Annotated in this window: 57 protein-coding genes, 1 tRNA gene and 1 riboswitch (1 of these 59 cut by a window edge); of the genes, 25 read left to right on the top strand and 33 right to left on the bottom strand. The window is 69.4% G+C overall.

All coding sequences use genetic code 11. From position 1 onward, the window contains the following. The 4 genes from ABD708_RS12865 to ABD708_RS12850 form a co-directional block, all read right to left on the bottom strand. Positions 1–621 carry the 5' portion of a carbohydrate ABC transporter permease gene (locus ABD708_RS12865; protein ID WP_344755047.1) on the bottom strand. The gene continues 252 nt to the left of window position 1, outside the view, so the window shows 621 of its 873 coding nt (coding positions 1–621); it begins with the start codon at positions 619–621; its stop codon lies beyond the left edge, outside the window. Further along, a complete protein-coding gene (locus ABD708_RS12860; protein WP_344755045.1) occupies positions 621–1,601 on the bottom strand; it encodes a carbohydrate ABC transporter permease in 981 nt (326 codons plus the stop codon). The genes ABD708_RS12865 and ABD708_RS12860 overlap by 1 nt, the downstream gene beginning before the upstream one ends. Continuing rightward, on the bottom strand, positions 1,598–2,917 hold the full coding sequence (locus tag ABD708_RS12855) for an extracellular solute-binding protein (protein ID WP_344755043.1): 1,320 nt from the start codon (positions 2,915–2,917) through the stop codon (positions 1,598–1,600). The genes ABD708_RS12860 and ABD708_RS12855 overlap by 4 nt, the downstream gene beginning before the upstream one ends. A gap of 131 nt (positions 2,918–3,048) precedes the next feature. Next, positions 3,049–4,206, bottom strand: coding sequence for an ROK family protein (locus ABD708_RS12850; protein WP_344755041.1), 1,158 nt, complete (start codon positions 4,204–4,206; stop codon positions 3,049–3,051). Between the two features lie 184 nt (positions 4,207–4,390). Here ABD708_RS12850 and ABD708_RS12845 point away from each other — a divergent pair, with 184 nt between their 5' ends. From ABD708_RS12845 to nagB, 3 genes are read left to right on the top strand one after another with little or no spacing between them, the layout of a single operon-like run. Then, positions 4,391–5,917 (top strand): glycoside hydrolase family 3 protein, encoded by a 1,527-nt coding sequence (locus ABD708_RS12845; protein WP_344755039.1) that lies wholly within the window; start codon positions 4,391–4,393, stop codon positions 5,915–5,917. Continuing rightward, on the top strand, positions 5,914–6,840 hold the full coding sequence (locus ABD708_RS12840) for an ROK family protein (protein ID WP_344755037.1): 927 nt from the start codon (positions 5,914–5,916) through the stop codon (positions 6,838–6,840). The genes ABD708_RS12845 and ABD708_RS12840 overlap by 4 nt, the downstream gene beginning before the upstream one ends. Beyond that, the gene (gene nagB, locus ABD708_RS12835; protein WP_344755035.1) at positions 6,828–7,610 is read left to right on the top strand and encodes a glucosamine-6-phosphate deaminase; all 783 of its coding nucleotides are present in this window, start codon (positions 6,828–6,830) and stop codon (positions 7,608–7,610) included. Before ABD708_RS12840 ends, nagB begins: the two co-directional genes overlap by 13 nt. Before the next feature lie 15 nt (positions 7,611–7,625). On the opposite strand, the gene ABD708_RS12830 is transcribed toward nagB, so the two are convergent. After that, entirely contained in the window at positions 7,626–9,089 is a 1,464-nt protein-coding gene (locus ABD708_RS12830; RefSeq protein ID WP_344755033.1) for a hypothetical protein, read from the bottom strand. Between the two features lie 113 nt (positions 9,090–9,202). Further along, complete coding sequence (locus ABD708_RS12825) at positions 9,203–9,916, bottom strand: alpha/beta fold hydrolase (protein WP_344755031.1); 714 nt, start codon at positions 9,914–9,916, stop codon at positions 9,203–9,205. Positions 9,917–9,969: 53 nt separating this feature from the next. Here ABD708_RS12825 and ABD708_RS12820 point away from each other — a divergent pair, with 53 nt between their 5' ends. Further along, the gene (locus tag ABD708_RS12820) at positions 9,970–10,386 is read left to right on the top strand and encodes a MarR family winged helix-turn-helix transcriptional regulator (protein WP_344755029.1); all 417 of its coding nucleotides are present in this window, start codon (positions 9,970–9,972) and stop codon (positions 10,384–10,386) included. A 148-nt stretch (positions 10,387–10,534) separates the two neighbouring features. Here the strand turns inward: ABD708_RS12820 and nagA are convergent, their stop codons facing one another. Both nagA and ABD708_RS12810 read right to left on the bottom strand, forming a co-directional pair. Beyond that, positions 10,535–11,701, bottom strand: coding sequence for an N-acetylglucosamine-6-phosphate deacetylase (nagA, locus tag ABD708_RS12815; RefSeq protein ID WP_344755027.1), 1,167 nt, complete (start codon positions 11,699–11,701; stop codon positions 10,535–10,537). A 2-nt stretch (positions 11,702–11,703) separates the two neighbouring features. Beyond that, positions 11,704–12,069: a YrdB family protein gene (locus ABD708_RS12810; protein WP_344755025.1), complete on the bottom strand. Its 366-nt coding sequence runs from the start codon at positions 12,067–12,069 to the stop codon at positions 11,704–11,706. Between the two features lie 113 nt (positions 12,070–12,182). Here ABD708_RS12810 and ABD708_RS12805 point away from each other — a divergent pair, with 113 nt between their 5' ends. Both ABD708_RS12805 and ABD708_RS12800 read left to right on the top strand, forming a co-directional pair. Further along, positions 12,183–12,410: an antitoxin gene (locus tag ABD708_RS12805; RefSeq protein ID WP_344755023.1), complete on the top strand. Its 228-nt coding sequence runs from the start codon at positions 12,183–12,185 to the stop codon at positions 12,408–12,410. Further along, positions 12,407–12,799, top strand: coding sequence for a type II toxin-antitoxin system VapC family toxin (locus tag ABD708_RS12800; RefSeq protein ID WP_344755021.1), 393 nt, complete (start codon positions 12,407–12,409; stop codon positions 12,797–12,799). Before ABD708_RS12805 ends, ABD708_RS12800 begins: the two co-directional genes overlap by 4 nt. A gap of 46 nt (positions 12,800–12,845) precedes the next feature. Here ABD708_RS12800 and purU read toward each other — a convergent pair whose 3' ends face one another. Further along, on the bottom strand, positions 12,846–13,703 hold the full coding sequence (purU, locus tag ABD708_RS12795; protein WP_344755019.1) for a formyltetrahydrofolate deformylase: 858 nt from the start codon (positions 13,701–13,703) through the stop codon (positions 12,846–12,848). A gap of 35 nt (positions 13,704–13,738) precedes the next feature. Between purU and ABD708_RS12790 the strand changes: the two genes are divergently transcribed. The 5 genes from ABD708_RS12790 to ABD708_RS12770 all read left to right on the top strand — a co-directional run bounded on the left by ABD708_RS12790 (position 13,739) and on the right by ABD708_RS12770 (position 18,081). Next, positions 13,739–14,713, top strand: coding sequence for an aldo/keto reductase (locus ABD708_RS12790; protein ID WP_344755017.1), 975 nt, complete (start codon positions 13,739–13,741; stop codon positions 14,711–14,713). 9 nt (positions 14,714–14,722) lie between these two features. Beyond that, positions 14,723–14,813: riboswitch (ZMP/ZTP riboswitch) on the top strand. Between the two features lie 43 nt (positions 14,814–14,856). Further along, on the top strand, positions 14,857–16,128 hold the full coding sequence (gene glyA / locus ABD708_RS12785) for a serine hydroxymethyltransferase (RefSeq protein WP_344755015.1): 1,272 nt from the start codon (positions 14,857–14,859) through the stop codon (positions 16,126–16,128). After that, a complete protein-coding gene (locus tag ABD708_RS12780) occupies positions 16,128–17,003 on the top strand; it encodes a bifunctional methylenetetrahydrofolate dehydrogenase/methenyltetrahydrofolate cyclohydrolase (protein WP_344755013.1) in 876 nt (291 codons plus the stop codon). The genes glyA and ABD708_RS12780 overlap by 1 nt, the downstream gene beginning before the upstream one ends. Before the next feature lie 102 nt (positions 17,004–17,105). After that, positions 17,106–17,588 carry a YbaK/EbsC family protein gene (locus ABD708_RS12775; protein WP_344755011.1) on the top strand — a complete coding sequence of 161 codons (483 nt, stop codon included), beginning with the start codon at positions 17,106–17,108 and terminating at the stop codon, positions 17,586–17,588. Positions 17,589–17,631: 43 nt separating this feature from the next. Further along, complete coding sequence (locus ABD708_RS12770; protein ID WP_344755009.1) at positions 17,632–18,081, top strand: hypothetical protein; 450 nt, start codon at positions 17,632–17,634, stop codon at positions 18,079–18,081. A gap of 22 nt (positions 18,082–18,103) precedes the next feature. Here the strand turns inward: ABD708_RS12770 and ABD708_RS12765 are convergent, their stop codons facing one another. Genes ABD708_RS12765 through galT form a run of 3 tightly spaced genes read right to left on the bottom strand, consistent with a single transcriptional unit; the run spans position 18,104 to position 20,944 of the window. Beyond that, entirely contained in the window at positions 18,104–18,619 is a 516-nt protein-coding gene (locus tag ABD708_RS12765) for a gamma carbonic anhydrase family protein (RefSeq protein ID WP_344755007.1), read from the bottom strand. A 19-nt stretch (positions 18,620–18,638) separates the two neighbouring features. Continuing rightward, a complete protein-coding gene (gene galK, locus ABD708_RS12760) occupies positions 18,639–19,823 on the bottom strand; it encodes a galactokinase (RefSeq protein ID WP_344755005.1) in 1,185 nt (394 codons plus the stop codon). Then, positions 19,820–20,944, bottom strand: a complete 1,125-nt coding sequence (gene galT / locus ABD708_RS12755; protein WP_344755003.1) for a galactose-1-phosphate uridylyltransferase — start codon at positions 20,942–20,944, stop codon at positions 19,820–19,822. The genes galK and galT overlap by 4 nt, the downstream gene beginning before the upstream one ends. An 83-nt stretch (positions 20,945–21,027) precedes the next feature. Here galT and ABD708_RS12750 point away from each other — a divergent pair, with 83 nt between their 5' ends. Then, positions 21,028–21,822: a DeoR/GlpR family DNA-binding transcription regulator gene (locus ABD708_RS12750; protein WP_344755001.1), complete on the top strand. Its 795-nt coding sequence runs from the start codon at positions 21,028–21,030 to the stop codon at positions 21,820–21,822. A 13-nt stretch (positions 21,823–21,835) separates the two neighbouring features. Here ABD708_RS12750 and ABD708_RS12745 read toward each other — a convergent pair whose 3' ends face one another. The 5 genes from ABD708_RS12745 to ABD708_RS12725 all read right to left on the bottom strand — a co-directional run bounded on the left by ABD708_RS12745 (position 21,836) and on the right by ABD708_RS12725 (position 28,879). Next, complete coding sequence (locus tag ABD708_RS12745) at positions 21,836–23,794, bottom strand: beta-galactosidase (protein WP_344754999.1); 1,959 nt, start codon at positions 23,792–23,794, stop codon at positions 21,836–21,838. A gap of 26 nt (positions 23,795–23,820) precedes the next feature. Then, complete coding sequence (locus tag ABD708_RS12740; RefSeq protein ID WP_344754997.1) at positions 23,821–25,584, bottom strand: glycoside hydrolase family 35 protein; 1,764 nt, start codon at positions 25,582–25,584, stop codon at positions 23,821–23,823. Positions 25,585–25,669: 85 nt separating this feature from the next. Then, complete coding sequence (locus ABD708_RS12735) at positions 25,670–27,034, bottom strand: ABC transporter substrate-binding protein (RefSeq protein ID WP_344754995.1); 1,365 nt, start codon at positions 27,032–27,034, stop codon at positions 25,670–25,672. Between the two features lie 46 nt (positions 27,035–27,080). Next, positions 27,081–27,965: a carbohydrate ABC transporter permease gene (locus tag ABD708_RS12730; RefSeq protein ID WP_344754993.1), complete on the bottom strand. Its 885-nt coding sequence runs from the start codon at positions 27,963–27,965 to the stop codon at positions 27,081–27,083. Continuing rightward, complete coding sequence (locus ABD708_RS12725) at positions 27,965–28,879, bottom strand: carbohydrate ABC transporter permease (RefSeq protein WP_425553292.1); 915 nt, start codon at positions 28,877–28,879, stop codon at positions 27,965–27,967. The genes ABD708_RS12730 and ABD708_RS12725 overlap by 1 nt, the downstream gene beginning before the upstream one ends. Positions 28,880–28,971: 92 nt before the next feature. On the opposite strand from ABD708_RS12725, the gene ABD708_RS12720 reads away from it, so the two are divergent. The 6 genes from ABD708_RS12720 (at position 28,972) to ABD708_RS12695 (ending at position 35,277) form a co-directional block, all read left to right on the top strand. Beyond that, positions 28,972–30,042, top strand: a complete 1,071-nt coding sequence (locus ABD708_RS12720) for a LacI family DNA-binding transcriptional regulator (protein ID WP_344754991.1) — start codon at positions 28,972–28,974, stop codon at positions 30,040–30,042. A gap of 30 nt (positions 30,043–30,072) precedes the next feature. Next, positions 30,073–32,226 (top strand): alpha-galactosidase, encoded by a 2,154-nt coding sequence (locus ABD708_RS12715; RefSeq protein WP_344754989.1) that lies wholly within the window; start codon positions 30,073–30,075, stop codon positions 32,224–32,226. A gap of 90 nt (positions 32,227–32,316) precedes the next feature. Continuing rightward, positions 32,317–33,279, top strand: a complete 963-nt coding sequence (galE, locus tag ABD708_RS12710; protein WP_344754987.1) for a UDP-glucose 4-epimerase GalE — start codon at positions 32,317–32,319, stop codon at positions 33,277–33,279. 90 nt (positions 33,280–33,369) lie between these two features. Continuing rightward, positions 33,370–34,332: an aldose 1-epimerase family protein gene (locus ABD708_RS12705; RefSeq protein WP_344754985.1), complete on the top strand. Its 963-nt coding sequence runs from the start codon at positions 33,370–33,372 to the stop codon at positions 34,330–34,332. A gap of 101 nt (positions 34,333–34,433) precedes the next feature. Continuing rightward, positions 34,434–34,766, top strand: coding sequence for an ArsR/SmtB family transcription factor (locus ABD708_RS12700; RefSeq protein WP_344754983.1), 333 nt, complete (start codon positions 34,434–34,436; stop codon positions 34,764–34,766). A 46-nt stretch (positions 34,767–34,812) separates the two neighbouring features. Beyond that, entirely contained in the window at positions 34,813–35,277 is a 465-nt protein-coding gene (locus tag ABD708_RS12695; RefSeq protein ID WP_344754981.1) for an SRPBCC domain-containing protein, read from the top strand. Here ABD708_RS12695 and ABD708_RS12690 read toward each other — a convergent pair. Further along, positions 35,274–35,903 (bottom strand): DNA-directed RNA polymerase subunit beta, encoded by a 630-nt coding sequence (locus ABD708_RS12690; RefSeq protein ID WP_344754979.1) that lies wholly within the window; start codon positions 35,901–35,903, stop codon positions 35,274–35,276. The genes ABD708_RS12695 and ABD708_RS12690 overlap by 4 nt on opposite strands. Before the next feature lie 66 nt (positions 35,904–35,969). Between ABD708_RS12690 and ABD708_RS12685 the strand changes: the two genes are divergently transcribed. Both ABD708_RS12685 and ABD708_RS12680 read left to right on the top strand, forming a co-directional pair. Continuing rightward, complete coding sequence (locus tag ABD708_RS12685) at positions 35,970–36,134, top strand: hypothetical protein (protein ID WP_344754977.1); 165 nt, start codon at positions 35,970–35,972, stop codon at positions 36,132–36,134. Between the two features lie 79 nt (positions 36,135–36,213). After that, a tRNA-Lys gene (locus ABD708_RS12680) sits at positions 36,214–36,287 on the top strand. Positions 36,288–36,314: 27 nt separating this feature from the next. On the opposite strand, the gene ABD708_RS12675 is transcribed toward ABD708_RS12680, so the two are convergent. The 3 genes from ABD708_RS12675 to ABD708_RS12665 all read right to left on the bottom strand — a co-directional run bounded on the left by ABD708_RS12675 (position 36,315) and on the right by ABD708_RS12665 (position 37,709). Beyond that, on the bottom strand, positions 36,315–36,785 hold the full coding sequence (locus ABD708_RS12675) for a hypothetical protein (protein ID WP_344754975.1): 471 nt from the start codon (positions 36,783–36,785) through the stop codon (positions 36,315–36,317). 184 nt (positions 36,786–36,969) lie between these two features. Beyond that, positions 36,970–37,323 carry a DUF2200 domain-containing protein gene (locus ABD708_RS12670; RefSeq protein WP_344754973.1) on the bottom strand — a complete coding sequence of 118 codons (354 nt, stop codon included), beginning with the start codon at positions 37,321–37,323 and terminating at the stop codon, positions 36,970–36,972. A 17-nt stretch (positions 37,324–37,340) separates the two neighbouring features. Further along, entirely contained in the window at positions 37,341–37,709 is a 369-nt protein-coding gene (locus ABD708_RS12665) for a MerR family transcriptional regulator (protein ID WP_344754971.1), read from the bottom strand. Positions 37,710–37,798: 89 nt separating this feature from the next. On the opposite strand from ABD708_RS12665, the gene ABD708_RS12660 reads away from it, so the two are divergent. Further along, a complete protein-coding gene (locus ABD708_RS12660) occupies positions 37,799–38,704 on the top strand; it encodes an NAD-dependent epimerase/dehydratase family protein (RefSeq protein WP_344754969.1) in 906 nt (301 codons plus the stop codon). A 185-nt stretch (positions 38,705–38,889) separates the two neighbouring features. Here ABD708_RS12660 and pstB read toward each other — a convergent pair whose 3' ends face one another. From pstB to ABD708_RS12605, 11 genes are all read right to left on the bottom strand, one after another. After that, positions 38,890–39,669 carry a phosphate ABC transporter ATP-binding protein PstB gene (gene pstB, locus ABD708_RS12655; RefSeq protein ID WP_344754967.1) on the bottom strand — a complete coding sequence of 260 codons (780 nt, stop codon included), beginning with the start codon at positions 39,667–39,669 and terminating at the stop codon, positions 38,890–38,892. A 22-nt stretch (positions 39,670–39,691) separates the two neighbouring features. Further along, a complete protein-coding gene (pstA, locus tag ABD708_RS12650) occupies positions 39,692–40,801 on the bottom strand; it encodes a phosphate ABC transporter permease PstA (RefSeq protein ID WP_344754965.1) in 1,110 nt (369 codons plus the stop codon). Beyond that, positions 40,798–41,916, bottom strand: coding sequence for a phosphate ABC transporter permease subunit PstC (gene pstC / locus ABD708_RS12645; RefSeq protein ID WP_344754963.1), 1,119 nt, complete (start codon positions 41,914–41,916; stop codon positions 40,798–40,800). Before pstC ends, pstA begins: the two co-directional genes overlap by 4 nt. A 110-nt stretch (positions 41,917–42,026) precedes the next feature. Next, on the bottom strand, positions 42,027–43,163 hold the full coding sequence (locus tag ABD708_RS12640; RefSeq protein ID WP_344754961.1) for a phosphate ABC transporter substrate-binding protein PstS: 1,137 nt from the start codon (positions 43,161–43,163) through the stop codon (positions 42,027–42,029). Positions 43,164–43,419: 256 nt separating this feature from the next. Continuing rightward, positions 43,420–44,358: an NUDIX hydrolase gene (locus tag ABD708_RS12635; RefSeq protein ID WP_344754959.1), complete on the bottom strand. Its 939-nt coding sequence runs from the start codon at positions 44,356–44,358 to the stop codon at positions 43,420–43,422. Further along, positions 44,355–46,529 carry an RNA degradosome polyphosphate kinase gene (locus ABD708_RS12630; protein ID WP_344754957.1) on the bottom strand — a complete coding sequence of 725 codons (2,175 nt, stop codon included), beginning with the start codon at positions 46,527–46,529 and terminating at the stop codon, positions 44,355–44,357. The genes ABD708_RS12635 and ABD708_RS12630 overlap by 4 nt, the downstream gene beginning before the upstream one ends. A 46-nt stretch (positions 46,530–46,575) precedes the next feature. Continuing rightward, positions 46,576–47,310 carry an amino acid ABC transporter ATP-binding protein gene (locus ABD708_RS12625; protein ID WP_344754955.1) on the bottom strand — a complete coding sequence of 245 codons (735 nt, stop codon included), beginning with the start codon at positions 47,308–47,310 and terminating at the stop codon, positions 46,576–46,578. Further along, on the bottom strand, positions 47,307–48,185 hold the full coding sequence (locus ABD708_RS12620; RefSeq protein ID WP_344754953.1) for an amino acid ABC transporter permease: 879 nt from the start codon (positions 48,183–48,185) through the stop codon (positions 47,307–47,309). The genes ABD708_RS12625 and ABD708_RS12620 overlap by 4 nt, the downstream gene beginning before the upstream one ends. After that, positions 48,146–48,988: an ABC transporter substrate-binding protein gene (locus ABD708_RS12615; RefSeq protein ID WP_344754951.1), complete on the bottom strand. Its 843-nt coding sequence runs from the start codon at positions 48,986–48,988 to the stop codon at positions 48,146–48,148. Before ABD708_RS12615 ends, ABD708_RS12620 begins: the two co-directional genes overlap by 40 nt. A gap of 52 nt (positions 48,989–49,040) precedes the next feature. Further along, positions 49,041–49,898, bottom strand: coding sequence for a mycothiol synthase (mshD, locus tag ABD708_RS12610; RefSeq protein WP_344754949.1), 858 nt, complete (start codon positions 49,896–49,898; stop codon positions 49,041–49,043). Then, the gene (locus ABD708_RS12605; RefSeq protein WP_344754947.1) at positions 49,895–50,560 is read right to left on the bottom strand and encodes a winged helix-turn-helix transcriptional regulator; all 666 of its coding nucleotides are present in this window, start codon (positions 50,558–50,560) and stop codon (positions 49,895–49,897) included. The genes mshD and ABD708_RS12605 overlap by 4 nt, the downstream gene beginning before the upstream one ends. 100 nt (positions 50,561–50,660) lie before the next feature. On the opposite strand from ABD708_RS12605, the gene ABD708_RS12600 reads away from it, so the two are divergent. From ABD708_RS12600 to ABD708_RS12585, 4 genes are all read left to right on the top strand, one after another. Further along, entirely contained in the window at positions 50,661–50,939 is a 279-nt protein-coding gene (locus ABD708_RS12600) for a hypothetical protein (protein ID WP_344754945.1), read from the top strand. A gap of 146 nt (positions 50,940–51,085) precedes the next feature. Beyond that, complete coding sequence (locus tag ABD708_RS12595; protein ID WP_344754943.1) at positions 51,086–51,682, top strand: heme-binding beta-barrel domain-containing protein; 597 nt, start codon at positions 51,086–51,088, stop codon at positions 51,680–51,682. Between the two features lie 4 nt (positions 51,683–51,686). After that, the gene (gene ygfZ / locus ABD708_RS12590) at positions 51,687–52,835 is read left to right on the top strand and encodes a CAF17-like 4Fe-4S cluster assembly/insertion protein YgfZ (protein WP_344754941.1); all 1,149 of its coding nucleotides are present in this window, start codon (positions 51,687–51,689) and stop codon (positions 52,833–52,835) included. Position 52,836: 1 nt separating this feature from the next. Then, positions 52,837–53,916, top strand: coding sequence for an FUSC family protein (locus ABD708_RS12585; protein WP_344754939.1), 1,080 nt, complete (start codon positions 52,837–52,839; stop codon positions 53,914–53,916). 1 nt (position 53,917) lies between these two features. Here the strand turns inward: ABD708_RS12585 and ABD708_RS12580 are convergent, their stop codons facing one another. Beyond that, positions 53,918–54,742: a class I SAM-dependent methyltransferase gene (locus ABD708_RS12580; protein WP_344754937.1), complete on the bottom strand. Its 825-nt coding sequence runs from the start codon at positions 54,740–54,742 to the stop codon at positions 53,918–53,920. Positions 54,743–54,745 lie beyond the last annotated feature (3 nt).

The raw sequence follows: 54,745 nt of genomic DNA, 5'->3' as shown, positions 1-54,745 counted from the left end.
GCCCGGCGTGACGAGCGGGAACAGCACCGAGAACAGGATGCGCCACGAGCCCGCGCCGTCGATCGCGGCGGCCTCCTCGAGCTCGACGGGGATCGCGAGGAAGAATCCGCGCATGACCCAGATCGAGAAGGGCAGAACGGATGCCACATAGGCGAGGATCAGCCCGATGTAGGTGCCCGTCAGGTTCAGGTGGTTGAAGACCAGGAACTGGGGGATGAGCAGCGCCGTCGCGGGCAGCATCTGCACGGCGAGGATCACGACGAGGATCACCTTGCGCCCGCGGAAGCGGAACCGGGTGAGCGCCGCCGAGGCGAACATGCCGAGCAGGAGCGCGATGACGAGCGTCGAGAGCACGGCGATGAGGCTGTTGCGCAGATCCTGCAGGAACGACGACTGCGCGATCGCCGCCACGAAGTTGGCTGCGTCGAGGTGGCTCGGCCAGAAGTGCGGCGTCTCGGTCATCACCTCGTCGCGCGGCTTGAACGCGGTGTTGAGCATCCAGTAGACGGGGAACACCCACACGATCGCGAAGACGATCGCGACGATGTTGGAGCCCCAGTTGACACGGCGACGACGACGGATGCCGCGGCCGCTCGACCGAGATGAGGACGGGCCGGCCATCAGAACTCCTCCCCGCTCTTCAGCAGGCTGCGGATGTAGATCGAGGTGATGCCGAGCAGCAGGATCATGGTGATGACCGCGATGGCGGCGCCCATGCCGACGTCGGAGCTCTGGAACGCGACGAGGTACGACCAGACGCCGAGCGTCGCGATCGGCTTCAGCACCTGGACTCCCGCGACGAGGATGATCTGGTTGATGACGTTGAAGTCCCAGATGATCGAGAGGATCGTCATGAGGCCGAGCGTCGGGCGCAGGAACGGCAGCGTGATGCTGATGTAGACCCGCCACTCGCTCGCGCCGTCGATGCGGGCCGCCTCGATCATGGACTGGTCGATCTGGGTCTGCGCGGCGTAGAGCGTGAGCGCGATGAACGGCACCGCCTGCCAGACCACGAGCGCCCAGATGATGATGAGCGCGCCCCAGAAGTCGTTGGTGAAGTCCGTCTGGGTGACGTCGCCGAAGACGCGCAACTGGGTGATCAGCCACGGGATGACGCCGTAGCCGGGTTGGAAGAGCCACACCCAGACCTTCGAGGTCGCGACATTGGGCATGGCCCAGGCGACGATGAGCACGATCGTGACGAGATAGCGCACGACCACGCCGAGGCGCAGCATCAGCTGCGAGACGCCCATGCCGATGACGACGCTGCCCGCGACCATGGCGCCGGTGAACAGCACGGTGCGCACGAGCGCCGCCCAGAAATCCGCCGATGACAGGATGCCGGCGTACTGCTGGAACCCGACGAAGTTGAAGACGCCCGTGAACAGGGTGCGCTTGTCGTAGTCGGTGAACGACGTGAAGAAGAGGTAGCCGATCGGCACCAGGGTGAGCGCCGCGATCACGAGCCCGGCGGGCGTCAGCAGGATCGCGGGCACATGCATGCCGGCGGATGCCTTGCGCCTCAGTCCCGGGGCGGCGGGGCGAAGCCGCCGGGGAGTGATCTCCCCGGCGGCGTTCGCTTCGGTCTGTCCGACGGTCACTTGTTCAGGTCGGACTCGATCGCGGTGTCCGCGGCCTTGGCCGCGTCTTCGACGGACTTCGAACCGGAGGCGATGGACGAGAACAGCGTCTCCATGGTCTTGTCGCTCTCGACCGTCGACCAGTTCACGGCCGACGGCGTCGCGGTCGAGTTCTTCGCGGCGGTGAACGAGCCGACCTGCAGCGGCGTCAGGCTGGCGGATGCCGCGTCCACGGCCTCGTTGCTGATTGGGATGATGCCCGCGGCGGCGACCAGCTTCTGGATGTCGGGCGACGCGGCGATCTTCGCCCAGGTCAGCGCGAGGCCCTGGTTCTTCGACTTCGCCGGGATCGCCCAGTCGGAGCCGCCGAGGTCGACGGGCTGCGTGCTGCCCGACTTGCCCGGGAAGGCGAAGGTGCCGAGGTCGTCGGCCGTCAGCTTCTTGTTGTCGCCGAGGATCACGCCGGTCTCCCAGCCGTTGCCCTCGATCGTCGCGGCGTGCCCGTCGGCGAAGTTCTGGTCCTGGTCGGGCTTGTCGGTGTTGAGGGTCTGCGATGCCTTGGTCGAGTAGGCGTTCTGGAACGTCTTGAAATCGTTCAGGCCCTGGATCGAGGCGGCGCTCGACAGCTCGCCCTTCCACGAGCCCTCCTTGCCGGAGACGATCTTGCCGCCGGCATCCCACACCCACTGCAGGCCGTCGTACCAGTACTGGCCCGGCAGGTAGAACGCGGCGAAGTTCGGGTCGGAGGCGTGCGCGGCCTTGATCTTGTCGAGGTCGGCGGTGAACTCCTCGTAGCTCTTCGGCTCGGTCGTGATGCCGGCGGCCGCCCAGAGCTGCTTGTTGTAGATCACCGTGCGGGCGCCGGCGAGCTCGGGCACCCCGTACAGCTTGCCGTCGACGGTCGCCGGGTCGACGAGGCCGCCGAGCCAGGTCTGACCCTGGGCGAGCTCGTCCTTGAGGGACGAGATGTCGAGCAGCCCGCCGGTGGCGGCGTAGCCCGTGATCTGCGTGTTGCCGACGTCGATCAGGTCGGGCACGTTGTTGCTCGAGAGCGCCGTGGTGACCTTGGTGACGATGCCGTCCCACTGCTGGGTCTGCACCTTCACCTTCGCCCCCGTCTCCTTCGTGAACTCGTCGTTGATGGCCTTGAGGACGTTGTCGGGCAGGTCGCCGTTCATCGACCAGACCGTGATGGTCTTGCCCTTGCCGTCCGTCGAGAACGCGGGTCCGGATGCCTTGCTCGAGTCGCTCGAACCGGAGCCGCCCGACGAGCAGGCGGTCAGGGCGAGAGCGGCGGCGATGCCGACGGCACCGATCGTCATGATGCGCTTGCGCATGTTGCTCCTGTGTTTGTTTTGCGCGCCGGTCCTCGCCCGGCGCGTCGCGGTTGGTTATTCGATGTGGCTGGGTTCGGCGGCGAGCAAGTCGCCGCCTCGTAGAGCGTGTTGCGGGGTGGTGCGGGTGAAAGTCATGAGACGCCGAGCTCGCCCTGGAGCACGAGCACGGCGGCGCCCATCAGCACGAGGTCCTCGTCGCCGGTCGCGGTGCGCAACTCGAGCCCGCTGCTGAGGGCGGACATCGTGCGGGCGCCGATCGTCTGCCGGGCGGCGTCGATGAACGCGCCGCCGACCAGCTCGGCAGGCCCCGACAGCACGACGAGGGTGAGATTGAGGATGCCGACGACGGGGCTCAGGGCGAGGCCGAGCGCGCGTCCGGCATCCGTCAGTACCCGCTGTGCTCCGCCCTCGCCGGCGTCGGCGATGCGCTGCTTCAGCTGGGGCGCGGCGATGATCGCCTCGAGGCAGCCGCGTCGACCGCACACGCACTCGGGGCCGTTCTCGTCGACGACGACGTGGCCGATCTCGCCGGCCGCGAACTGCTCGCCCTGGACGAGGCCGCCCCCGATGACGAGGCCCGCGCCGACGCCGTGCTCCACGCGCACGACGAGCAGCGTGTCACCGGCGTCGGCGTCGAAGGTGCGGATGCCGAGGGCGGCCGCGTTCGCGTCGTTGGCGACGTGCACGGGGTAGTCGAAGGCGCGGCGGATGCGGGCGCCGAGGTCGAGGTCGTACCAGCCGAGGTTCGGCGCCTGCACGACGATGCCGGCCGCGTCGACGATGCCCGGGGTTCCGACGCCGATGCCGAGCAGGCGCGATCCGGCGGCGCCGATCAGCGCGGCGACGAGCACGAGCACCTTTTCGATGGCGGCTTCGCCGGTTGCGCCGGTCAGCGGCTGCGCGACGCGGTGCAGCACCTCGCCGCGCAGGTTCGTGACCACACCGACGAACGCGTCGCCCGGGGAGAGGTCGATCGCCGCGATGTGGAAGGCGTCGGCGTCGATCTCGACGAGGGTCGCCGGCTTGCCGGGGCGCGCGCCCGGGCGCTGGCCGAGCTCATGGACGACGCCTTCGCCCTGGAGCTCGCCGACGAGGTCGCCCACGGTGACGCGGGTGAGGCCGGATTCCCGGGCGAGATCGGCCCGGCTCATGGCCCCCGTGTGGAAGAGGTGCTGCAGCACGAGCGCCCGATTGTGCCGGCGGTTGTGCTCGGGCAGCGCCTTCTCGGCCAGTTGGCGCGGGCGCAGGGCGGGGCGCGCATCGTGGCGATGATCGAGCTGCTGAGCCATCCGTTCTCCTCCCGTCGGCACCGTTGCGCTGCGGTTTTGTTAGTACACCTGCCTTACAAACAGAAGTCAAGCGCCGGTTGGTCACATCGGAATAACGCCGGTGTTTCGTTCATGTTGCTGGTCGCTTGTCGCAAATCCTGGCCGGTGTTGCGGCTCGCCAGATTCGTAAGCTTTACTAACAAACATGTCTCAGCCCACGCGCTCAGAGATCCTCGGCACCCTGCTGCCGGGCTTCGTCGGCACCTCGCTGCCCGACTGGCTCGCCGCTCTGCTGCGCGAGGGGCTCGGCGGCGTCTGCCTGTTCGGCGGCAACATCGAGAGCCGCGAGCAGACCGCCGCTCTCACCGCTGCGATCCGGGCGGCGAACCCCGACGCGATCATCGCCATCGACGAGGAGGGCGGCGACGTCACCCGGCTCTACTACGACCGCGGGGCGCCGTACCCGGGCAATGCGCTGCTCGGCCGCATCGGCGAGCTCGCCCTCACCGAGCGCACGGCCCGCTCCGTGGGGTGGCAGTTGCGAGAGGTCGGCGTGAACGTCACCTTCGCGCCCGATGCCGACATCAATTCGAACCCCGACAACCCGGTCATCGGTGTGCGCTCCTTCGGCACAGACCCGGGCCTCGTGGCCGACCACACCGCGGCGTGGGTCGGTGCCGTGCAGGCGACCGGTGTCGGCGCCGCGGCCAAGCACTTCCCCGGCCATGGCGACACCGCGCAGGACTCGCACCTCGCGCTTCCCGTGGTCGGCCGCTCGCTCGGCGAGCTGCGCGAACGCGAGCTCGTGCCCTTCCGCGCCGCGATCGAGGCGGGCACCGAGCTCATCATGACCTCGCACATCCTGCTCCCGCAGCTCGACCCCGATCGGCCGGCGACCATGAGCGCCCCGATCCTGCGCGGGCTGCTGCGCGACGAGCTCGGCTTCACCGGCGTCATCGTGTCGGACGCTCTCGACATGAAGGGCGCCTCCGGCGCGCTCGGCATCCCGGGCGCCGCCGTGCAGGCGCTCGCCGCGGGCGTCGACCTGCTCTGCATCGGAACGGACAACTCGGCCGCGCAGCTGGAGGAGATCGCGGGGGCGGTCGCCGCCGCGGTCGCGTCCGGCGCACTGGCGGCGGAGCGGGTGGCGGATGCCTCACGCCGCGTCCGCCTGCTCGCGGAGCGCCTGCGATCCCGAGCCTCCGCCGCGCCGCTGCCGGCCTCGCCCGTGCCCCAGCCGGAGTACGACCTCGACGAGATCGCGGGTGGTTTCGACGTTTCCGCGCACGCCCGCGAGTGGATCGCCGCCGCGGGCGGGCAGTATGAGGTCGTGCGCATCGAGAGCGTGAGCAACATCGCCGTGGGGGTGGCGCCCTGGGGTGTGTTCGCGGCGGCCGCGGTGGCCGACGTCGTCGTCGCGCCTGACGACGGTTTCGAGACACCCGCTGTAGCGGGTTCCTCAACCGTCGGGGAGCCTCCGGTCGTTGAGGAAGCGCGCAGCCCTGTCTCGAAACGACCTCGTGGCCCGGTCGCCATCATCGGCAAAGACCTGCACCGCCGCGCCTACGCACGGGACTACATCGACGCGGCGAGGACCGAGCATGGGGCATCCGTTCTCGTCATCGACATGGGGTGGCCAGGCGACGACCGCGCCTACGCCGACGTCGCGACCTTCGGAGCGTCACGGCTCGCAGGGCAGGCGCTGCTGCGCCTGCTCGGAGGAGGGGCATGAGGCTCGGGCTCGACATCGGCGGCACGAAGATCGACGCCGTCGCGCTCGATGACGACTCCGCAGTGCTCGCGCGCGTGCGCGTCGCGACCGGCTTCGGCCCCGACGCGGTCCTGCGTAACGCGCAGTCGGCCGCGCTGCAGGCGGCCGAGGCAGCCGGAGGAAGCGCATCGTCGCTCGGCTCGGTCGGCATCGGCATCCCCGGCGTGGTCGACGCCGAGGCCGGGGTCGTGCGGCACGCGGTCAACCTCGGGCTCGAGGAGCTCGCTCTCGGCGGCATCCTCGCCGAGCGGCTCGGAGCGCCGGTGCGCGTCGAGAACGACGTCAACGCGGCCTCGCTCGGGGCGTACCACCTGCTCGGACTCGCCGGCTCGATGGCCTATCTCAACCTCGGCACCGGCGTCGCGGCGGGCTTCGTGAACGACGGTGCCGTGTGGCGCGGCGCGCGCGGCACAGCGGGAGAGATCGGGCACATCCCGATCGATCCGGCGGGCATCCGCTGCGCGTGCGGGCAGGTCGGCTGTCTCGAGACCGTCGCGGGCGGCGGCTGGGTCGCGCACAAGTGGGGCGGCGACGCACCGCTTCCCGTGCTCGAGGTCTTCGACCGGGCGGATGCCGGCGACGAGCGCGCCGTCGCGCTGCGCGCCGAGCTCATCGGCGGCGCGGCGGCCGGCGTGCGCATCCTGATCCTGACGGGGGATGTCGAGACCGTCGTGATCGGCGGCGGCATCAGCAACCTGGGCGATCGGCTGGCCGAGCCCGTGCGTGCGAGCCTCGACGAGCTCGCGCGCGGCTCGCAGTTCCTCGGCTCGCTCGAGCTGTCCTCTCGGGTGCGGCTGGTGCCCGCGGGCGAGCCCGTGGCCGCCGTCGGCGCGGCGCTGAGTGGGCCGCGGCAGAACACGAAGGAGCCGTCGTGGAGATCGTGATCCTGCCCGATGCGGCTGAGGTGGGCCGGGTTGCGGCATCCGTCATCGCTGACGTCGTCGCGCGCAAGCCGGATGGGGTGATCGGGCTGGCGACGGGGTCGTCGCCGCTTGCGATCTACGAAGAGCTGAGCAGGCGGGCGGATGCCGGCGAGCTCAACTTCTCGCGGACGCGGGGGTTCGCGCTGGACGAGTACGTGGGGCTGCCGTTCGATCATCCCGAGAGCTATCACGCGGTCATCGATCGCACCGTGACGCGGCCCTTGGGCCTGGACCCAGCGCTGGTGTCGGTGCCCGACGGGCTCGCCGACGACATTCCGGCGGCGTGCGCGGCGTACGAGGCGGCGATCGCGGCGGCCGGGGGCATCGACGTGCAGATCCTCGGCATCGGAGCGAACGGGCACATCGGGTTCAACGAGCCGACCTCGTCACTGTCCTCGCGGACCCGCATCAAGACGCTGACGCCGAAGACGCGGGCCGACAACGCCCGGTTCTTCGACTCGGCAGAGGCCGTGCCGACGCACTGCGTGACGCAGGGGCTCGGCACGATCCTGGACGCGAAGCGCCTCGTGCTGGTCGCGCAGGGCTCGGGCAAGGCCGAGGCCGTCGCAGCGGCGGTCGAGGGCCCGCTGTCGGCATCCTGCCCGGCCTCGGTGCTGCAGCTGCACGAGCACGCGACGGTGATCGTCGACGAAGCCGCCGCCTCGCGCCTGCACAACGCGGACTACTACCGCTACACCTGGGCCAACAAACCCGAATGGCAGAAGTACTGAGGCATCGTTCGATGATCACAGAGCTGCGAGGCCGGGATGGGGCGGCGCCGCACTGAACTCGAGCTCCCTATAGGCCTTGCCCACCCTGCGCACGTACAGGGCGGTGATTACCGCCCCCGGGTAGAAGGCCAGGGCCGCAGTGAGCTCGAGAATACCGACGGCCGCCCCGCAGAGTTGATAGGCGGTTGCATTGTGCGCGAATGGGCCCACTGGGCTGGTCAGCGGCGACGCGAATGAAGCGGCGCCCACGACGGCGACCCACGCGATGAGTGCCCACCATCGGAACCCCTTCCGCGCCACCCGCCAGCCCGAAGCGCGTAGCGCGCGAAGCCGAAGCGACCACTCGAGGCACCAGAGTGCGCATGCCAGCCCGGCCAGCGCGAGGCCGCCCCAACCGCATACGCGCAGTACCCAGGCGGTGACGGTCGGGCCCATTCTTGTGCCGAGCACGACCACTTCCGCCCCTACGCCGGCCAAAATCCACATGAGCGCTGCGATCCACAAGCGATCGCTCGCTCGCATGTTCGCGACGCGAATCCAGTCGTACGCGCGTTTGAGGAATAGAACCGTGCACGTGAGCATCAAGCCGGAACCGAGCCATGCACTCACCTGTCCGTCGATCCGGACCGAGGCCTCGAAGCGGGACAGCCGATCCAGCCAGATGCCGAATCGGCCGGACAGATCAAGAGCAACCATAGTCAGTACGAAAAGCGTCAGCGCCACTCCGATGGAGATGCCCTTGACCGACCAGTGCCGGGGCCGACCGTACTGAACGACGGCGAACGCCCAGTAGAGCCTGCCCGTCGCCGCCCCCACCGCCACGGCGGCGATGACCGTCGAGACATCGCCTACCGTCGACCACAGTTCGAAGGAGCGCTTGTCGGGAGTGACGGCGTAGATGACCGCTGTTGCGAGAACGGCGAGGACGAATCCGGATGCCGTGACGCGGTTGACGGCTCTGCCGATACGCCGATCCAAGCGAGGTAGAGCCATCCGCAGCAGCCGGATCAGCCCGACGCTCGCGAACGCGCAGACATTGACGACTCGGGCGATGCCCCACAGTCGGCTCGCGACGTGAACGCTGGACACATGCGCGACGAGACCCAGCTGGCGCTGAAGCGCGGACCTCGCCAGGTCTTCGCGCAGTGCCGTTAGGGCGGTGTCGACTCTGGCGTGGTGCGCGTCATCGGTCAGCACCGCGATTGCGCTGAGGAGCATCGCCTCTTCAGCTGCCGCATCGCTGCCCGCCGATGATCTGGGCGCTTCGCCAATGAGGCGGTTCGCCGCAGCGAGTTCGCCTTGCGAGCGCGGACCTCCGTGTCCGAACCGTCGTGCAACCTCTTGTTGTGCTGCGATGTAGATGGTCTGGTTCCATTGAGGCGGCTGCAAGGAGCGGCCACCGACGACAAGCACGAGAGCCGCTGTCATCGCCAGAAGCGAGCAGATCAGCCAGAACGACAAAGTGATCACGATGTCCATGCTTGGACGCTAGGGGGCACCCCCGACATCGAGAGCGCGAGAAAGCGCGGCTCAGGGCGCTTGTGAACCTGATGAGGCGACGGTGCAGGTCGAGTCGCGCTCGATCGACGCGGCTACGCCGTCAGGAACGCGTCGAGCGCCGCGAAGACGGCGGCGGGGTTCTCGAGCTGGGGCAGATGGCCGGCTTCAGGGATCAGCTCGAAGCGGGCCTCTGGAATCGCCGCGGCGAACGCGCGCCCGTAGTCGGGCGTGACCACGCCGTCGGACTCTCCCCAGAGCACCAGCGTCGGCACCGTGATCGCGCCGAGCCGCTCGCCGAGGCTCTGGTCGCGCATGTCGCCGGCGACGGCAGCCAGGGCGGCCTGATTGCCGCGTACGATCGCGAGGCCTTCCGGCGTCGGCGGCGGCACGACGAGCTTCGACGGGTCGTGGAAGCTGAACTTCGCGATCTCCTGAGGCGGCAACCCTGCGATGTCGCGCACGGGGTGCTCGGGAACCTCGATGCCGACCGCGTCGATGAGGGCGATGCGGCCGACGCGGCCTGCGGTGTCGGCGAGCGCCATCTCGGCGGCGATCCAGCCGCCGAGAGAGTTGCCGATGACGACGACGTCGTGCTCGCCGGCATCCGTCAGCTCGCTCAGGAAATGGCGCGCGAGGGCACCCGGGCTGTCGAGCTCGTCCGGGCGAGGGGTGCCGTTCCAGCCCGGAATGGTCGGCGCGAGCACGTGGGCCGACTCGGCGAGGTGGGCGGCGATGGGGCCGACGGTGGCGGGTCCGCCGCCGCCATGGAGGACGAGGACGGTGGGGTTCTGAGGGGTCTCGGTCATGGCGCTCACGCTATATCAACATATTTATATACGCAAGCTGATATGCTGGATTCATGACCGCGACCCCGCAGACCACCGGCCGGCTCCTCAAGCGCGCGCAGTACCGCAACCACCGCGCCGCCGATCGCGCGCTCGCGGCGATCGGTACCACCCTCGTGCAGTGGGACGCGCTGCGCGCTATCGACGAGTTCCCGTCGGCCTCGGCGCACGCGCTCGCCGTCACGACCTTCCAGAGCGACCAGTCGTTCGGCGCGCTCGCAGGCCGGCTGATCGCCCAGGGGCTCGTCGAGCGGTCGCCCGGTCACGGCCGGCGCGTCGAGCATCGGCTGACGGATGCCGGCAAGAAGATGCTCGCGGAGGGCCAGGCGGTCACCGCCGAGGTCACGGCGAGGTCGTTCCACGCGCTCTCGCAGGCTGAGCTCGAAACCCTGCACGCGCTGCTCGACCGCGTCGGCGAGGCCCCCGACTGAGCTGAGGCCGGGTTGCCCGGGTCGTCACAAATGCACGCCAGCAGCGCTCGAAGCGTGCTTAAGTGACGACCTGGGTCGGGCGCGTGTGCCCGGTCGTCAGAAACGCGCGCAAAACCTGCCCGCTTCCGTGCAAACGCGACGACCGGGCTCAGCCGAGCCGCGCGCCCGCGGCCCACACGCCGCGCACGCGCCATTCGTGGTCGAGCAGCACCGCATCGGCGGCGTAACCGGGGGAGAGCAGCCCGAAGCGGTGCCCGAGCCCGAGCGCGTGGGCCGGCACCGTGGTGAGCGCCGCGACCGCCGCGACCGGCGGCAACCCCACGAGCTCGATCGCGTTGCGCAGCGCCTGGTCGAGCGTCAGGGTCGAGCCGGCGATCGAGCCGGCGGAGCCGTCCGCCTCGCGCAGCCGCGCCACCCCGCCGACGACGGAGACGTCGAGCGAGCCGATCTTGTAGGCGCCGTCGGGTGAGCCGGTCGCCGCCATGGCATCCGTGATGAGCGCGATCCTGCCGGGCGCTGCGTCGAACGCGAGTCGAGCTACCGGCGGCGCGACGTGCACGCCGTCGAGGATCAGCTCGACCGTCACCCGCGGGTCCTGCAGCGCGGCGACGATCGGCCCCGGCGCGCGATGGCCGATGCCCGGCATGGCGTTGAAGGCGTGCGTGAGCAGGCGCGCACCGCGGTCGAAGGCGGCGGATGCCTGCTCGTATGTCGCCTCGGTGTGCCCGACGGCCACCTGCACGCCGGCCTCGACGAACACGTCGATCGCCTCGAGCGCGTTCTCGCGCTCGATCGCGAGCGTGATCTGCCGCAGCGTGCCATGCGCGGCGGCGATGAGCCGCTCGACAGCGGCGGGCGACGGGTCGATCAGGAAGTCGGGGTTGTGCGCCCCCTTGCGCTCGGTTGCGAGAAACGGGCCCTCGAGATGCGCGCCGAGCACGAGCTCGTCCTCGGCGGCGAGGTCGGCGATCGCGGTGAGCGAGGCAGTGAGCTCGTCGAGCGGGTTCGCGACCAGGCTGATCACCGAGCGGGTCGTGCCGTGCGCGCGGTGCACCTCGAGCGCCTTCGAGATGGCGTAGGCGCCGTCGTCGAAGGCGAAGCCGCCCGCTCCGTGGCCGTGCAGGTCGAGGAATCCGGGCACCAGGTGCTGGCCGTGGGCGTCGTGAACGACTGTGGCAGTCGACGCATGTGCGTGCCAGCCGTCGCCTGTCCCCGTGGCCATGATCTCGCCCCCCTCGGCGGCCAGCCAGAACTCGTCGGCCTCCCCAGCGGCGTCGATCTTGCGGGCCGAGTGGATGACGAGCTCAGCGGGCATGCTCAGAACTCCCGGCGGTTCACGATCAGGCCGGTCGCGAGGGCGACGACGGTGAAGACGCCGAAGATGATCCACTGATGCATGTCCGCCCAGGCATATGCCGCGGTGCCCATCACGACGATCTCGACCAGCGCCTTCACGAACGGATCCACGGCGAGCACTGCCTTCGGCGCGCGGAACAGGCCCCAGAGCACGATCGCGATGACGGGCGCGCCGATGCCGACGACGATATTCAGCCAGAAGGGGAACGTCACGAATCCCCAGATCGCGAGCGTCACGATCGCGAACACCTCGCAGAGGAAGCGGAGGGCGTCGACCACCCCGATCTGGGGCTGCTGCGGGCTCTCGGCGGCTTCTCGTGCGGTCACGGGTTCAAGGGTATCGAGCAAAGGCTGGGGAGATACGGATGCCTGAGCCGCTGCTGCCTGTCTCCGGGATCTGCGCCGAATCCAAATGATTGCACTCTGCTAGCATCAATATCATGGGCACGCTCTATATTCGCGACGTCGACAGCACCGCGATCGAAGTCCTCAAGGCGCGCGCGGCCGCAGCCGGAATGTCGCTCTCGGCCTATGTCGGCGGTGAGATCGTCAAGATGGCCAAGCGTCCGACCAACGCCGAAGTCGCCGAGCGACTGAGGACCATGGACCGGACGAACGGTCCTACGCGGGAGGAAATCCTTAAGGCGCTTCATGAGAGTCGGCGTTGATCGTCGTCGACGCGTCGGCGATCGTTGAAGTACTCGTCGCCAGGCGACCGGCATCTGAACTGATCGACGTCATTCGCGAGGACCTCGCCGCTCCGCACCTGATCGACGTCGAAGTGATGTCAGTGCTGCGGGGTCTCTCACTCGCGGGAAAGCTCGACGACTTCGGCGCGGCGAGCGCCCGTCACAACTTCATGTCACTCGCGATCGACCGGCACGGATTCGAACCTTATGCCGAGCGCGTTTGGGCGCTGCGTCACGGGCTGACCAGCTATGACGCCAGCTACGTGGCGCTTGCTGAGGCGCTCGACGTCGAACTGGTCACATGTGACAAGAAGCTGCTGGCGCCGAGCCATCGGGCTCGGGTCCGGTTTGTGCCGGCGGCGCGCTGACCGCGCCTTGCCTACCGGAAGATGGCTGCGCCGATGGCGATCATCTTCACCGGAAGATGATCGTGCGCGCGCCGTCGAGCAGCACCCGGTGCTCGCTGAACCACTTCACCGCCTGGCGCAGCGTGCGCGACTCCTCGTCCTGCCCGGTCGCCATCAGCTGCGCCGGCGTCGCGGTGTGGTCGACGCGCACCACGTTCTGCTCGATGATCGGACCCTCGTCGAGATCCGAGGTCACGAAGTGCGCCGTCGCGCCGATGAGCTTCACGCCGCGCGCGTGCGCCTGGCGATAGGGATTCGCTCCCTTGAACCCGGGCAGGAACGAGTGGTGGATGTTGATCGCCCGGCCGGTGAGCGCCGCGCACAGCTCGGGCGAGAGGATCTGCATGTACCGCGCCAGCACTACCAGCTCGACGCCGTGCTTCTCGACCTCCTCGAGCACGCGGGCCTCGAAGGCCGCCTTCGACGCGGCATCCGTCACGGGCATCGATGCGAACGGCACACCGTAGAACTCTGCGAGGCCCGCGAGGTCGGGGTGGTTCGCGAGCACGAGCGGCACGTCGATCTCGAGGTGGCCGCTGCGGGTGCGGTACAGCAGGTCGTTCACCGCATGGCTTGCCTTCGACGCGAGGATCAGCGTCTTGGTCGGCCGCCCCACGACGTCGAGATTCCACTCCAGTTCGAAGCGCGCGATGACGGGCGCGAGCGCCGCCTCGAATTCGGCGCGGTCGACGGATGCCTCGACCTGAAGCCGCATGAAGAAGCGGCCGGTGTCGGCCGAGGCGAACTGCTGGCTCTCGGTGATGTTGCCGTGGGCGGCGACGATCGCTCCGCTGACGGCGTGCACGATGCCGGGCCGGTCGATGCAGACGAAGGTGAGGACCCAGTGCGTGGGCGCGGAACTCATGCGCTCCAGGCTATCGGCGCCCGTAGGGTGGCCGTATGCGATACGTGAAGCTCGGCAGCACCGGTCTCGACGTCAGCGCCATCGCCCTCGGGTGCATGAGCTTCGGCGAGCCCGCCGCGGGCGGCCATCAGTGGGCGATCGGCGAGGAGGCATCCCGCCCGCTCATCAAGCAGGCGCTCGAGGCGGGCATCACCTTCCTCGACACCGCGAACGTGTACTCGGGCGGCACCAGCGAGGAGATCGTGGGCCGCGCCATCAAGGACTTCACGAGCCGCGACCAGGTGGTCCTCGCCACTAAGGTCCACGGGCGCATGCGCCCGGGGCCGAACGGCGCCGGCCTGTCGCGCGCCGCGATCATGATGGAGATCGACAACTCGCTGCGGCGCCTCGGCACCGACTACGTCGACCTCTACCAGATCCATCGCTGGGACTCGGCGGTCCCGATCGAGGAGACCATGGAGGCCCTGCACGACGTCGTGAAGGCCGGGAAGGCGCGCTACATCGGTGCGTCGTCGATGTGGGCGTGGCAGTTCGCACAGGCGCAGTACACGGCAGAGCTGAACGGGTGGACCCGGTTCGTCTCGATGCAGGACCACTACAACCTCATCTACCGCGAAGAGGAGCGCGAGATGCTGCCCTTCTGCGCCGATCAGGGCGTCGGCGTGATCCCGTGGTCTCCGCTCGCGCGCGGCAAGCTCACCCGCGACTGGGCCGAGACGACCAAGCGCACTGAGACCGACCGGCTGCTGAACGAGAACAACGTGTATGTCGACGGCGATCAGCAGATCGTCGAGCGGGTGGCATCCGTCGCCTCCGATCTCGGCGTGCCACGCGCCCAGGTCGCGCTCGCCTGGCTGCACCACCAGCCGGTCGTGACGGCGCCGATCGTCGGCGTCACCAAGCCAGGGCATCTCGAGGACGCCCTGCGCTCGCTCGACGTCGAGCTGAGCGAGGAGCAGATCGGATTCCTCGAGGAGCCGTACCGACCGCATGACGTCGTCGGGTTCTGACGGCTAGACTTGCGCTGTCGCGACTGGCGTTGAGGTGGGCCACCACCGGGGAGCGGCACGGACTTTCAGACAGCATCGGCCGCACGCCTGGGCCGATACGGATTCCTCGTACGCCATCCGTTGTGTCAGAAAGGCAGCCGGCTATGACCGACAACTTCAACGCCCCTCTCTCTGAGGTCGATCCCGAGATCGCCGAGGTGCTGCGCCTCGAGCTCGGTCGCCAGCGCGACTATCTCGAGATGATCGCGAGCGAGAACTTCGTTCCGCGCGCCGTGCTCGAGTCGGCCGGCTCGGTGCTCACCAACAAGTACGCAGAGGGCTACCCCGGCCGCCGCTACTACGGCGGCTGCGAGTTCGTCGACATCGCCGAGCAGCTCGCGATCGCCCGCGCGAAGGAGCTCTTCGGCGCCGAGTACGCGAACGTGCAGCCGCACTCGGGCGCGAGCGCCAACGCCGCCGTGCTCTCCGCCATCGCGACGCCTGGCGACACGATCCTCGGCCTCGAGCTCGCCCACGGCGGCCACCTGACCCACGGCATGAAGCTCAACTTCTCGGGCAAGCTCTACAACGCGGTCAGCTACGGCGTCGACCCCGAGACCTGCCTCGTCGACATGGACGTCGTGTGCGATAAGGCGCGCGAGCACCGGCCGACCGTCATCATCGCCGGCTGGTCCGCCTACCCGCGGCAGCTCGACTTCGCCGCGTTCCGCGAGATCGCCGACGAGGTCGGCGCGAAGCTCTGGGTCGACATGGCGCACTTCGCCGGCCTGGTGGCCGCGGGCCTGCACCCGAGCCCCGTTCCCTATGCTGACGTCGTCTCGTCGACGGTGCACAAGACGATCGGCGGCCCGCGCTCCGGCTTCATCGTCTCGCGGGACACCGCGCTCGCGAAGGCGCTCAACTCGAACGTCTTCCCCGGCCAGCAGGGCGGACCGCTGATGCACGTCATCGCCGCCAAGGCGACCGCGTTCAAGCTCGCCGCGACCGACGAGTTCAAGGAGCGCCAGGTGCGCACCGTCGCCGGCGCGAAGCTGCTCGCCGAGGCGCTGACCTCCGACGAGTCCCGCGCCGCGGGCGTCAACGTGCTCACGGGCGGCACCGACGTGCACCTCGTGCTCGCCGATCTGCGCGAGAGCGAGCTCTCCGGTCAGGACGCCGAGAACCGCCTGCACGAGGTCGGCATCACCGTCAACAAGAACTCCGTGCCGTTCGACCCGCGGCCGCCGATGGTCACCTCCGGCATCCGCATCGGCACGCCCGCCCTCGCAACCCGCGGCTTCGGCGACGCCGAGTTCGCCGAGGTGGCCGACATCATCGCGAAGGCGCTGCGCCCCGATTACGACCCGTTCGCGCTGCGCGCTCGCGTGCAGAAGCTGACGGATGCCTTCCCGCTCTACCCCGGCCTGGAGTACTGATGACCGCGATCCGTCTCGACGGCGTCGCCACGGCCGCCGTCATCAAGGACGAGCTGAAGACCCGCGTCGACGCGCTGCGCGAGTGCGGCATCCGCCCCGGCCTCGCCACCCTGCTCGTCGGCAGCGACCCGGCCTCGGTCTCGTATGTGACCGGGAAGCACCGCGACTCGGCCGAGATCGGCGTCGAGTCGATCAAGGTCGAGCTGCCCGAGAGCGCCTCGATGGCCGATGTCGAGGCGGCGATCGCCGACCTCAACAGCGCGCCCGAGGTGACCGGCTACATCGTGCAGCTGCCGCTGCCCACGGGTCTCGACGAGCACCGCACGCTCGAGCTGATGGACCCCGCGAAGGACGCCGACGGTCTGCATCCGTTCAACCTCGGAAAGCTCGTGCTCGGCGTCGACGGCGAGATCGACACACCGTTGCCGTGCACGCCGAACGGCGTCATCGAGCTGCTGCGCCGCTATGAGGTGCCGATCGCAGGGAAGCACGTCACCGTGATCGGCCGCGGGCTCACCGTCGGCCGCCCGCTCGGGCTGCTGCTCACCCGCAAGGGCATCGACGCGACCGTCACCCTGACGCACTCGCGCACACCCGACATCGCCGCGGAGGTGCGTCGCGCCGACATCGTCGTGGCGGCCGTCGGCGTGCCGGGGCTCGTCAAGGCCGACTGGGTGAAGCCCGGCGCCGCCGTGGTCGACGTGGGCATCGCGCGCGTCGGAACGACCGAGTCGGGCCGCGCGAAGCTCGCAGGCGATGTCGCGCCCGAGGTGTGGGACACGGCGGGCTGGGTCTCGCCCGTGCCCGGCGGGGTGGGCTTGCTCACGCGGGCGATGCTGCTCGAGAACGTCGTCTCGGCCGCCGAGCGGCTCTAGCTTCCCTCTCGACTGCGCCGGACGGTCACCGTTGCGCTCTACCCGCGCTCGCGCTGTGCGGTGGTGATCGTTCAGCGCAGTTGAGCGGCTACGGTCGATGGTGTGGTGAATACCGAGCATCCTTCTGTCGAGAGTGTGCGCGCGGCGCTCGCCGAGCACGGGCTCGAGCCCGAGATCACGTGGTACGAGGTGGCGACGCCGACGGCGGCGGCCGCGGCCGAGGCGATCGGCACCACCGTGGGCGCGATCGCGAACTCGCTCGTGTTCACGCTCGACGGCGAGCCGATCCTGGTGATGACGAGCGGCGCGCACCGCGTCGACACGGAGTGGCTGGGCGAGCGTCTGGGCGGCACGATCGAGCGCGCGTCGAAGGACACGGTGAAGGATGCCACGGGCCAGACCATCGGCGGAGTGGCGCCCGTGGGGCATCCGTCGCCCATCCGCACTTTCGTCGATGTCGCGCTGCGGCAGTACGAGGTGCTCTGGGCCGCGGCCGGTCATGCGCACACGGTCTTCCCGCTGAGCTATGCCGAGCTGGTGCGCATCACGAACGGCACCGAGGTCGAGGTCGCGTCGCAAGGCTGAAAGCCTCATGCGGCGCCTCGAGCACGCGGCTAGCCTGCGGACCATGAGGCACTCGCGACTCGAGCACGCCGCCGCCCGGGTTCTGCTCGTCGTCGGTATCTTCAATGCGCTCTCGGCCTTCGCCGGCGGGGTGCCGCTGATCGCGCGCCCTGACGGCACGGCGATGGGCATGCCGCTGTCGATGCTCGACGGCACGCCGTTCTCGTCCTTCCTCTGGCCGGGCGTCGTGCTGTTCGTCGTGGTCGGCGGCACGCAGGCACTCGCCGTGGCAGCCCAGCTGCGACGCCGCACCTGGGCTGCCGCTGCCGCGGCGGTCGGCGGCTTCGGGCTCGCGATCTGGATCTTCGTCGAGGTGCTGCTGCTCGGCGGGTTCACCGTGCTGTACGTGCTCTACTTCGGCACGGCGCTGCTGCAACTCGCGGCGCTTCTTGTCAGCCTGGGGCTTTTCGCCGGCGCGTCCGCGGGTGCGAAAAGTACGCCCGCTCGCGATTGAACGTGCGTTTCGCACCTCTGGATCAGGCCGGGCTGCTCGCGTAGAGCACCGCCCGCTCGGCGTAGTGCTGAGCGTTGCGACGGATGCCGTCCACTTCGGCATCCGTCAGCTCCCGCCTGACCTTGGCCGGCACACCGGCGACCAGCGAGCGCGGCGGAACCACCGTGCCCTCGGTGACGAGCGCGCCGGCCGCGATCAGCGAGCCAGCGCCGATCACGGCGCCGTTCATGATCGTGGCGTGCATGCCGACGAGCACGTCGTCCTCGATGGTGCAGCCGTGCAGCACGGCGCTGTGGCCGACTGACACCCCTGAACCGATCGTGAGCGGCTTGCCCGCGTCGACGTGGCAGGCCACGAGGTCCTGCAGGTTCGATCCGGCACCGAGCGTGATCGGCTCGTTGTCGGCGCGCAGCACCGCGTTGAACCACACGCTCGACCCCTCGGCGAGCGTGACTGCGCCGATCAGCGCGACGCCGGGGGCGACGTATGCGGCGGCGGAGTCGTCGGGTGAGCCGATGGGGAGTGACAGCCTCGTCATGCCTCGAGGCTATCGTCCGTCACCGCTCGCGGTGCGCCCCCTGTGACGGCCACACGAGGAACATCTCGGGGCCCGTGTAGCCGTGCTCGGCGAACGCCCCGTCGATCGCGACCTGCACCTGCGTGATCGCCGACACGGGCGTCAGCGCGATGACCGACCCGCCGAAGCCGCCGCCCGTCATCCGCGCCCCGATCGCCCCGTAGTTGAGCGAGATCTCGACGGCGAGATCGAGCTCTGGCGTGGAGATCTCGAAGTCATCGCGCATCGAGCGGTGCGAGGCGAACATCAGGTCGCCGACGGCGGCGTAGTCCTGGGCGCGCAGTGCCGCGACCGTGTCGAGCACGCGCTGGTCTTCGGTGACGACGTGCCGGGCACGGCGGTAGACGATGCCGTCGAGCGTGTCGCGCGCGGCGAGCAGCTGCGGCCAGCTCACGTCGCGCAGGGCACGCACGCCGAGCTCGCGCGCGGCGGTCTCACACGCCGCGCGCCGCTCGGCGTAGCCGCCCGAGACATGCTCGTGCTTCACCTTCGTGTCGATCACGAGGATGGCGAGATCGGATGCCTGCAAGCCGAGATCCACGGGTTCTGAGGACCCGTCTCGGCAGTCGAGGAATAGCGCGGAGCCTTCCCGCGACAGCAGCGAGGCGGATTGGTCGAGGATGCCGGTCGGCGCGCCCACGAAGTCGTTCTCGGCCCGGTGACACACGTCGACGAGCCGAGAACCGTCGAATCCGAGCCGCCAGACCTCGTTGAGCGCGACCGCGAGCGCCCCCTCGATCGCCGCCGATGACGACAGACCTGCGCCGATCGGCACATCGGAGTCGAAGTGCACATCGAAGCCGGGCAGGCCCGCGAGATCCGCGCCGAGCTGCCCGAGCGCCCACACGACCCCGAGCGGGTAGGCGGCCCAGCGGGCGTCGCCGGAGACGCCATCCAACACGGCTGGCCCCTCCGCGGCATCCGCCAGCCTCACCTCGACCGTCTCGTCGCTCTCACCGCTCGACACGCGCACCACGTCGTCGTCGCGCAGCGCGAGGGCGGCGAAGGTGCGCCGGTCGATCGCGAACGGCAGCACGAAGCCCTCGTTGTAGTCGGTGTGCTCGCCGATCAGGTTGACGCGGCCGGGCGCCGACCATATGCCGGCGGGGGCATAAGAGAAGCGCCGCCGGAATCCGGCCTCGACGTCATCGGCCAACGAGCTCATACGGGGTTCTCCTCATCTGCTTTCGCGATCGCGACGCGCAGGCGCTCTGCCTGGATCTCGGGCGGGATGTCGCCGATCCACGCGCCCATCGCCGCCTCACTTCCCGCGAGGAACTTGAGCTTGTCCTTCCCGCGCCGCGGGCTGGTCAGCTGCAGATTCAGCCGGATGCTGTCCCGGTGGGTGTCGACGGGCGCCTGGTGCCAGGCCGCGATGTACGGCGTCGGGTCGCCGTAGAGCGCGTCGACGCCGCGCAGCAGCCGCAGGTACAGCACGGCGAGCTCGTCGCGCTGCGCACTGCTCGTCTCGGCGAAGTCGGCGGTGTGCTCGTTGGGCATGAGGTGCACCTCGACGGGCCAGCGGGCGGCGAAGGGCACGAAGGCCGTCCAGTGCTCGCCGGCCAGCACGACGCGCGGACCGCGCCGTTCGCTCTCGAGGATGTCGGCGAACAAATGGGGCCCGTACTCGTCGATCGAGGCGATCAGCTGCTGGGTGCGCGGTGTCACGTAGGGGTACGCGTAGATCTGCCCGTGGGGGTGCTGCAGCGTCACCCCGATCGCGGCGCCGCGGTTCTCGAACGGGAACACCTGCCTGACCCCCGGCAGAGCCGACAGCGCCGCCGTGCGATCGGCCCATGCTTCGATCACGGTGCGGGCCCGCGAGCGGTGGATCGATCCGAAGGCGCCCTCGTGCTCCGGGCTGAAGCAGACCACCTCGCAGCGCCCGAACGACGCGGCCTCGCGGCCGAGCCCGATGCCGTCAAGATGGGCGGGGTCCAGGGCCGGGTCGCCGGGCTCGGGCAGCGCAGGCCCGAACGACGGCGAGCGGTTCTCGAACACCGCGACGTCGTAGTTCGCCGGGATCTCGCTCGGGTTCTCCGGTGTCTGCGGCGCGAGCGGGTCGAGCGCGGCGGGCGGCATGACGACGCGGTTCTGCCGGGCAGCGGCGATCGAGATCCAATCGCCGGTCAGCGGGTCCTGCCGCATCGTCGCCGTCGGCGGCCGCTCGTCGAGCTCGCGCAGATCGGGCGCGCGGTCCGGCGGCAGGGTGGTGTCGGCGTCGTCGAAGTAGATCAGTTCGCGGCCGTCGGCGAGGGCGTGCACGCGCTTGGTGATGGAACCCACATGACGACGTTAGAAGCCTTCGCAATGAGAAGCAAATCGCTTTCGATTTGACAAGCTGACGGCGAATTCACGAGCATGTCAGCATGCCCGATGGGTCAGACCAGCTCGACGCGGCAACGCGTCGCGCGCGCATGCTCGCCGTGATCGAAGGGGTGTCGTTCGCGCGCGTCACGGATCTCAGCGAGCGGTTCGGCGTCTCCACCGTGACGGTGCGGGGTGACCTGGAATCCCTCGAGGCGGACGGTGCGGTCACCCGCATCCGCGGCGGCGCGATGCCTGTTCGCGGGGTTCGCGAGCGGCCCTTCGAGCAGACGCAGATCGATGCGGCCGAGCAGAAGGCCCGGATCGCCCGGGCCGCCGTCGACCAGCTCGGCTCCGGAATGAGCGTCATGATCGACGTCGGGACCACGACATCGGCCATCGCGCGCGAGCTGGTCGCGCGCTCAGAGCTGCGCGACCTCACCGTCGTCACCAACGGGCTGACCATCGCGCTCGAGCTCGAGCAGGTGCTCGACCGGGTGAGCGTCGTGGTCACCGGCGGGACGCTTCGCCAGCTGCAGCACTCGCTCGTCCCGCCCCTGGCCGACGGACTGCTCGGCCGCGTGCATGCCGACGTCGCCTTCATCGGCTGCACCGGTGTCGACGGCGAGGTCGGCGTGACGAACATCAACCTTCCCGAGTCCGAGATGAAGCGCGCGATGGCGGCTGCGGCGTCGCGCGTCATCGTCGTCGCTGACAGCTCGAAGCTGGGACGAGTGCACATCGGCCGCGTCGTGGAGACAAGCGCGGTCGACGCGCTGATCACGGGGAAGGATGCGCCGCGCTCCGTGATCGCGAGCCTGCGCGCCAACGGCTTGAAGCACATCACCACCGTCTGAGGTCGGCCGCCGGTCAGATCGTGACGACGCCGAACGGATCGAGATCGACCGGATGCCCCGCCACGACGAGCCGCCGCTGCGCAGCGGTCTGATTGATGACGAAACGGATGCCTCCGCGCACCGTCGTCTCGATGCCGTCGACAGCCTCCGGGAAGGGGGCGACGATGTCCGCGTCGACGAGCAGCCTGGCGATGACGGCATCCGCCAGCTGGGGCTGCGGCACCGTGGCGACGTACCACGCAGCCCCGTCATGGCCGGCGGCCCGGCGGGTGACCGCAGGCTGCCCTGCTGCGAGCCCCGTGCCGAAGCGGGCGAGGACCTCGGCGTCGTCGACCGTCGTGAACTCCTGCCATTGCACGGCCGGCCCCTCGAACTCGCCGACGACCGTCACCGTGTCGTCGGCGCCGGGCAGCGGGGCGAACTCCTCGACCTTGACGCCCAGCGCGTGCTGCAGCGCTGAGCCGGCGCCGCCGAGATAGCCGCCGAGGTGCGCATGGAGGTCCCGGTCGAGCACGGCCGTCTGGCATCCGATCACCAGCTGGCCGCCGGCGTCGGCATACGCCCCGAGCAGGTCGATCTCGCTGCGGTCGGCGAGCTGCTGTGCCGGAACGATGACGAGATCGTAGGCGGCGAGCTCGGCGCCGGGGCGGACGAAGTCGGCGACGACGCCGCGGCGCAGCAGCGCCGCGTGCCAGGCGAGCACGACCTCGGGGTAATCGGTCGACGCGGGGACGGCCTCCTGGGAAAGCGCCCACCACGACTCCCAGTCCCACACGATCGCGACCCGAGCGGGCACCTCCGCCCCGAAGGCGGCCCCCTGCGACAGCGCCGCGAGCTCGGCGCCGAGCGCCTGCACCTCGCGGTGGACGCGGGTGTCCGGACCGCTATGAGGGAGCATCGCCGCGTGGAACTTCTCGGCACCGGCCGCGGCCTGGCGCCATTGGAAGTGCAGCACGCCGTCGGCCCCGCGCGCCACGCACTGCAGGGCATGCATCCGGTTCATCCCGGCCGGCTTCGGCACGTTCCGCTCGCGCCAGTTCACGGCGCTGGGGCTCTGCTCCATCAGCAGCCAGGGCTTGCCGCCGCCGAGCGAGCGCATCAGGTCGCGCTGGGCGGCCGCCCGCGACGGCCACGCGGCGTCCGCCGGGTCGGGGTAGCAGTCGTCGCTCACGAAGTCGACCTCGGGCGCCCACTTCCAATAGTCCAGCGGCGCGAACATGCCCATGAAATTGGTGGTCACGGGCACGCCGGGGGAGAGCTCGGCGAGCACGCGCTTCTCCATGCGGAACAGCTCGAGCAGCGCATGGTTGCTGAACCGGCGCCAGTCGAGCTGCTGGGTTGGGTTGCGGAAGGTCGGGGCAGCGCGCGGCGCGTCCACCTCGTCGAAGCTTGCGTAGCCCTGTGACCAGAAGGCCGTGCCCCATGCGCGGTTGAGCTCGTCGATGCTGCCATAGCGCTGCTCGAGCCAGAGCCGGAACGCGGCGACGGATTCCTCGTCGAACGACTCGTGCACATGGCATCCGTATTCATTGTTGATGTGCCATGCCTCGACCGCGGGGTGCGCGCCGTAGCGCGCCGCCAGTTCGCGCACCAGCCGCTGCGCGTACTCGCGGTAGACCCGGGAGCTCGGGCTGTACTGCTGGCGGGAGCCGAAGCCCAGGCGCACGCCGTCGGCCGTGACGGGCAGCGACTCGGGGTGACGCCGGGCAAGCCACGCGGGCGGCGACGCGGTGGCGGTGGCGAGGATGACGCGGATGCCGCCGGCGTGCAGCTTGTCGAGCACGGTGTCGAGCCACTCGAACTCGAAGCGGCCCGGCTCCGGCTCGAGCTTCGCCCACGAGAACACCCCGACGGTCGCCGTCGTGACGTGGGCACCGCGCATCAGCATGACGTCCTCGTCCCAGACGCTCTGGTCCCACTGCTCGGGGTTGTAGTCGCCGCCGAAGCGGAAGCCGTCGAAAAGTGACGTCACGGGAGCTCCTCGATGTGCGGGTGTCGTCAGAACTCGGTCTGGCCGAGCTCCGGTGCGGGCAGGAAGCGGGCGGATGCCGAGACGAGCGTGTCGACCTCGAGCACCACGAGCCGGTTGGAGCCGGCCTGTGTCGCGCCGGCCGGCACGTACAGTGTGCGCTGCGGGCCGGCCTGCCAATAGCGGCCAAGTGGGAAGCCGTTGAGCCACGCGTTGCCCTTGCCCCAGCCTGCGCTGTCGAGGAAGAGGTCGGCCGGGGAATCCAGCGTGAACTCGGCGAGGTGGAAGCGCGGGCTCGCGCTGGTCGACGTCGCGGCGGGCGACGCGTCGACCTGCGCCGCCAGGCGATCGGCATCCACGTCGAGAGTCTGCCACCGCAGCAGCGGCTCACCGTCGAGCCGTGCCGGCCCGATGAGGCCCTTGTGCTCGCCGATGCGAGGGCCGTAGTCGACGCGGCCCTGGTCTTCGACCAGGACCAGCAACTCGCCGTGGGAGCGGGGAAGCGTCAGCGCGCGCTCGTGCAGCTCGCGGCTCAGCACGCCGAGGCGGACACCGTCGAGGAAGACCACCGCGCGGTCCCGCACATCGTCGAACGACAGCACGCCGGGGCGATCCGGCCCGGTGAGCTGCGTGCGGTACGCCAGGAATCCACCGTTCCGCCCGGCGTCGTCCATGCTCGGCAGCTCCGCGTGCTCGACCCAGGCGCTGACGGCCCCCGCCGACTCGAGCAGGCCGGGGCCGGGGCGGAGCGCGGCGTCGAAGGCGGGGGACCGGCGGGGCTCGTCGCTCGCGGCATCCGGCACGTCCGCGTACTTCGCGATGACGTCGCGGAACGCCCAGAACTTCTCGGTCGGACGTCCGGCTTCGTCGAGCGGGGCGTCGTAGTCGTACGAGGTCACGATCGGGTGGTAGGTGCCCTTGTCGTTCGCGCCGTTCGTGAAGCCGAAGTTCGTGCCGCCGTGGAACATGTAGATGTTGACGGATGCCCCAGCCGAGAGGATCTCGTCGAGTTCGGCGGCCGCCGCGGCGGTCGAGGTGGTGTGGTGGTGCGCACCCCAGTCGTCGAACCAGCCGCACCAGAATTCGCTGCACATGAGCGGGCCGGTGGGCTGCTCGCGGCGCAGGAGCGCGAGCCGCTCGCGACTCTGCGAGCCGAACGACGCCGTCTTGTGCAGGCCGGGCAGACTGCCGTCGCGGATCATCGTGCTGCTCGGTTGGTCGACCGTCGTGAGTGGCACCGTGATGCCGGCTCCGCGCGTGGTGTCGGTGAGCACCTGGAGGTAGTGGGGGTCGTCGCCGTAGGCGCCGTACTCGTTCTCCACCTGCACGAGGATGACGGGGCCGCCGCGGTCGACCTGGAGCGGCGCGACGAGCCCGAGCACCCAGCTCAGGTAGCGCGTCGCCGGCTCGAGGAAGCGCGGGTCGCTGCTGCGGGGGCGGATCGTGCGATCGCGCAGCAGCCAGCCGGGAAGGCCGCCGCCGTCCCATTCGGCGCAGATGTACGGCCCGGGACGGACGATGGCGCGCATGCCCTCGTCTTCGACGATGCGCAGGAACGCGATCAGGTCGAATCGGCCGTCGGGCCCGGTCTCGGTGAACTCGCCCGGACGCGGCTCGTGGACGTTCCACGGCACGTAGGTCTCGATGGTGTTGAGCCCCATCAGCCGTGCCGAGCGGATCCGGTCACGCCACTGCGCGGGGTGCACCCGGAAATAGTGCAGTGCGCCGGAGATGATCCGGAACGGCTTCCCGTCGAGCAGGAACTCGTCGTCTCCGATCTCGAAGCGAGTCACGATGGCCTCCTCAAAGGCGTCGAAAGCGAACAGCAGTGTGGGCCGGCCCGATGAGCCGGCCCACACCATCGGCGGTGCGGTGAGGTCAGCCCGCCTTGACCGTGAAGCCCTGCTGGTTGCCGTACTCCACCAGCTGCTTCTGCCAGGCCCCGAGCCCCGCGTCAAGCGAGGTCGACTTGGAGTACGACTGCCCGACGGTGTCGCCGAAGATGCTGTTGGCGTACACCTCGTAGGGCAGGTACTGCCAGCCGCTGACGACGTTCTTCGCGCCGCCGACGAGCACCTGGTTGATCTTCTGGCCGCCGAAGTACGCCGGCGCCTGGTCGAGGAAGGCCGAGGAGTTCTGGTCGGCCGTCGTTGACGGGAATCCGCCGCCGCTGTTGATGAAGATGCCCACGCTCTCCTTGCTGTTGTTGAGCCACTTGAGGAAGCCGGCAGCCAGGGCGGGGTTCTTGCTCTGCTTGAGCACGGCCTCGGCGCTGCCGCCGTTCTCGGCGTTGGCGGGGCTGCCGTCGTAGGTCGGGATCGGTGCGACCGCCCACTGGCCGGAGGCCTGGGCGACCGAGGACTCGAGCACGCCCGGCATCCAGGCGCCCGTGATCAGGCTGGCCACATCGCCGTTGCCGAGCGCCTTGTACCAGTCGTCGCTCCAGCCGGGGACCTGCGAGAGCAGCTTGCCCTCGACGAGCTGGTTCCAGGTCGAGGTGAACTTCTTGGTGCCCTCGTCCTGCAGGTTGATGGTCACCTTCGTGCCGTCGACCTTGAACGGCTGGCCGCCCGCCTGCCAGATCATGCTGGTGATGAAGCCGGGGTCGCCGCTGTCGGAGGTGATGTAGGCGTTCGGATTCGCCGCGTGCAGCTTCTTGGCGTCGGCGATGTACTCGTCCCAGGTCTTCGGAACGGTCAGACCGTACTTGTCGAAGACCGTCTTGTTGTAGAACAGCGCCATGGGGCCGGAGTCCTGCGGCAGGGCGACGAGCTTGCCCTGCACGTTGACGTTGTTCCACGGGCCCGAGGAGTAGTTGCTCTTGAGTGACCCGAAGCCGTAGTCGCCGAGGTCGACCAGCGCGCCGCCCAGCGCGAACTGCGGCAGTGCGTAGTACTCGATCTGTGCGACGTCCGGCGCGCCCTTGCCTGCCTTGATCGCGTTCTGCAGTTTCGTGTACTCGGTCGTGTTCGTGCCGGCGTTGACCAGGTTGACCTTGACCTTGGGGTAGGCCTTCTCGAAGGCCGCGACCTGTGCCTTCGCGGCGGGGGTCCAGGTCCAGTAGGTGATCGTGCCGCCCTTCTTGAGCGCGGCGTCGACGTCGGATGCCGAGGCGGACGAAGACGAGGAGGAGGAATCGCCGCTCGACGACGAGCAGCCGACGAGGGCCGCGGCGACGACCGCGCCGGCCGCCGCCAGGGTGGCGATGCGGCGCGTTGCCGTCCATCGCGTGCAGTGGATCATATGGGTGCCTTTCACTTCATTGGGATGGGAGGAGGAGTCTGGGGGCTCAGGCCTTGACGCTTCCGGCCGCGAGGCCGGACTGCCAGTAGCGCTGCAGGAACAGGAAGGCGATCACGATCGGGATGATCGTGATGAGGCTGCCCGTGATGACGAGGTTGTAGATCGGCTGGGCGGCGACGCCGGTCGCCTGTGCGCTCCACTGGCTCAGGCCGACGGTGAGGGGGTACCACTTCGGGTCGCTGAGCATGATCAGGGGCAGGAAGTAGTTGTTCCAGGTCGCGACGATCGCGAACAGCAGCACCGTGACGATGCCGGGGGCGAGCAGCCGCAGCGAGACCGTGAAGAAGGTGCGCAGCTCGCTCGAGCCGTCGACTCGGGCCGCCTCGAGCAACTCGGTCGGAACGGCGTCGATCGCGAAGGTCCAGATCAGGTACAGGCCGAAGGGGCTGATCAGGGACGGCAGAATGACGGCCCACGGCGTATTGGTCAGCCCGAGGTGGCTGAACAGCAGGAACGTCGGCACCGCCAGTGCGGTCCCCGGCACGGCGATCGCGCCGAGCACGACGCCGAAGACCGCGCGGCGCCCCGGGAAGGCGAACTTGGCGAGGCCGTACCCACCGAGTGTCGCGAGCAGCGTCGCGCCGCCCGCGCCGACGACGACGTAGAGGAGCGTGTTGCCGAGCCAGTGCAGGAAGATGCCGTCCTTGTAAGTGAAAGTCTCGGCGATGTTCTGGAACAGCACGAAGTGGTGGCCGAAGCCCAGGCCGAACGTCGACAGCAGATCCTGCTGCGTCTTCGTGGCGTTGATGATGAGCCAGACCAGCGGCACGAACGCGTAGATGACGAAGAGCGCCATCACGACCGTGAGAACAGCGTTGCGGCGGGGCTTGGCCGGCGTGGCGGCCGGGCGCTTCGCGGGCGCAGTGGGCATCAGCGGTTCTCCGCTCTCGTGCCGCGCACCTGGACGATGTACGAGATGACGCCGGTGATGACGCCCATCACGATCGCCACGGTGGCGGAGTAGTTGAACTGCTGGCCGGCGAACGAGAGGTTGTAGGCGTACATGTTCGGGGTGAAGTAGCTGCTGATCGAGTTCGGTGCGAGCCCCTGCAGCAGATTGGGCTCGTTGAAGAGCTGGAAGCTTCCGATGATCGAGAAGATGATCGCAATCACGATCGCCCCGCGGATCGCGGGCAGCTTGATGCTGAAGACGATGCGCCAGGCGCTCGCCCCGTCGAGCTCTGCGGCCTCGTACAGGTCGCCGGAGATCACCCGCAGCGCCGCGTAGAAGATGAGCATGTTGTAGCCCATGAACTCCCACGTGACGATGTTGCCGATCGAGCCGAGGATCCAGGACGGGGCGAGCGGCGCGAGGTGCCAGCCGAGGGCCTGGTTGACCCACGCGGTGAGTCCGAACTGGTCGCCGTAGATGAACCCCCAGAGCAGTGCGGCCACAACGCCGGGCACGGCGTACGGCAGGAAGATCGCGATGCGGAAGAACCGCGCTCCGTGCAGCCGGGCACTGTCGAGGGCGAGCGCCGCGATCAGCGACAGGGCGAGCATGATGGGCACCTGCACGACGAGGAAGAGCGCCACGCGTCCAAGCGATGACCAGAACTTCGGGTCCTGGAACAGGGTGAGGTAGTTGCCGAGGCCGACGAAGCTGGTGCCGCCGATCAGCTGCGTCCGGAAGAGGCTGAGATAGATCGCGTAGACGATCGGCGCGATGACGAGCAGCGCCAGCCCGATCATGAACGGTGTGACGAACGCGGCGCCGGCTAGAGAAACCTTGCGCTGCAGCACGGAGCGCCGCCGTTTGGGCGGTGCTGCGGTGATCTGAGACATCCTTGTCGCTTTCTCGACTCGTGTGATGGTTGCGTAAACATGTTTACGTAAACATCGTTCGGGAGCGAGCGTAACATGTAGGAACCCGGTCGATGGAACCCGGGCGAGCGGAGGGGGTGACGGTGTCGCAGAGCAGCGGCGTCGACCGGCTTCGCGCTGCGTCGATGGCAGATGTCGCGCTTCTCGCCGGGGTCTCCTCCCAGACGGTGAGCCGGGTCTCGAACGGCGGAATCGTGGCGGAGAAGACGCGCGAACGCGTCTTGGCCGCGATGGCCGAGCTCGGCTACCGGCCCAACAGCGCCGCGCGAGCACTCAAGAGCGGCCGGTTCCAGTCCGTCGGCGTCCTGATGTTCACGCTGCACAACACAGGGTCGATCCGCATCCTCGACACCATCGCCGTCGAAGCCGCCGCGGGCGGCTACTCCATCGACCTCATCTCGCTGGGCGACCCGACCACCGGGCATATCACGGAGGCGCTGTCGCGGCTCGAGCAGGAAGCGGTCGACGGCATCATCCTGATCCTCGAGGCGCATGAGCTGCTCGAGCACTCGATCGCCTTCCCGGCGCGTGTTCCCTCCGTGCTCGTCGACTCGCAGTCGTACGACGACAGGATCTCGGTCAATGCGGACCAGAAGCAGGGCGCGCGGCTCGCGGTCGAGCACCTCCTCGACCTGGGGCATCCGACCGTCTGGCATGTCTCGGGGCCGACCGAGACCTCCAACGCCGCCGCCGAGCGTGAGCAGAGCTGGCGTGACACGCTGCGGTCCCGCGGTCTCGTCGCGCCCCCCGTGCTGGGCGGCAACTGGGGTGCGGAGTCCGGATACAAGGCCGGTGTCGAGCTCGCGGCGAATGACGAGGTGTCGGCCGTGTTCTGCGCCAACGACCAGATCGCGCTGGGCGTTCTGCGCGCCATGCACGAGCACGGGCGTCGTGTTCCCGACGACGTCAGCGTCGTCGGCTTCGATGACACCGCGGAGTCGAGCCAGTACTGGCCGCCGCTCACGACCGTGCGGCAGAACTTCAAGGTCGTCGGTGAGACGGCCTTCGCGCTGCTGCGTGAGGCGATGCTCGGCGAGGCCGTCGAGGCGGGGCTTCGGCTGGTCGACAACGAATTGGTCGTGCGCTCGTCGACGGCCGCGTACCCCGGTGCCCGTGCTCGATGAGGAGCTGACGATGCGAGAAGAGGAGCCGCGGTGACGCGCAGCGAGCCCGATTACCTGCGCGCGGGCGGCGCCGCGGTCGTGCTGGCACCCGGCGGCGGCGGCGTTCCCGCCATCGCCTACTGGGGTGAGGACCTGGGTGCGGCGGCCCCCGTCGAGTCGCTCGACGGACTCGCGCTCGCACAGCTGCCTCAGCCGGTCTCGGGCGGCCTCGACGTTCCCGTGCGCCTGTCGACCGTGCCGCTCGAATCGCAGGGCTGGCCCGGCACGCCCGGGCTCGTCGGCGCGCGGGGCGGCCGGGACTTCTCGCCGCGCTTCCGCGTGAGCGGGTGGGCGAGGGGCGACAGCGATGGGTCGTCGCTCGTCGTCGAGCTCAGCGACGACGACGCCCGACTCGACCTCGAACTGCGCTTCGGGCTCGACGGCGCGGGCCTCTTCCGCCAGTCAGCGCGGCTCACGAACCGCGGCGACGAGCCCTACGAGCTCGCCTCGCTCGCCCTCACCTTCCCCGTGCCGGCTACCGCCGCAGAGGTGCTCGACACCACAGGCCGCCATCTGCGCGAGCGCCACCCGCAGCGGCACGCGCTGACCACGGGCCGCTACGTGCGCGAGAGCCGCCGCGGCCGCCCGGGCGCTGACGCGACCCTGTTGCTCGCGGTCGGTGCGGTCGGCTTCGGCTTCGAGCGCGGCCTCGTGCACGCGGTGCACCTCGCCTGGAGCGGCGACCACCGCCTCGCCGTCGAGCGCACCCCGACCGGCGAGACGTTCCTGCAAGCCGAGGAGCTGCTGCGGCCGGGCGAGGTCGTGCTCGCGCCGGGGGAGAGTTATGAGACGCCCGAGGCGGTGGGCGCGTGGGGCGACGGGCTGAACGAGCTGGCTGCACGCTTCCACCGCGCGCTGCGCAGCCGCCCCCGGCATCCGTCTCGCCCCCGTCCCGTCACCCTGAACACCTGGGAGGCCGTCTATTTCGACCTCGACCACGCGCGCCTCCTCGAGCTCGCGCGGGCAGGCGCCCGTCTCGGCATCGAGCGCTTCGTGCTCGACGACGGGTGGTTCCGCGGCCGGCGCGACGACCACGCCGGTCTCGGCGACTGGTTCGTCGATGATCGCGTCTTCCCAGACGGTCTCGGCCCGCTGATCGACGACGTCACCGCGCTCGGTCTCGAGTTCGGTCTGTGGGTCGAACCCGAGATGGTGAACCCCGACTCCGATCTCGCCCGAGCGCGCCCTGAGTGGCTGCTGCAGCCGGGCTCCGGCCGTCTGCCGCTGCCCGCCCGCCACCAGCAGGTGCTCGACCTCACCCAGCCCGGCGCCTACGCCTACCTGCTCGAGCGCCTCGACGCGCTGCTCACCGAGAACCCGAAGATCGCCTACCTCAAGTGGGATCACAACCGCGACCTGCTCGAGGCGGGCAGCACTGCGACCGGCCGCTCCGCTGGGCACGAGCAGACCCTCGCGGTCTACCGCCTGATGGACGAGCTGCGCGCGCGGCATCCGTCGCTCGAGATCGAGAGCTGCGCCTCGGGCGGTGCGCGCGTCGATCTCGGCATCCTCGAGCGCACCGACCGGGTGTGGACGAGCGATTGCATCGACCCGATCGAGCGCCTCACGATCCAGAAGTACACGGGGCTGCTGCTGCCGCCCGAACTCATGGGCATGCACATCTCGGGGCCGCGCTCGCATTCGACGGGCCGCACCGCGAGCCTCGCGCTGCGCGCGGGCGTCGCGCTGTTCGGCCACCTCGGCGTCGAGTGGGACGTGACCGGATTGACGGATGCCGAAGCCGAGGAGCTCGCCGGCTGGATCGCCCTGCACACCGAGCGCCGCGAGTGGTTGCACACCGGCCGCGTGGTGCATGCCGAGCTCGCCGACCCGGCCGCCGACCTACGCGGCGTTGTCGCGGACGACGGGTCGCGTGCGCTCTTCGCCTTCACCCAGGTGGGCTCGTCATCGGCCTATCCGGCCGCGCCGATCATGATCCCCGGACTCGACGACGACCGCGTCTACGAGGTCGCTCTGCTGCCGCTGCCCGGTGCCGGGAACGGCCCGCTCCCGGGCGCGCGCGGCGAGCTCGCGTGGGAGCGCACCGGGCTGAAGATGACCGGCCGGATGCTGCGCGCGAGCGGCCTGCGCCCACCGGTGCTGCACCCCGAGGAGCTCGCGCTGATCGAGCTGACCGCCCGCTAGCGTAGTTCGGGACCGCCCCTCGCCCCCGCTCCCGCTGGTCGAGTAGCGCGCAGCGCGTATTGAGACCCATTTCCCCAGAAGGAGACCCCTATGTCCTGGCTCGTCACCGGCGGCGCCGGCTACATCGGCGCCCACGTCGTGCGCGCTCTGCAGTCGGGCGACCTCGATGTCGTCGTGATCGACGACCTCTCGAGCGGGCACCGCGAATTCGTGCCGAACGGTGTGCCGTTCGTCGACGCATCGATCCTCGACGCGAAGGCGCTCGATGCGCTCTTCGACCGGCACGAGATCGACGGCGTCGTGCACCTGGCGGGCTACAAGTACGCGGGGGAGTCCGTGAAGCGCCCCCTGCACACCTACGAGCAGAACGTCACCGGCACGACGACGCTGCTCGCCGCGATGGAGCGCGCCGGCGTCAGCCGCATCGTGTTCTCATCGTCGGCGGGGGTCTACGGCACTCCGACCGTCGAGCTCGTCACCGAGGCGACCGCGACCACGCCCGAGTCGCCGTACGGCGAGACGAAGCTCATCGGCGAGTGGCTGCTCGCCGACCAGGGCCGCGCGACCGGCCTCGTGCACACCTCGCTGCGCTACTTCAACGTCGTCGGGTCGGGCAGCGTCGAGCTGCGCGACACGAGCCCGCACAACCTGTTCCCGCTCGTGTTCCGCGCGCTCGACGAAGGCCGCACGCCGAAGATCTTCGGTGACGACTATCCGACTCCCGACGGCACCTGCGTGCGCGACTACGTGCACGTCGCCGACGTCGCCGAGGCGCACGTCGCGGCGGCCAGGCGGATGCTCGCCGGCGAGCCCGTCGAGCCGGTCTACAACCTCGGCAGCGGCGACGGGTCGTCGGTGAGGCAGATCATGGATGCGATGGTGCGCGGCACCGGCATCCGTTTCGATCCGGAGATCGCGCCTCGTCGGCCGGGTGACCCGGCGCGCACCGTCGCTGACGGGACGCTCGCCGCCCGCGATCTCGGCTGGGCGATGACGAACACGCTCGACGAGATGGTCGCTTCGGCGTGGGCATCGTGGACGGCGGCTGGCTGAGAGCGATGGCCCGGTGGGCCATCGCTGCGCCGGCGTCCCGAGGCGAGCTGTGCTCGCCTCGGTCGGCCAAACCGTCCTAGGCTGGCGAACGTGCGCGCACCTACCGGGGAACAGTACGAGATCATCCGGACCACGCCAGACGGCACGGTGAGAGCCGTGATCACCGAGCTGGCGGCGGGCATCCGCGAGTTCCAGGTCGACGGCGTCGACCTCATCGAGCCGTTCCCGGTGACGTCGTCGCCGCAGTCCGCCTCGGGCATCGTGCTGGCGCCGTGGCCGAACCGCATCCGCGACGGCAAATGGACCTGGCGGGCGGCGGACGGCGCCGAGCAGACGCTGCAGCTTCCGCTCACCGAGCCGGCGCTCGGCAACGCGAGCCACGGCCTGCTGCGCTTCACCGCCTACGAGCTCGTCGACAAGGGCGCCGACTTCGTGGAGCTCGGCGCGACGATCTACCCGCAGAACGGCTACCCGTTCCTCGTGGACACGCGGGTGCGCTATGAACTCACGGACGACGGACTGACCGTCACGCACATCTTCGCGAATGCGGGCGAGACGGATGCCCCGGTCGCGGTCGGCGCACACCCGTACTTCCGGCTGGGCGAGCTCGAGACCGCTTCGCTGCGGCTGACCGTGCACGCGAACACGCACTTCGAGCTCGACGAGAAGCTGATCCCGATCGCGCAGAAGCCCGTCGACGGCACCGCGTTCGACCTGCGCTCGCCGCAGCGTGTCGGCGATCTCGACCTGAACGAGGGATATGCGGATGCCGGCCCCGGCGACCTCGCCACCCTGGCCGCCGCGGACGGCTCGGCGGTCACCCTGTGGGGCGATGAGGCGTTCACCTTCCTGCAGGTCTACACGCACCGCTCGTTCGCCACGCTGCCGGCGGGTTCCGTCGCGATCGCGATCGAGCCGATGAGCGCGCCGACGGATGCCTTCAACTCCGGTTTCGGCGTGAAGCGCCTCGCCCCCCACGAGACCTGGTCGGCAACCTGGGGCGTCCGCTACACCCCGCCCGCCGCGCAGGGGTCGCTCTCGCCGGTCGAGTAGCGCGGCATCGCTCCCGTCCCGATGGTCGAGTAGCGCGGCATCGCCGCGCGTATCGAGACCCCTCCCTTGACAAACCCCTTCATGTGCCAATACTTAAGCACATGCTTAACCATTCCGACACGCTCGACCGGGCCTTCCAGGCCCTCGCCGACCCCAGCAGGCGTGCGATGGTCGAGCGGCTGGCGCGCGGTCCGGCATCCGTCAGCGAACTCGCGGCACCGCTCGCGATGACCATGGCTGCCGTCCTGCAGCACCTGCGCGTGCTCGAGGCGAGCGGTCTCGTCACGACGGCGAAGCAGGGGCGGGTGCGTACCTGCGCGGTCGACCCCGAGGCGTTTGGCGCGGTCCAGTCGTGGATCGACGCGCGCCGTCGCGAGTGGGAGAGCCGTCTCGACCGCCTCACCCAGCACCTCATCGACCACCCCGATCGTTGAGGAGCGCCGCAGGCGCGTCTCAAAACGATCACAGAAAGGACCAGAGATGACCACCACGCATGGCTCGTTCACCGTCGAGCGTACCGTTCCCGCATCACCAGAGCGCGTCTTCGCCTGTTTCGCCGACGACGCCGAGAAACGGGCCTGGTTCACCGGGCCGGATGGCTTCGTCGAGAAGGCCCCGCGTCGCTTCGACTTCCGCGTCGGCGGCGACGAGTTCAACTCGGTCGGCACTCCCGACGGCCCCGCCCACGTCTTCAATGCCCACTATTACGACATCGTCGAGAACGAGCGCATCGTCTACGCCTACGAGATGTACGAGGACGAGTTCCGCTCGTCCGTCTCGATCGCCACGATCGAACTGGAGCCGGTCGACGGCGGCACGAAGTTCACGATCACCGAGTCCGGTGTGTTCTTCGGCGACCCGCTCGAGGCCGACGGCCGCAGGCACGGCACCGAACTGCTGGCGAACGTCATCGTCGCCTACCTCACCGGTGAGCTGCTTCGCTAGTCCAGCGACTCCGCCCGCCACAGCCGCGCGCAGGCGCCGAGCTCGTCACCCGTCTGCACGAACCGCGAGGCGCGGGTTGTGAGCTCGGTGGCTCGCTCGGAGTCCACGGCATCCACCGAGTCGGCCAGGGCGGCGGCGCCCGCGGCCTCGACGCGGCAGAATGCCGCAGCCCGGTCGAGGGCGTCGGCGAAGTCGCCCTCGAACGCTCCGCGCAGAATCCGGTCGGCGAGCTCGACGATCTCCGTCGGGCCGGTCGGCTCCTGCGCGCCGGCGACGATCGGGTCGATGGTCGGCGTCACGTCTGCCCCGCGCTGGTAGAGGTAGCTCGTCTCCTCGGGGTTCTGCCTGATCAATACGCGCACGAGATAGACGCGCCACAGCGCGCCGGGCAGGGAGCGGGCGGATGCCTCCGACCACAGCTCTGCGATGGCGTCGATGCCGTGCCGGTCCGTGTAGTCGACGAGCCGGTCGATCACCGCGGGGTCGGGGTCGGCGTGCACGCGCGACACGAGCGCGTGGGCCGTCTCGTGGGCCACCCGCAGCGCGACGGCGGGGTCCTGGCCGCCGTGGAAGGCCTCGAACACGCGGCTGGGCAGCTTCACGGGCTTGTGGAAGTCGTCTGCCAAATCAGGACTCCTGAGCTTTCTGTCAAGGGGGTTTTGTCGCAAGCTCCGTCCGGGCACCGTCGAAGCATGAACATTCTGCTGATCATCGTTGCTGTGATTGCGGTCATTCTGCTGCTCACGGGCGGGTTCGTGCAGGCCGTGAACTGGCTGCTCTGGGTCGGGATCGTGCTTGCGCTGTTCGCCATCATCGTCTGGATCGTGCGCGCCATCAGTGGGCGCAACCGAGTCTGACACGCCTGGATTCCCGCCCGGTGCCCGAGAGGGCGCCGGGCGGCTTTCATGTCGCTGGGCACGTTACGCTGGATCTGTCGCCCCTGTAGCTCAGTTGGCAGAGCATCCGACTTTTAATCGGTAAGGTCGTCGGTTCGAGCCCGACCGGGGGCACTCTCAGTCCGCCGCAATGTCAGTGGTTCATCGGAAGATTTCTTCATGAAGCACTGTGGGGAATGCGGTCGGGATTTGCCGTTGAGTGAGTTCAACAAATCGTCGGGTCGCAAAGACGGCCTGCAGTGGATCTGCCGAGAGTGCAACAAGCGCCATGCTCGCGAGTACTACGCCAAGAATCGGGAGCATCACATTCGTGTGATCGTCGCGCGCCGGAGATTGACGCGAAAGGCGGCGCATGAATACCTCGCCCAGTACCTGATCACCCACCCATGCGTTGACTGCGGCGAAGCCGACGTCCGAGTGCTCGACTTCGACCATCGCGAGGGCAGTGGGAAGACGGCCTTGGTCACCCGACTGGCCGCTAACGGGTTTGGGCGGGAGCGCATTGACGCCGAGATTGCGAAGTGCGACGTGCGTTGCCGAAATTGCCACGCGCGCATCACATACGAACGGGCTGGAAACAGCTGGCGTCAGCGTGTCTTCGAGCGAATGCATCCCAATGGGCGGCAGGCGACGGCCCCACGAGTGCAGATCCGTCGGCAGCTGCTTTCCACGCGCCAGCTCATGGACGATGTTGCTGAGATAGCGGGCCTTCTGCAGCAGCGCGCCTTCGATGTGTTCGCCCGGGAGTACGCAGATGACCCCCGGTGGTGAGCGCGACGCTCCGGTGGCGACGGCTTCAGCCCGAGCGCAAGATCGACGCCATCTTCTTCCCGCGCGCGAGCTCGTCGACGAGCTTGTCGAGGTAGCGGATCTTCTGCATCAGCGGGTCCTCGACGTCTTCGACCCTGACGCCGCAGATGACCCCGGTGATGAGCGCGGAGTTCGGATTCCACCCAGGAGCCCGCTCGAAGAAGGTCCGCAGATCCGTGCCGTCTGAGCGCATGCGCTCCAGCTCAGCGGGGTCGTAGCCGGTCAGCCACTCGATCACCTCGTCGAGCTCCTCGACGGTGTGCCCCTTCCGCTCGACCTTCGCGACGTACAGCGGGTAGAGCGTCCCGAAGCTCATTGCAAAGATGCGGTGCCCGGCCATGATGCCCCTAACTCCTCCTACGCGGCGTGCGCGGCGTCGGCCACAGCCCGATCGAGGAACCGGGTGAGCGCGTCGCGGGTCTCGGCGAGGCGCCGCGCCTTGGCATCCATGTCGTCCCGGATCTCGGTGACGCGCTGCACCAGCACGCCGCACTCCTGCGCGATCGGCCCGGCATCGCCCGTGCACGGCAGCACGCGCTCGATCAGCTCGGTGGGGAACCCGAGGTCGAGCAGCGTCTTGATCGTCTCGACCGTGCGTAGCGCGTCGTCGTCGAAGTCGCGGTAGCCGTTCCCGAGCCGCGAAGACCGCAGCAGCCCGACCTGCTCGTAATACCGGATCGATCGCGCGCTCGCGCCGGTCCGCTCGCTCAGCTCGCCGATGCGCATGCGCTCTCCCGCCGACTTGACCTTGACATTGATGTCAGAGTTTACCGTCGTTCCACGGCCGCGCGGCGGCTCGAGCGAAAGGGAACGCAATGAAGGTCTTCATCACAGGGGGTACCGGCTATGTCGGCTCGGTGCTTGTCGAGAAGCTGGTCGAGGCGGGGCACGAGGTGACCGCGCTCGCCCGCTCTGAGGCGAGCAGCGCGCGGCTGGCGGCTGCGGGATCGACGCCGGTGCCGGGCGAGCTGGCGGATGCCGCGGTGCTCCGTGCCGCCGCGGCGGCGGCAGACGCGGTGATCCATGCCGCGGTCGACTACACGATGAGCGACGAGGCGAACGCCACGGAGCTCGCGGCCGTCACGGCGCTGGTCGAGGGCGCAGGGGCGACGGATGCCGGCAAACCGGTCATCTACACGAGCACCGGCCTCGTCTACGGCTTCGGGTCGGGCCGCGACACCACCGAGGACGCCGAGCTTCCCGAGGTGAGCGCGCAGCCGGTGAAGGCGCAGGCCGAGCGCATCGTCCGCGAGGCATCCGGCATCACGCCGATCGTGATGCGCGCCGGGCTCGTCTATGGGCGCGGTGGCAGTGGACTCATCACCGGGCTCATCAGCAGCGCGGCACAGACGGGCGCCGCCGCCTACATCGAGGACGGCGCCAACACGTGGAGCCCTGTCCACGTCGACGACCTCTCGGCGCTCTACCTGGCCGCACTCGCGCACCCGGCGGCCGGCGTCTACAACGCCGTGGGGGAGCAGCCGTTCAGCTTCCGCGAGCTCGCGGAAGCGATCGCCGCCCTGACGGGCGCCCAGCCGCTGTCGATCCCGTTCGAGACGGCCGAGCAGCAGTTCGGCCCGTTCGCGCAGGTGCTGCGCACCACGAGCACGCTCCGTGCAGACAAGGCGCGCGCCGCGTTCGGCTGGGCGCCCACGGGCATCTCGCTGCTCGACGACGTGCGGGCGGGCAGCTACCGGGCGCCGGCATCCGTCATCGACTGATCGCCCCCGCCTCGCGGCAAAAGAATAACCGGGCCGCAGAACGCCTCTCGGCGGAAGGCCGCTCGAAGCGGCGAAAATTGGAGCCCGGGGTTACTGCGGCCCGGCCATTCGAGTGTAACGGAGAACGCCCTCGGAGTCGTCCAGAGGGCGTTCGCGTGGAGCAAACACAGAGGGCAGGCGGATGCCTATCCGAAGCGGCCGGAGACGTAGTCCTCGGTCGCCTTCACCTTCGGCGTCGAGAAGATCGTCTGGGTGTCGTCGTACTCGATGAGGTGGCCCGGCTTGCCGGTGCCCGCGATGTTGAAGAACGCCGTCTTGTCGCTCACACGCGTGGCCTGCTGCATGTTGTGGGTCACGATGACGATCGTGTACTCCTGCTTGAGCTCCTCGATGAGGTCCTCGATGGCGAGCGTCGAGATCGGGTCGAGGGCCGAGCACGGCTCATCCATCAGCAGCACGTCGGGCTTCACCGCGATCGCGCGGGCGATGCACAGACGCTGCTGCTGACCGCCGGAGAGCCCGGAGCCGGGCAGGTTCAGGCGGTCCTTGACCTCTTCCCAGAGGTTGGCGCCGCGCAGCGACGATTCGACCAGGTCGTCGGCGTCGGACTTCGAGATGCGCGTGTTGTTGAGGCGCACCCCGGCGAGGACGTTGTCGCGGATCGACATCGTCGGGAACGGGTTCGCGCGCTGGAACACCATGCCCACCTGGCGGCGTACCAGCACCGGGTCGACGCCGGGGCCGTACAGGTCGTTGCCGTCGATCAGCACCTCGCCCTTGACGCTCGCGCCGGGGATGACCTCGTGCATGCGGTTGAGGGTGCGCAGGAACGTCGACTTGCCGCAGCCCGAGGGGCCGATGAAGGCGGTGACGGTGCGCGGCTGGATGCTGATCGAGACGCCCTCGACAGCCAGGAACTTGTCGTAGTAGACGTTGAGGTCGTTGACCTCGATGCTCTTGGACACAGGAATCCGTTTCTTCGGGTGGCTAGCGCAGGCCCTTGGGGGCGAACAGGCGCGCGACGATTCGGGCGATGAGGTTGAGGATGACGACGAGGATGACCAGCAGCAGCGCCGAACCCCACGCCGAGTCGTACGAGGCCGGGATGTCGGTGCTCGGGAACTTGTAGCCCGTGTACGCCTGCACCGGCAGGGTGGACATCGCGTTGTGCAGGGGGTTCGCGTTGAAGTTGTTGGTGAACGAGGCCGCGATGAAGATCGGCGCCGTCTCGCCGATGACGCGGGCGATCGCGATCATCACGCCCGTGATGAGCCCCGAGATCGCGGTCGGCAGCACGATGCGGGTGATCGTGACGAACTTGGTGGTGCCGAGCGCGTAGGAGGCCTCGCGCAGATCGATGGAGACGAGCTTCAGCATCTCCTCGCTGCTTCTCACCACGATCGGGATCATCAGCACGCACAGCGCGATGGCGGCCGAGAGCCCGCTGAAGGCCTTGGGGCCGACGATCAGGGTGAACAGCGAGAACGCGAAGAGACCGGCGACGATCGAGGGGATGCCCGTCATGACGTCGACCAGGAAGGTGACGGTGCGGTTCATCCAGGCGGTCGGCCGGCCGTACTCGACCAGGTAGATCGCGGTGAGGATGCCGATCGGCACGCTGATCACCGTCGCGATGCCCGTGATGATGAGCGTGCCGACGACCGAGTGCCAGGCGCCGATCGTGGTCGTCACCTTGAGCGTCGTCGGGTCGAAGTGGGTGCCGCCCGTCTTGAACACGAAGTTCGGGTCGAAGGCGTCGTGTGCGCCGCGCGCGATCACGTCGATGAGCGTCGACACCAGGGGGGCGAGCGCCAGCAGGAACATGATCACGACGACACCGCGCACGATGCGGTCGACGGCTTTGCGGCGGTTCTCCGTGAAGGAGGAGATGATGCCGACGGCCAGCAGGTAGAGGATCGCAGCGACGACCACCCAGCCCACGACGTTGAAGCCGACCAGCACGAACAGGACCGCGCTGACGGCGAGCGCTCCGATCAGCGACCAGAGCTCGAAGTACCGCGGCAGCTGGCCGGAGGTGAGGGCGTTGTCGACTTCGCGCTTCGGGGCCGGCGCGTTAGGGACGGCGGTGGCGCTCATGAACGCGGTCCTTCGGGTTGGCTGGGCTTGAGGCCTTCGGGGTGGGCAGACGACGCGTGCGGGCGCAGCGCCTCGAGCGGGCTCTCGGCGTCGTCGAGGGCGAGCATCGTCGAGGGATTCGTCGGGGGCAGGCGCTTCGCCTTCTTGCCCCCGCCCGACTTGCCGGTGCGCCCGATGACGAGGCGCGCCGCGAAGTTCACGACCAGGGAGATGACGAACAGCGCGAGGCCGGTGCCGATGAGCGCCTGGCGCTGCAGGGTCGTCGACTCGGGGAAGTTCAGTGCGATGTTCGCGGCGATGGTCTGCGAGTTCTGGTTGTCGGTGAACCAGGTGAGGAAGAAGCCGACGGTGGGCGACATGATGAGCGCGATGGCCATCGTCTCGCCGAGCGCACGGCCCAGTCCGAGCAGGATGGCGCTCAGCATGCCGCTGCGGGCGTAGGGGAAGACCGCGAGCCGCACGGTCTCCCATTTCGTGGCGCCGAGCGCGAGCGCGGCCTCCTCGTGCAGGCGCGGAGTCTGCAGGAAGATCTCGCGGGTGATCGAGGTGATGATCGGCAGGATCATCACGGCGAGCACGACGCCGCCGGCGAACATCGTGGAGCCCGTCTGGCTCAGCTCGCCGCCGAACAGCGGGAACCAGCCGACATGGTGGTTCAGCCAGGCTTGGAAGGGCAGCAGGAACTTGCGGATCGTGAAGATGCCCCAGAGGCCGAAGATGATCGACGGCACTGCCGCGAGCAGATCCACGAGGTACGCGAGCACGCCGGCGACATTGCGGGGCGCATAGTGCGAGATGAACAGCGCGATCCCGATCGCGACCGGGGCGCCCATGACCAGGCCGAGGAGCGAGACCCAGAGGGTGCCCCAGACCAGCGGTGCGGTGTACGCCCAGAAGCTCGAGTGGCCCTGGGTGGTGCCGGCGGCGAGCTCGCCGGTGGTCCAGCTCGCGCCGATCGCCGGCGCGGACCTGATGATGAGGAACAGCGCGACCCCCGCCAGGATCACGATGATCAGCGTGGCCGAGCCGGTGCTCAGGAACTTGAAGATTCGGTCGCTGGGCCGGGCCTTGGCGACGATCCGACGCGGGGGCGCTGCGGCGGTGGACTCAGTCACGGGATGCGTCTCGTTCCTCGTCGGGTGTGGGGCGGGGTGTGGCTTCATTGTGCGACGGCCGGGCTACCAGGTGATAGCCCGACCGCCGCAGGTGGTGCTGTCTTGCTGTCTTACTTGATGAGCGCGACCGTCTTGGCGATCTCGGCCTGGATGCTCGCGGGGAGCGGCGCCGCGCCGGCGTTCTTCTCGGCGACGTCCTGGCCGGTCTTGCCGCCGATGAAGCCGAGGTAGGCGGCGGTCAGCTTGCCCTGGGTCGCGTCCTTGAAGGTCTTGCAGGTGACCGCATAGGACAGCAGCGGGATCGGGTAGGCATCCGCACCGCTGATCTTGGTGTAGTCGAGCTTCTTGGTGAGGTCGCCCGCGCCCTGCGACGCGTCCTGCGCGGCCTCGTCGAACGCCTTGGTGGCGCCGGCGGCCGAGTAGGTCACGAAGGTGCTGCCCGAGGTACCGGCCTGGATGTCGGCCTGGCTGGCCTTGCCGATCGAGCTCTGGTCGGCGTAGCCGATGCTGTTCGCGGTGGCGGTGACGGTGTTCACGACACCGGAGCCGCCCTGCTGGCCGGAGCCGACGTTCGGGTACGGCCAGTCGTTGCTCGGGGCGTTCGTCCAGGTGCTCGCCGCGACCTGGTTGAGGTAGCTGGTGAAGTTGTTGGTCGTGCCGGAGCCGTCAGAGCGGTGGACCGTGGCGATCGGGCTGCTCGGCAGGGTCGTGCCCGAGTTGAGCGCCGCGATGGCCGGGTCGTTCCAGGTCTTGATCGCGCCCGAGAAGATCTTCGCGATGACGTCGGCGCTCAGGTTGAGCTTGTCGACACCCGGCAGGTTGTAGATGACCGCGACGCCGGAGAGGTAGACGGGGATGTTCACGCCGCCGTCGGCGCCGCAGGTGGTCTTCGCCTTGGTGAACTCATCAGGCGACAGAGCCGAGTCGGTGCCCGCGAAGTCGTAGCTGCCGCCGAGCCAGTTGGTGCGACCGCCGCCGGAGCCCTGCGACTTGTCGTAGTTGATGGTCACGTTCGCGCCGAGGCCCTTGAATGCAGCGGACCATGCCGCCTGCGCGTTGGCCTGGGCGGACGAGCCGCCGGCGGTGATCGTGCCCGAGAGCGAGCTGTAGTCGACGGTGGGCGCCGCTGACGGCGTCTTCGTCGCGTCGCCCGAGCCGCCGGTGTCCCCGTTGCTGCCGCAGGCCGAGAGCGCGAGAGCGGTAGCAAGGGCGAGAGCGCCCGCAGCCGCCACGTTCTTGAGCTTCACTGTGTTCCCTTCGGAATGGTGTCGTTCGCCCGCGGCGAGAGGTGTTCGGGTACGCGCGCGGGACATGGGCCGGTGCTGACCCGTTCGCGACGCTAAGGGGGGCGTTTGACCAGCCTCTGCCGCGAGGGTGAACGGGCGGTGAACGAGCGTGAAACGCAGATCGCAAGACGCTTGGCGAGGCGGCGACTTGCTCGCCGCCGTGCGTATGGACTGCGAAAGCCAACCGCGGTGCGCCGGGCGGGGACCGGCGCACCAATCAGCTCTGCGGGTTATGCGTTTCGAGCGCCAGGATGCCGGCGGTTGGGTGCAGCACCGAGAGGTGCACGATCGTGAATGCCGCGGGCTCGAGCGCCGCCGCCTCGCGCAGCTGCCAGCTCATCGGGGTACCGGTGGCCAGCGCGAACTCGCGCAGGATGTCGGGCAGCACGGGGCGATGGCTGCACAGCACGGCGGTCTTGCCCGACACGATGCGCTTCGCGACGACCTCGGGCACGGTGGAGAGGCCGTCGTCCCAGGCATCCTGGCTCACTCCGGGCTCGAGGCGCGGCTTGCGATCCAGCGCGCGGGCGAGCGGCGCCACCGTCGCGGCGCACCGCACAGCCGGGGAGGTGACGATGCGACGCGGACGCCAGGCGCGCACGGTCGGCACGATGCGCTGCGACTGCAGCACGCCCCGCGACGCGAGCGGGCGCTTCTCGTCGGCCCCTGACCATTCGCCTCGGCCGAGTGCCTTCGCATGTCGCAGCACGATCACGCCGAAGCTCGAGCCGCCGGCCTGCTCGTGCACGCGCGCGAACTCCTCGAGCAGCTGGATGTCGTGCTCGTAGCTCAGGGCGACCTTCGCCTTCTCGAGCGGCATCCAGTGCACGGCATCCACTTCGGAGTTCGGCCGGAAACGGGACGCCTTCACCTGGGCATCCGTCACCTCCGCCGTCCAGTAGTGCACGACCTTCTCGCGCCCGCTCGCGATGGTGTAGCAGGTCTGCGAGAGAGGGATGCCGAGGGCGATCGCGAGCCCGGTCTCCTCCCGCACCTCGCGCACCGCCGTCTGGGGCAGCGTCTCGCCCGGCTCGACCTTCCCCTTGGGCAGCGTCAGGTCGTCGTAGCGCGGGCGGTGGATGACGAGCACGCGGACGTCGCCGTCCACGATCCGCCAGCACACCGCCCCCGCGGCGAGGATGACACCGTCCGTCACAGGCGCACGGCCGCACGCGGACGGTGCGAGATCTGGTACATGAGGCGGTTCTGCAGGTCGATGAGCGGCGCACCGGACTCGTCGACGGAGCGGCGCGCCCATGACCCGTCGGATTCGAGCGCCCACGACGAGGTCTCGTCGCTCATCGCGAGGTCGAAGACGTCGGAGAGCTCCTGGATGTGTTCGGGCTTCGTCAGGCGCACGAGCGCCTCGATGCGGCGGTCGAGGTTGCGGTGCATCATGTCGGCGCTGCCGATGTAGACGAGCGGGTCGCCGTTGTTCACGAAGCTGAAGATGCGCGAGTGCTCGAGGTAGCGCCCGAGGATCGATCGCACTCTGATGTTCTCGCTGTACCCCTCTTGCCCGGCCTTGAGGCCGCAGATGCCGCGCACCCAGATGTCGATGGGCACGCCTGCCTTGCTCGCCTGGTACAGCGCGTCGATGATCGCCTCGTCGACCATCGAGTTGACCTTGATACGGATGCCTGCGGGCTTGCCGGCCAGCGCGTTCTTGGTCTCCTGCGCGATCGCCTTGAGCAGCCCCTTGCGCAGGTGCAGCGGCGCGACGAGCAGCCGCTTGAACTTCTTCTCGATGGCGTAGCCCGACAGCTCGTTGAACAGGCGGGTGAGGTCCTTGCCGACCTGGTCGTCGGAGGTGAACAGGCCGAGGTCCTCGTAGATGCGGCTCGTCTTCGGGTTGTAGTTGCCCGTGCCGACGTGGCTGTAGTGCTTGAGCTGACCGCCCTCCTGGCGGATGACGAGCGCGAGCTTGCAGTGCGTCTTGAGGCCGACGAGACCGTAGACGACGTGCACGCCCGCCTTCTCGAGCTTGCGCGCCCACTCGATGTTGTTCTGCTCGTCGAAGCGTGCCTTGATCTCGACGAGCGCGAGCACCTGCTTGCCCGCCTCTGCGGCGTCGATGAGCGCCTCGACGATCGGGCTGTCGCCGCTCGTGCGGTACAGGGTCTGCTTGATCGCGAGCACGTTGGGGTCGCGGGCCGCCTGCTCGAGGAACGCCTGCACGCTGGTCGCGAACGACTCGTAGGGGTGGTGCACGAGCACGTCGTTGCGCCGCAGCGCCGCGAAGATGTCGGGCTTAGCATTCGGCTCGCTCGGCTGGAACTGCAGGGCGGTCACGGGCACGTGCGGCGGGTACTTGAGCTCGGGCCGGTCGATGCGGCCGAGGTCGAAGAGCGCGCGCAGGTCGAGCGGGGCGGGCAGCCGGTAGATCTCCTGCTCGGTGATGTCGAGCTCGCGCACGAGCAGATCGAGGGTGACGTCGTCCATGTCCTCGGTGACCTCGAGGCGGATGGGCGGGCCGAAGCGACGGCGCAGCAGCTCCTTCTCGAGCGCCTGGATGAGGTTCTCGGTCTCGTCCTCGTCGATCTCGACGTCCTCGTTGCGGGTCACGCGGAAGACGTGGTGCTCGACGACCTCCATGCCGGCGAACAGCTCGTCGAGCTGATTGGCGATGAGGTCCTCGAGCAGGATGTAGCGCACCTTGTCCGAGCCGCCGCCGTCGATGCGGATGAAGCGCGGCAGCACCGTCGGCACCTTGAGGCGCGCGAACTGCTCCTTCTTCGTCTTCGTGTTCCGCACGCGCACCGCGAGGTTCAGCGAGAGGCCGGAGATGTAGGGGAACGGGTGCGCCGGGTCGACGGCCAGCGGCATCAGCACCGCGAAGATCTGCTTCTGGTAGAGCTCGCGCAGCGGCGCGCGCTCGTCTTCGGTGAGCTCGTCCCACGAGGCGAGGGTGATGCCCTTCTCGCGCAGGGCCAGGCCGATCTGCTGGAAGGCGCGGGCGTGCCGCAGCTGCAGTTCGTGCGCTTTGGCCGAGATGTCGGCGAGCACGTCGACGGGCGACTTGCCGGTGTTGGTCGGCACGGCGAGGCCGGTCATGATGCGGCGCTTGAGGCCTGCGACACGCACCATGAAGAACTCGTCGAGGTTGTTCGCGAAGATCGCGAGGAAGTTCGTCCGCTCGAGAAGGGGGAGCTTGTCGTCCTCGGCGAGCTCGAGCACGCGCTGGTTGAAGGCGAGCCAGCTCAGCTCGCGGTCGATGTAGCGGTCACGCGGCAGCGAGGGGTCGGAGTCGGGGTTCCATGGCTCGAAGTCGTCGTCGAGGTTGTCGGTTCCGATCGTGTCCTCGACCAGCGTGCTCTCGCCATCCATGCGCCCTATCTTTACACCAGCCGGTAACGCGAGGTGAACGGATGCCTCAGCGGCGCAATCTGGCCAGGAACCTCTGCGTCCGCTCCTGCTGCGGGCGGTCGAAGAAGGCGTCGGGTGCCGCCTGCTCGACGATCGCGCCGCCGTCGAGGAACACCACCCGGTCGGCCACCTCGCGCGCGAAGCCCATCTCGTGCGTGGCCATGAGGATCGTCGCGCCCTGCTCCTTGAGCGACCGCACCAGGTCGAGCACCTCGCCGACGAGCTCGGGGTCGAGGGCGCTCGTGATCTCGTCGAGCAGCAGCAGCTCGGGATCCGTGACGAGGGCGCGCACGATCGCGACGCGCTGCTGCTGGCCGCCCGAGAGGCGGTCGGGGTACTCCTTCGCCTTCGAGCCCAGGCCGATGCGCTCGAGCAGGGCGAGGCCCTTCTCCGCGGCATCCGTCTTCGACATGCGATGCACGTGGCGCGCCGCCAGGGTGACGTTGTCGATCACGCTGAGGTGCGGGAACAGGTTGTAGTGCTGGAACACGACGCCGATGCGGCTGCGCACGCGGTCGGCGACCACGCGCGGGTCGCTGATGTCGTCGCCAGCGAGCACGATGCGGCCGTCGTCGATGCGCTCGAGCAGGTTCACGCAGCGCAGCAGCGTCGACTTGCCCGAGCCGCTCGCCCCGACCAGGGCGACGACCTCGTGCTCGGCGAGGTCCAGGTCGATGCCGGCGAGCACCTCGTGATCGCCGAAGGACTTGCGGATGCCGGTCAGCTCGAGCAGCGCGCTCATACGACGCTGCCCATCTGCTCGCGCCTCTGCAGGCGTGCGGAGTACCAGTCGGTGAGCCGGATCATCGGCACGGCGAGCACGACGAAGCACAGGCCTGCGACGAGGTACGGCGTGAAGTTGTAGGCGAGCGACACCTGGATCTGCGCGGCGCGCACCGCGTCGACGGCGCCCAGCACCGAGATCAGGCCGACGTCCTTCTGCAGCGAGACGAAGTCGTTCATGAGCGCGGGCGTGACCTTGCGCAGGGCCTGCGGCAGCAGTACGAGCCGGAGCGTCTGCCAGTAGCCGAGGCCGAGGGAGCGGGCCGCGAGGCGCTGCGAGGGGTGCACGGCGTCGATGCCGGCGCGGAACACCTCGCTCACGTAGGCCGTGTAGGTGATGACGAGGGCGACGGTTCCCCAGAAGCCGGAGGGCATGCGCGGGAAGAAGCCGAGCGCGGGGATGCCGAAGCCCACGAGGTACAGCACGATCAGCAGCGGGAGGCCGCGGAACAGGTCGGTGTAGATCGAGACGGCGGCGCGGATCGGGAAGAACACGGCCCCGCGCAGGGTGCGAAGAGCCGCGAGCACGATGCTGAGCACGAGGACGCAGGCGGCGCTCGCGAACAGCACGCGGATGTTCAGCCAGAGCCCCTGCAGAATCGACGGCACCGCCTTCCACGCCTGGCCGGGGTCGAAGAACGACTGCTGCACGGTGTGCCAGCCCGGGGCCCGGACGATGCCGACCCACACGAGCGCGGCGAAGACCAGCGTCGACACGATGCTGATCCAGATCGAGCGGCGCGACTGCCGTGCTCGGAAGGCGCGGCGCTCGAGCTCGAGGGCGGAGGGAGCGCTCACTTGAGCAGCGGCGCGTTGCCCTGGCTGTTCAGCCATTTCTGCTCGAGCTGGGCGAGGGTGCCGTCCTTCTGCAGCGCGTCGACCGCATCGCTGACCTTCTTCGTCAGCTTGCTGCCCTTCGGCAGCACGATGCCGAACTGGTCGCCCGTGTCGCCCTTCACGGCGGGAAGCTGCCCGATGATCTTGCCGTCGTCGAGCTCTGCGCCCGTGATGTAGAAGCCGGTCGGCAGGTCGACGACGATGGCGTCCACCTGGCCGGACTTGAGCGCGGTCACCGCGTCGTCGTTGCTGTTGAAGACCTGCACCTGCTGGCTCGGGGCGATGTCGGCGACGGCGTCGGTGTAGCTCGTCGTGCCGGCCGCGGCGCCGATCAGATCCCCCTTGAGGTCGGCGAGGCTCGTGGCATCCGCCGCCTTGCTCTTACTCGTCGTGATGACGACCTGGCTCGTCGTGTAGTACGGGCTCGAGAAGTCGACGGCCTTCTTGCGCTCGGCGGTGATCGAGAACTGCTGCAGGTTGAGGTCGAAGTCCTTGGGGCCCGGCGCGATCGACTTGTCGAAGTCGTCGCGCACCCACTTCACGTCGGACTTCGAGAAGCCGAGCTTGTCCGCCACGGCGTAGGCCACCGCCGCCTCGAAGCCGTTCCCGGACTGCGGCTTGTTGTCCTCGACCCACGGCGCGTAGGCCGGCTGCGAGGTCGCGATCGTCAGCTTGCCCTTCTCGACGTAGCCGTCCGATCCGGAGGACGAGCTCGAGGTGCCCGGGGAGCAGGCGGTGAGGGCGAGCGCCGCCGTGGCGGCGACGGCGAGAACGGCGACGATTCGGGTGCGTGCGGGCATGGAGTCAAGGATGCCGTGACGGTGCGCCTGCGCACGAATCGGCGGTCATCTGTTACACGCGCGCATACTGCACGTGCACGCGGTGGTCGCGGAATCCGAGGGACCTGTAGAGATGGACCGCGCTCGCGTTGTCGGCCTCGACATAGAGCTCGGCTGCAGTGCAGCCGAGCTCGCGCAGGCGCGCGAGGCCCGCGTCCATGAGGGAGCGGCCGAGGCCCTTGCCGGCGGCTTCAGGCGCCACGCCGATCACGTAGATCTCACCTGTGCTCATTGTTGGGCCGTCTGGCTCGATCTTCAGCCAGTTGTATCCGATCATCGCTCCGTCGTCATCGCGGGCGACGAGGAAGTCGTCGGCGCGGAACCAGGGCTCGGCCTGCCGCTCGGCGAGGTCCGCGGCGGTCGTCGAGCCCTGCTCCGGATGCCATGCGAAGACCCGCGCGTTGAGCGCGACCCACTCGGCATCGTCCACCCCGGGACGGAAGGAGGTGAACAAGATCCCCGATGGTCGAGTAGCCGCCGCAGGCGGCGTATCGAGACCCAGGAGCTCGAGCCGAAGTTGCAACAGCGTCCGCACCGCAGTGAACCCGAACCGCGCCGCGAGCGCCCGCGCCGCCGGGTGATCCTCGTGCGACCACGCGGTCAACGGCCCCGCCCCTGCCCGCTCCAGCAACCGCGCCGCGGCCGCTCCTCCGAGCCCGGCTGCGCGAAACTCAGGGGCGACGAAGAGATCGAGGGCGCCTGCCCCCAGAACCGCGCTTCCGGCGGCCGATCCTCCCTGCGTTTTGCGCAGGGCGAAGAGCGCGCGCCGCCCCGCGGCGACATCGAGCGCAGTCTGCTCGTCGAACGGGTCCAGCAAAGCACCCGCGGCCGAGGCATCCGTCTCGACCAGGTCGACAGCCGCCGGGGTCACTGCCCGTCTTCGAAGACGTTGAAGCGGTAGCCGACGTTGCGGACGGTGCCGATGAGCGACTCGCTGTCGCCGAGCTTCGCGCGCAGGCGCCGCACGTGCACGTCGACCGTGCGGGTGCCGCCGAAGTAGTCGTAGCCCCACACCTCGCTGAGCAGCTGCTCGCGGGTGAACACCCGGCTCGGGTGGGTGGCGAGGAAGCGCAGCAGCTCGAACTCCTTGAAGGTGAGGTCGAGCGGGCGGCCGTGCACCTTCGCCGAGTACGAGGCCTCGTCGATCGTGACGCCGGAGGTCTGGATCTTGCTCGACGCCGAGTCAGCGGTGTGCCGGTCGAGGGCGAGGCGGATGCGGGCGTCGACCTCGGCAGGCCCCGCCTCGGCCAGGACGACGTCGGCGACGCCCCAGTCGGCGTTGACCGCGGGCAGGCCGCCCTCGGTGAGGATCAGCAGCACGGGCGACGGCACCCCGGTGGTCGCGAGGATCTTGCAGAGCGCCTTCGCGCCGACGAGGTCGCGGCGGGCGTCGATGAAGATGAGGTCGCAGCTCGGGGCGTTCACAAGCGACGAGGCCTCTGCGGGCAGCACGCGGGCGCGATGGTTGAGCAGGCCCAGGGCGGGCAGCACATCCTGATCCTGGGCGGATGTCAGGATCAGCAGCTGCGCCATACGACCTCCATGACCTTTCCGTCGATTCCCGCATCCTATCCGACGCCGGCGGTGCGGAATTCGCGCGCGATCGCAGGGAGGGAAGGGCAGAATGACCTCTATGACGACCGATCCGCTCCCACGCGGCGCTGCGAAGGGCACCGTCTCCGCGGTCTGGGGCTTCGCCCTCGTGGCCGCCGTACTGATCGGCGTCTTCTCGCATGCGGACCACGACGGGGCCTGGCTGAGCCTCTCGCTCGCGGCATCCGTCATCATCGCCCTCTGCATCCAGCTCGCGACGCGCGAGAAGCGCGGCTTCGTCACCAGGCTGGCCTCGTCGGTGAGCGGGGCCCTCGTGATCCTGGCTGTCGCAACCGGCGTGATCTACCTCATCAGATAGCATGACGTCATGCTTGTGACGCTGGAACTCGTGTTCATCGCTCTGCTGGGGCTGGCCGGGCTGGCGATCGCGGGAACCGCTGTGCTCGTGGTCTACAACCTCTTCCGCGGTCAGCACTGACCGCGGCTGGCACTGACCGGCTTCCCATGATCGAGCTGCCCATCGGCCTGCCGGCCGAGCTCGTCCCGCTGTCGTGGCTGATCGGCGTGTGGGAGGGCACGGGGGTGCTCGACTACAAGATCGGCGAAGATCATGTCCAGCGTGAATTCGGCCAGCGCATCAGCTTCAGCCACGACGGCCTGCCCTACCTGAACTACAACTCGTATACGTGGGTGCTCGATGACGAGCACACGCCGCTCGTAGCCGAGTCCGGCTACTGGCGCCTCTCGCGCCCGCTCACGGAGGGCGACCCGGGCCCCGGCATGCTGCCCGGCATCGGCGGCCGGCCGTTCACCACTGCCGAGGCGGTCGAGACGCTGCGCAACGGCGACGGCGGTTTCGACATCGAGGTCGCGCTCGTGCACCCCGGCGGCGTCTCCGAGGTCTATCTCGGCCAGGTGAAGGGGCCCCGCATCGACCTGGCGACGGATGCCGTGATGCGCACGGCCGGCGCCAAGGAGTACTCGGCCGCGACCCGTCTCTACGGCCTCGTCGAGAACCATCTGCTGTGGGCGTGGGACATCGCCGCGCTCGGCCAGCAGCTGCGCACGCACGCCTCGGCCCGACTCGCGAAGGTGGATTGATCGGATGCCGTCACCGTTCGCCTCCCTGCCCGGGGCCGTCGTCTCCGCCGACGGCCCCGACGCCGGCGCCGTGTGGCACTACGGCAACCCCGTCGGCGAGCAGCGCGCCCTCGAAGACGGCCGCGCGGTCGTCGAGCTCGCCCGCGGCGTCATCACCGTCGCAGGGCCCGACCGGCTCAGCTGGCTCAACTCGATCACGAGCCAGAACCTGCTCGGCCTCGCCGAAGGCGAGTCGAGCGAGACGCTCGTGCTCGACCCCTCCGGCCGCATCGAGCACGCGGTGCGCGTCGTCGAGGACGGCGAGCAGCTGTGGCTCCTGGTGGATCATGACGAGGCGGCCGGGCTGCTCGACTTCCTGCAGAAGATGCGGTTCATGCTGCGCGTCGAGATCGAGGACGTGACGGATGCCCACGCCGTGCTCGGCTCGACGAAGCCGCTGTTCGCGCTCGCCGCTCCGCGCGACCAGACGGCGTCCGAGCCCATCGAAGATTTCCGGACCGTGGTCTGGCACGATCCCTGGTCGCAGGTCGCACTCGGCGGCCACCAGTACGCGGGCGACGACCATGACTACTCCGCCTGGAGCTGGTACGAGACGATCGTGACGCGGGACTTCGCGGCGGGGCTCGCCGGGCGCGCGGCATCCGATCTCCTCTCCGTCGCCGGGGTCGCCGCGAGCGAGGCGCTGCGCATCGCCGCCCGACGCCCGCGCTTCGCGACCGAGGTCGACGAGCGCTCGATCCCGCACGAGCTCGACTGGCTGCGCTCGGCGGTCCACCTGAACAAGGGCTGCTACCGCGGGCAGGAGACCGTCGCCAAGGTGCACAATCTGGGCCACCCGCCGCGGCGGCTCGTGCTGCTGCACCTCGACGGCTCCGACGGGGTGCTGCCGGGCGCGGGCACCGAGGTCGTGCAGGGCGAGGCCGTCGTCGGCCACGTGACGTCGAGTGCGCTGCATCACGAGCTCGGGCCGATCGCGCTCGCGGTCGTGAAGCGCAGCGCCGACCCGACGGCGCAGCTCGCCGTGCGCGCCGACGGCACAGAGGTCGCCGCCGCGCAGGAGGTCATCGTGCCGCCCTCGGCGGGAGCCTCGGCCGAGGTGCCTCGGCTGCCCCGGCTGGGCGCCGTCACCCGCCCGCCGCGCGCCGCAGGCTGACGTGGCCGGGGGCGTCGGGGTCGCGTCGTGGGCGCGCAGCTCGTGGCGTCGTCTCGCCGCGTCCGGCCCCGCGATCGCGCAGATCGTCATCGCCGCCATGGCGGCGTTCGCCTTCGCGCACTGGGTGCTGCACCACGAGACCCCGCTGCTGACGATCACGGTCGCGGCGGCAGCGCTCGGCTTCAAACGCGACGCCCGCCCGCTGCGTGTTCTGCGCACCGCGGTCGGCATGACGGTCGGCATCCTGCTCGCCGAGCTCGCTGTCCATCTCATCGGCGTGGGCTTCTGGCAGCTGGCGCTGATCACCTTGGTCTCCCTCGCGGTATCCCGCTTTTTCTCGGCCGAGCCGGGCTTCGCGGCGACCGTGCTGGTGCAGTCGATGCTGGTCGTGCTCGTGCCCTCACCCGTCGGCGGCCCGTTCGTGCGCACCATCGACGGTGTCATCGGAGGCGTTGCCGCGCTGCTCGCCACCGTCCTCGTGCCGCGCGACCCGCGCCGTGAGGCGGCGCGCGAGGCGGTGGCCTCGCTCGACTCCTTCGACGAGGTTCTCGGCATGCTGGTCGATGCGCTGCGCCGCGGCGACGTCGCGGTCTCCACGCAGGCGCTCGACCTCGCCCGCACCTCGCAGGGGCCGACGGATGCCTGGGCCGCGAGCCTCGACACCGCGCTGTCCGTTTCGCGCATCTCGCCCTTCCTGCGCCGCTACCTTCCCGAACTCGAGTCGCAGCGTGAGCTGCACCGCTCGATGGATCTCGCCTGGCGCAATCTGCGCGTCGTCGCCCGTCGCGCGGACTACCTGCTGCGCGACGGCAGCGCGCGCCCGGCGATCGCCGACGCGGTCGCCCAGCTCGAGACCGGCACGGGGCTCCTGCGCGAGAGCTTCCGCGACATCTCGACGCTGCCGGCCGCCCGTGCCGCGTTCGTCGGTGTCGTGCGCCGGCTCGACCCCGACGAGGTCATGCCGCACAGCACCGCGCGCGACAAGGGCCTCGTGCTCGCCCTGCACCCGCTGCTCGTCGACCTGCTCTGCGCGACGGGCATGCCCCTCGCCGACGCGCAGAGGCTCCTGCCCGCGCTGTGAGCTATGTCCGCGGTGCGACGGTCGCCCACGGCACCGTCACCTCGCCGAGGCGCCAGCGGCTCGCGCCGCCGAGCACGGGCCAGCCGTCGGCGCGCAGGGCCGCGACGGTCGCGATCCAGCGCTGCCGCTCGCCGTATGGAGCGAGAACGGATGCCGTGCGCCAGGCCGCGTCGAGCGCCGAGAGCCATTCGTGCACGCGCTCGCCAGGAACGTTCCGGTGGATGAGCGCCTTCGGCAACCGCTCGGCGACGACAGACGGCGCCTCGAGCCCGGCGAGCCGCAGCGAGACGGTGAACCGCTCGGGGCCGGCCGGCGACAGGTCGACCCACGAGCACACGCGGCCGAGCTCGTCGCACGTCCCCTCGACGAGCAGGCCGCCCGGCGCGAGTCGGGCGCGCAGCCGCGCCCAGGCATCCGCCATTTCGCCCTCGTCGTACTGCCGCAGCACGTTGAAGGCGCGGATGACCGCCGGGCGCTCGCCGCCGGGCAGCGGCACCTCGAAGCCGCCGCGCGCGAACGACACCTCGGTGCGGGGATCGAAGGGCGTGCGCCCGGCCCGCACCTCGGCGAGCTGCTCCTTGGCGACGGCGACGCGGCTCGGCTCGATCTCGAGGCCGACGAGCCGGGCATCCGCCCTCACCTTCGCCAGCCGTGCCCACAGCTCGAAGCTGGTGACGCCGCTCGCGCCGAAGCCGAGGTCCACGACGAGCGGCACCTGAGCTTTCGCGAACTCGGGCCGGTGCGCGATCCAGCGGTCGACGCGGCGCAGTCGATTCGTGTTCGTCGTGCCGCGCGTCACCGAGCCCACGGGCTTTGAGACGGTCATGTT

The organism is Gryllotalpicola koreensis, assembly GCF_039538185.1.
GTDB classification, from domain to species: domain Bacteria; phylum Actinomycetota; class Actinomycetes; order Actinomycetales; family Microbacteriaceae; genus Gryllotalpicola; species Gryllotalpicola koreensis.
The sequence above is the reverse complement of the archived record's forward strand: the minus strand, read 5'-3'. Positions and strand labels throughout refer to the sequence as shown.

Excerpts from the sequence above, each read along its gene's own strand:
- ABD708_RS12625 (WP_344754955.1), bottom strand. The coding sequence starts at position 47,310 with ATGAGCGCGCTGCTCGAGCTGACCGGCATCCGCAAGTCCTTCGGCGAT.
- ABD708_RS12750 (WP_344755001.1), top strand. The coding sequence starts at position 21,028 with ATGCCCGATGGGTCAGACCAGCTCGACGCGGCAACGCGTCGCGCGCGC.
- ABD708_RS12805 (WP_344755023.1), top strand. The coding sequence starts at position 12,183 with ATGGGCACGCTCTATATTCGCGACGTCGACAGCACCGCGATCGAAGTC.
- ABD708_RS12850 (WP_344755041.1), bottom strand. The coding sequence starts at position 4,206 with ATGGCTCAGCAGCTCGATCATCGCCACGATGCGCGCCCCGCCCTGCGC.
- ABD708_RS12855 (WP_344755043.1), bottom strand. The coding sequence starts at position 2,917 with ATGCGCAAGCGCATCATGACGATCGGTGCCGTCGGCATCGCCGCCGCT.
- ABD708_RS12830 (WP_344755033.1), bottom strand. The coding sequence starts at position 9,089 with ATGGACATCGTGATCACTTTGTCGTTCTGGCTGATCTGCTCGCTTCTG.
- ABD708_RS12735 (WP_344754995.1), bottom strand. The coding sequence starts at position 27,034 with ATGATCCACTGCACGCGATGGACGGCAACGCGCCGCATCGCCACCCTG.
- ABD708_RS12600 (WP_344754945.1), top strand. The coding sequence starts at position 50,661 with ATGACGACCGATCCGCTCCCACGCGGCGCTGCGAAGGGCACCGTCTCC.
- ABD708_RS12825 (WP_344755031.1), bottom strand. The coding sequence starts at position 9,916 with ATGACCGAGACCCCTCAGAACCCCACCGTCCTCGTCCTCCATGGCGGC.
- ABD708_RS12695 (WP_344754981.1), top strand. The coding sequence starts at position 34,813 with ATGACCACCACGCATGGCTCGTTCACCGTCGAGCGTACCGTTCCCGCA.
- ABD708_RS12780 (WP_344755013.1), top strand. The coding sequence starts at position 16,128 with ATGACCGCGATCCGTCTCGACGGCGTCGCCACGGCCGCCGTCATCAAG.
- ABD708_RS12660 (WP_344754969.1), top strand. The coding sequence starts at position 37,799 with ATGAAGGTCTTCATCACAGGGGGTACCGGCTATGTCGGCTCGGTGCTT.
- purU (WP_344755019.1), bottom strand. The coding sequence starts at position 13,703 with ATGAGTTCCGCGCCCACGCACTGGGTCCTCACCTTCGTCTGCATCGAC.
- ABD708_RS12730 (WP_344754993.1), bottom strand. The coding sequence starts at position 27,965 with ATGCCCACTGCGCCCGCGAAGCGCCCGGCCGCCACGCCGGCCAAGCCC.
- ABD708_RS12820 (WP_344755029.1), top strand. The coding sequence starts at position 9,970 with ATGACCGCGACCCCGCAGACCACCGGCCGGCTCCTCAAGCGCGCGCAG.
- ABD708_RS12580 (WP_344754937.1), bottom strand. The coding sequence starts at position 54,742 with ATGACCGTCTCAAAGCCCGTGGGCTCGGTGACGCGCGGCACGACGAAC.
- ABD708_RS12630 (WP_344754957.1), bottom strand. The coding sequence starts at position 46,529 with ATGGATGGCGAGAGCACGCTGGTCGAGGACACGATCGGAACCGACAAC.
- ABD708_RS12770 (WP_344755009.1), top strand. The coding sequence starts at position 17,632 with ATGAGGCACTCGCGACTCGAGCACGCCGCCGCCCGGGTTCTGCTCGTC.
- ABD708_RS12620 (WP_344754953.1), bottom strand. The coding sequence starts at position 48,185 with ATGGCTGAACAGCCAGGGCAACGCGCCGCTGCTCAAGTGAGCGCTCCC.
- ABD708_RS12845 (WP_344755039.1), top strand. The coding sequence starts at position 4,391 with ATGTCTCAGCCCACGCGCTCAGAGATCCTCGGCACCCTGCTGCCGGGC.
- nagA (WP_344755027.1), bottom strand. The coding sequence starts at position 11,701 with ATGCCCGCTGAGCTCGTCATCCACTCGGCCCGCAAGATCGACGCCGCT.
- ABD708_RS12765 (WP_344755007.1), bottom strand. The coding sequence starts at position 18,619 with ATGACGAGGCTGTCACTCCCCATCGGCTCACCCGACGACTCCGCCGCC.
- ABD708_RS12615 (WP_344754951.1), bottom strand. The coding sequence starts at position 48,988 with ATGCCCGCACGCACCCGAATCGTCGCCGTTCTCGCCGTCGCCGCCACG.
- ABD708_RS12605 (WP_344754947.1), bottom strand. The coding sequence starts at position 50,560 with ATGGCGCAGCTGCTGATCCTGACATCCGCCCAGGATCAGGATGTGCTG.
- ABD708_RS12670 (WP_344754973.1), bottom strand. The coding sequence starts at position 37,323 with ATGGCCGGGCACCGCATCTTTGCAATGAGCTTCGGGACGCTCTACCCG.
- ygfZ (WP_344754941.1), top strand. The coding sequence starts at position 51,687 with ATGCCGTCACCGTTCGCCTCCCTGCCCGGGGCCGTCGTCTCCGCCGAC.
- ABD708_RS12790 (WP_344755017.1), top strand. The coding sequence starts at position 13,739 with ATGCGATACGTGAAGCTCGGCAGCACCGGTCTCGACGTCAGCGCCATC.
- ABD708_RS12665 (WP_344754971.1), bottom strand. The coding sequence starts at position 37,709 with ATGCGCATCGGCGAGCTGAGCGAGCGGACCGGCGCGAGCGCGCGATCG.
- ABD708_RS12725 (WP_425553292.1), bottom strand. The coding sequence starts at position 28,879 with ATGTCTCAGATCACCGCAGCACCGCCCAAACGGCGGCGCTCCGTGCTG.
- ABD708_RS12595 (WP_344754943.1), top strand. The coding sequence starts at position 51,086 with ATGATCGAGCTGCCCATCGGCCTGCCGGCCGAGCTCGTCCCGCTGTCG.
- ABD708_RS12720 (WP_344754991.1), top strand. The coding sequence starts at position 28,972 with ATGGAACCCGGGCGAGCGGAGGGGGTGACGGTGTCGCAGAGCAGCGGC.
- ABD708_RS12675 (WP_344754975.1), bottom strand. The coding sequence starts at position 36,785 with ATGCATTCGCTCGAAGACACGCTGACGCCAGCTGTTTCCAGCCCGTTC.
- ABD708_RS12685 (WP_344754977.1), top strand. The coding sequence starts at position 35,970 with ATGAACATTCTGCTGATCATCGTTGCTGTGATTGCGGTCATTCTGCTG.
- galK (WP_344755005.1), bottom strand. The coding sequence starts at position 19,823 with ATGAGCTCGTTGGCCGATGACGTCGAGGCCGGATTCCGGCGGCGCTTC.
- ABD708_RS12840 (WP_344755037.1), top strand. The coding sequence starts at position 5,914 with ATGAGGCTCGGGCTCGACATCGGCGGCACGAAGATCGACGCCGTCGCG.
- ABD708_RS12700 (WP_344754983.1), top strand. The coding sequence starts at position 34,434 with ATGCTTAACCATTCCGACACGCTCGACCGGGCCTTCCAGGCCCTCGCC.
- pstA (WP_344754965.1), bottom strand. The coding sequence starts at position 40,801 with ATGAGCGCCACCGCCGTCCCTAACGCGCCGGCCCCGAAGCGCGAAGTC.
- glyA (WP_344755015.1), top strand. The coding sequence starts at position 14,857 with ATGACCGACAACTTCAACGCCCCTCTCTCTGAGGTCGATCCCGAGATC.
- galE (WP_344754987.1), top strand. The coding sequence starts at position 32,317 with ATGTCCTGGCTCGTCACCGGCGGCGCCGGCTACATCGGCGCCCACGTC.